We start from the raw sequence: 57,671 nt of genomic DNA, 5'->3' as shown, positions 1-57,671 counted from the left end.
TTTTTATATCTGTAATTATAGTATCATGAAGCCCTCTATGCCAAGAATCATTATCTAAATGCTCTCCGTTATCCCTTACATATTCATAATTATATAATCCTTCTACCGTCGGACACCAAAATAGTGGTCCAAGATTCATTTGAGCAGTGCGCTCTTTAATCGCATCCATTACATCATCCGGATATCTAGGAGCAGATGACAAACCTGTATGTTCAAAACAATCCACATTAGCGGTAAGTCCTGCTCTTATTTCTTGTGGTCTATGTCCATGAGCAACTACTTTTAAATTGTACTTATGAGCCGTATCAACTACAGCTTTTAATTCTGTAGTAGTCATTTGATCTTGATCGATTAATTTTACACAGTCCACACCTGCATCTGCTAATTTTTTGATTTTCTTTTTGGCATCTTCTGCCCCATTAATTCCCCAACGAAATGCTTCGGTTCCAGGATACGGTTTCTTTTGGATAAAAGGTCCTGAAACATATAGGGTAGCTCCCGGAATTTCTCCTTTATTAATTCGATCTCTTACAGAAATACTTTCTTTAAGCGGACCTCCAAGGTCTCTGGCACTAGTTACTCCAGCCATTAACAACTGCTCTGCAGAAGAAGGCATAATTACATCTTCTAATAGTGGTGGATATGTTTTATCCCAGTACGTATAATCTGCATGACCATTAATCATGGTATGCACGTGCATATCCCAAAGCCCTGGTAAAACTGACATTCCTTCTGTTGAAATCACCTCTGCATTTGCCGGCACTTTTAAGGTTTTGGTTGTACCTACTGCTTTGATTTTGTCATTCTCAATAATTATGACACTATTTTTTATTGGAGTTGCTCCAAAGCCGTCGATTAATGTTCCACCGACTAAAGCTTTTAATGATTTTTGCTGTCCAAAAGCGCTACAGCAAACAAGGAATAATATTATGAGTATTCTTTTCATGATGAGTTGTGTTTCTCTAAAGATAGAAAAACTAACAGAAAAGAAAAATCCCGCGTCAAAGCGGGATTCTATAAGTTTTTGATAGTATTAAAATTGAAAAAAATATTTCAATTACATATTCCTTCGATATTGCCCACCTACTTCAAATAATGAAGAAGTAATTTGACCTAAAGAACATTTCTTACACACTTCCATTAATGCTTCAAAAATGTTCTGATTAGTAACCGCTTTTTGCTGTAAATCTTTTAATAATTCAGAAGTTTCATTTGTATTTCCTTTCTGCAATTCATTTAACATAGTAATCTGATATTGCTTCTCTTCTTCTGTAGCACGAATTACTTCTCCTGGAGTTACCGTTGGAGATCCTTTAGAACTTAAGAAAGTATTTACACCTATAATAGGAAATTCACCTGTATGTTTAAGTGTTTCATAATACAAACTTTCTTCTTGTATTTTACTACGTTGATACATGGTCTCCATAGCTCCTAATACACCTCCACGCTCTGTAATTCTATCAAATTCTGTAAGTACAGCCTCTTCTACCAAATCGGTTAATTCTTCGATAATAAAAGATCCCTGAATTGGGTTTTCATTTTTAGCAAGTCCTAGTTCTTTATTAATAATCAACTGTATTGCCATAGCACGCCTTACAGATTCTTCGGTTGGTGTAGTAATAGCTTCATCATAAGCATTAGTATGTAATGAATTACAATTGTCATAGATCGCATACAATGCTTGCAACGTGGTACGAATATCATTAAAGTCTATTTCCTGAGCATGTAATGAACGCCCAGATGTTTGAATATGATACTTAAGCATCTGCGCTCTAGCATTAGCACCATATTTGTTTTTTAAGGCTTTTGCCCAAATTTTACGAGCTACTCTACCAATTACAGCGTATTCTGGATCGATACCATTAGAGAAGAAAAAAGATAAGTTTGGTCCAAACTTATTAATATCCATTCCTCTACTTAAATAATATTCTACATATGTAAATCCATTAGCCAGTGTCAATGCCAATTGTGTAATTGGATTGGCTCCTGCTTCTGCAATATGATATCCAGAAATCGAAACTGAATAAAAATTACGAACTTGCTTTTCTATAAAATATTCTTGCACATCTCCCATTAATCGTAGAGCGAATTCTGTAGAGAATATACAAGTATTCTGAGCCTGATCTTCTTTAAGAATATCGGCTTGCACAGTTCCACGCACTGTATTAAGTGTGGTAGCCTTGATCTCTGCATATATATCTATCGGCAGTACTTGATCTCCTGTTACACCAAGCAACATTAATCCTAATCCATCATTTCCTTCTGGAAGATCTCCTTGATATGCAGGACGCTCAACTCCTTTTTCTTTATAAATCTTCTTTATTTTAGCCTCAACCTCAGCTTCAAGATTATTTTCTTTGATATACTTCTCGCAGTTTTGATCGATCGCGGCATTCATAAAAAAGCCCAATAACATTGGTGCAGGACCATTAATAGTCATACTAACAGATGTCATTGCATGAGTAAGATCAAAACCAGAGTATAGTTTTTTAGCATCATCAAGACAACAAATAGAAACTCCAGCATTCCCAATTTTACCATAAATATCAGGTCTATGATCTGGATCATTTCCATATAATGTTACAGAATCAAAAGCAGTAGATAAACGTTTTGCCGGCATCCCTAAACTAACATAATGAAAACGTCTATTCGTTCTTTCTGGACCACCTTCTCCTGCAAACATACGTGTAGGATCTTCTCCTGTACGTTTAAAAGGATACAACCCGGAGGCAAAAGGAAACTCTCCAGGAACATTCTCTTGTAGACACCATTTTAAGATATCTCCCCAAGCTTGGTACTTAGGCAAAGCTACTTTAGGAATTTGACTATGTGATAAAGACTCGGTATGAGTTTCTATTTTAATCTCTTTATCCCTAACCTTAAAAGAGTAAATTGGATCTTTATACTTCTGTACTTTTGCCGCCCAACCGATTATCGTTTCCCAATTATGAGGATCTAGATTTAATTTCACTCGGTCAAATTCTGCTAATAAAAGTTTTAAGAAATCTTCATTTTCATCATTCTTTACTTTTCTAAGTTGTTCTTCCTCAACACCATTTTTAGATAAACCTAAAAAATCTAGATTAGCTACACTGCATATCGTTTTATAGATTCCATATAATTTCTGAGCTACATCTACCTGGGTACTAGCCGTTTTATCATATGCCCTATTATTTTCAGAGATCTCAGATAAATATCTCGTTCTACTTGGAGGAATTACAAATATCTTTTCAGACATTTCCTTAGAAATATGAAAATCTGATTTTAAATCTGCGCCTGTTTTCTCCACCACCTTATCCATAATGGCTTTATAAAGCGTATTCATTCCCGGATCATTAAACTGCGAAGCTATAGTTCCGTATACTGGCAAATCATCTTGTGGAGTATCCCATAGTTGATGATTACGCATATACTGTTTTTTTACATCTCTTAAAGCATCAAGCGAACCTCTTTTATCAAATTTATTAATAGCAACTAAATCCGCAAAATCCAGCATATCTATTTTTTCCAACTGAGTAGCGGCTCCAAACTCTGGAGTCATAACGTATAATGAAGTATCACTATGCTCTAGAATTTCTGTATCTGATTGTCCTATACCTGAAGTTTCTAAGATGATAAGATCAAATTCTGCAGCTTTTAAAACTTCGATAGCCTCTGCCACATATTTGGATAATGCTAAATTAGATTGTCTTGTAGCTAATGAACGCATATACACTCTAGGCGAATTTATAGCATTCATCCGAATACGATCTCCTAACAAAGCTCCACCAGTTTTACGCTTAGATGGATCTACAGAAATTAATCCAATTGTTTTATTCGGAAAATCAATTAAGAAACGTCGAACCAATTCATCTACAAGAGAGGATTTACCAGCTCCACCAGTTCCAGTAATACCCAGAACAGGTGTTTTTGATGTTTTATTTTTTTCGTGTATTTGATCTAATGTGTCCTTTGCTACTTCTGGAAAGTTTTCTGCCGAAGAAATCACACGAGCAATCGCACCAATTTCTTTATCTGCTAAATGCGCTCCTTCTCCATTTAAATTATCTCCAATAGGATAATCAGATTGTTGCACTAGATCATTAATCATTCCTTGCAATCCTAATTCTCTTCCATCATCAGGAGAATAAATCCTAGTAATTCCATACTCCATTAACTCACTAATCTCCTCGGGTAAGATTACTCCACCTCCTCCTCCAAATATTTTAATATGTGAAGCTCCTTTTTCTTTAAGTAAATCATACATATACTTAAAGTATTCATTATGTCCTCCTTGATAAGAGGTCATTGCAATAGCATTGGCATCTTCCTGAATTGCACAATTCACTACTTCCTCAACACTTCTATCATGTCCTAAATGTATGACTTCGACTCCGGTTGACTGAATAATACGACGCATAATATTTATCGCTGCGTCATGACCATCAAATAACGATGCTGCAGTTACAATTCTAACTTTATTCTTGGGTTTATAGGGTGCAATTTGTTCCATTGACAATAAAAAGTGTTTTAATAGGTGCTAATTTACGAAATACGCATCAAAAACCGATATTTTTTTAGAATTATATAATTTCAATAACTCTAACTATCGTTTTATTATTTATAGTTCAAATTTACGTTTATTATTTTTCAATTCCTGTAACAAAAGGACATTCCATTGGTCAATATAGTACTTAAGAAAGTGTTAACACTATTGTTAAAGATTTTCTAACTATATCTGGAAAATTATATCTTCCAAAATTATTGAAAACAAATACATTTTAAAATGAAAATTACATCATCAAAAAACAAATTATTACTCTTATCATTTGCATTTGTTTTGGGATTAGGGATCCAAAACATGGAAGCACAACGTAAGAAAAAGAAAAAATCAAAAAAAGGGAAAACGGAGCAAGTAGATACTGCTAAGAAAGATTCCAAAGAAAAATCGATTGAAGAGCTCACCAAGAAAAGTGAAAAAATAGAAGGATTGTTTACGATCTATAGAGACACTATTGATGGAACTACCAAAATGGTGATTAAAAAAGATCAAATTGGAAAAGAGTTTATTTATTTCAGTCAAATTTCTGATGGCGTACTAGAAGCGGGTGCTTTTAGAGGTTCATACATGGATAATAAAGTTTTTAAAATCGAAAAACATTATAATAAAATTGAGTTTATAACTCAAAATGCTTCTTATTATTTTGATGAAAATAGTGCTTTATCAAAATCCGCTAATGCCAATATTAGCGAAGGAATTATGGCAAGTTTAAAAATCGAAGCTTTGGACGAAGAAAAAGGATTGTATCTAATAAAATCAGACGATCTATTTCTTAAAGAGACTTTTGAACAAATAAAAATGCCGAATTTCCCTGGGCAATCACCTTTTGCTTTTAAGCTAGGTTCTCTTAGTAAAGAGAAAACTAAAATTAAGATGATCAAAAATTATCCAGAAAATCTGAACGTAAACAGTCATTATGTATATTCTAAATCAAACATACTTAATGGAGGCTCTAGAGCTGTTACGGATGGTAGAAATGTGACAATTAAGGTAGAGCACAGTCTTATTGCAATGCCAGAAAATGATTATAAGCCAAGATTTGATGATCCCAGAATTGGTTATTTCTTTACACAGGTGACTGATATGACTTCTGCAAGCCCAACACCTTATAGGGATTTGGTACATCGTTGGAATTTAGTTAAAAAAGATCCAAGTTTAGCAATTTCCGAACCAGTACAGCCAATTGTTTGGTGGATGGAAAACTCCACACCAGTAGAATTTAGAGAAACCATTAAAGAAGCTGTTTTAGAATGGAACAAAGCTTTTGAAAAGGCAGGTTTTAAAAATGCAATGGTTGTAAAATTACAACCTGATGATGCAACATGGGATGCTGGAGATATTAGATATAATGTACTGAGATGGACATCTTCTCCAATACCTCCTTTTGGTGGATATGGACCAAGTTTTGTGAATCCAAGAACAGGTGAAATTTTAGGTGCAGATATTATGTTAGAGTATGTATATCATACAAATCGTGTAAAATATGATCGATTGTTTAACCTAGCTATAAGCGATCAAGATGAGGAGAATAATTATCCAACTATGATGAAGGATAAACATACATATTGCTCATATGGTCATATAATGCAGGAAAACTCTTTATTTGGTCAAGCTGCTCTTATTGCTTATGGAGCAAATGACAATGAAATGGAAGGTATGAAAATGGAAGCTATGAAGGAATTAGTAATGCACGAAGTTGGTCATACTTTAGGATTAAATCATAACATGAAAGCAAGTCAGTTGTTCTCTCCAGAAGAATTAAATAATCCGGAATTTATTAAAGACAAATGTCTTACAGGATCTGTTATGGATTATACTGCAATTAATGTCACAAATGATAAATCAAATCAAGGACAATATTTTTCTACGACAGTTGGACCTTATGATAAATGGGCTATACAATATGGATATACTCCAGTAAGCTCGGATAAAGAGCTGGAAAAAATCGCTAGTCAATCTACGAAACCTGAACTAATTTTCGGGAATGATGCAGATGATATGCGCTCTCCAGGAAAGGCAATAGATCCAAGAGTAATGATTGGTGATATGTCTAATGATCAAATAAAATATTCTATCAACAGAATGGAATTAGTGAATAATATGATGGGCGAAATCAAACTGAAGTTTAGTAAAAAAGGAGAGTCTTATCAAGAACTGAGACAAGCTTATTACCTCCTGAGCGGTCAATATGCTCAAGCAGGAAATGTTATTTCAAGATTCATTGGTGGTGTATATGTTGATAGAAGTATGGTAGGGCAAGATGCAAATGCCAAACCTTTTACACCTGTTAGTTACGAAGATCAAAAAAGAGCAATGAATGCTTTAAAAAAGTATGTGTTTGCCTCAGATGCTTATAAGACTCCAAACGATCTTTATAATTATATTGCTATGCAACGAAGAGGATACAACTTCTTTGGAGGTCCAGAAGATCCTAAAATTCATGATCTTACACTTGGGTTTCAAAAAAGAGTACTAGATCATATTTTACACCCTAATACTTTACAAAGAATTACCGATTCTGAATTATATGGTAATGAATATAAATTATCAGAGTTTATGACAGATCTAAATAATGCTATTTTTCAGGCAGATGCTGCAAGTTCTGTAAATACTTTTAGACAAAATTTACAATTAGAATATACCAAAAGGCTCATCCAAGTTATTTCGATAAATAATGCTAGAGGTCCTAAATACACTTATGCATCGAAATCAATGGCATTATATAATCTAAAACGAATCAGGTCGATGGTTTCTAACGGTACTGGAGACAAACTATCTAAAGCACATAAAGACCATATAAGAACTTTAATTAATAATGTAGTAGAGGATATTAAATAACAGATATTACATATCACTGTATTAAGAGAAGGTTGATTTTTATAAAAATCAACCTTTTTTTATTATAGATAATTTAGAAAAAACAGGCATATTTTTTTAATTCATCAAAAACGATTCGAATAGGTCACGTTCGTAAGCAATTATTACAACTTAAATAGTAAGTTTATATTCCAAAAATTAGAATTTTCAATCTAATCATTACATGAAAAAAACAACCTTACTCATTAACTGTCCGGATAAAAAAGGGATCATAGCTACAGTAACTAATTTTATCTTATCAAAAAAAGGAAACACAGTCTATATTGAACAACATGTTGATAGAGAATTAGGAGAATTCTTTATGAGATTAGAATGTGAATTTGATCAAGATGAAGAGAAACTAGCTTTATTTAAAGAGTCTTTTAATAAAGAAGTAGCCTATAATTACAATATGCACTGGGAAATGTATAATGCTGAGAAAAAACCTAAAATGGCACTTTTTGTTTCTAAGTATGACCATTGTTTATATGATATTCTGGGAAGACACGCTTCTGGAGAGCTTCAGGTAAAAATTCCAATCATCATAAGTAATCATTTAGATCTAAAACCGATTGCAGATAATTTTAAAATCCCTTTTAAGCATATTCCTGTTAACAAATCGAACAAACAACAAGCCGAAGCAGAACAAATAGCTTTATTAAAAGAACTTAAAATTGATTTCATTGTTTTAGCAAGATATATGCAGATCTTATCTGAAAATTTTGTGGATCAATTTCCCAATAAAATAATCAATATTCATCATTCTTTTTTACCCGCTTTTCCTGGTGCTAAACCTTACCATTCTGCCTATGAACGCGGTGTGAAAATAATCGGAGCTACCAGTCATTATGTGACTTCTGATCTCGATGAAGGACCAATAATTGAGCAAGAAGTGGTTAGAGTATCACATATTCATAATGTACAGGACTTTATCTTAAAAGGACGAGATCTTGAAAAAATAGTTTTATCCAGAGCCATAAAACATCATATAGAAAGAAAAGTATTGGTATACAATAACAAAACCGTTATTTTTTCATAACTCAAATATATCATTAGTGTTTGCAAACCTGTATCCTTCTTTTTCTAACTGAATTCTTTCTTTGTTACTAGGATCCATTAAAGGATTAGAATGATTAAAGTGAATAAAAATAATCTTTGATTTAACTTCTTTAGATTCATTTTTAAATAATTCGATACTCTCTTGAATAAAAGGATGCGGAACCTCTGCCATAGGTCTAGGTATTTCTCCTTCTTTAAAAAAAGTAGCATCTATGAAAGCATAATCCACTTTTTTCACTTCATCTACAATTTTCTTTTCCCATAAAGTCCATTTATTAATATCAGGAATAAATAATCCAGACTTAGATTTTCCATCAATTCTATACCCAACTGTTTCAGAAAATTCATCTCGGTGCGGCACAAGGAATGGTGTTATTTTAATATTTTCTGTCAAGTCTACCGATACTTCATGTTCCAATGGACGTAGTACAATGTTTTGTAAGTCCACTAATTGCGACCAGGGGCCATTGCTTTCCAAAAATAATTTCATTTTAGGCATTGTAAAAACCTGAATATCTTTTGATCCCATTGCCTCTCTACCAAAATACATAAGCCCAGTATAATGACCAATGTGAGCGTGGGTTAGAAATACACCATCAATAATGGGAGTTTTATTTAGATATATTGCGTCTAGCATAGCCAGTTGTTCAGGTAAATCTGGTGTAGCTTCTATCAAAAACTTTTTTCTCTCTTTTTGATCTACAATTCCTAAACAAACAACAAGTTCTTTGCTAATATCACCTTGGGCAACACCTACGAATTCGTCTGTATTATTAATATGTGGATACCCTCCATCTTGGGCAATTCCCAAAATAGTTATGTATTGTTTTGGATCATTAGGCCCAAAAGATCTCCCTTTCATCGAATCTTCACTATTTTTGCAGGAAAGAATTGAAATAGATAGTATGAAAAAAATTAACTTTGAATTCATATAAAATCATTACAATCTCAAATCTAATAAGAAATTATGAAAAGAATTTTTTTACTGTTAGTTATATTTCAACTTTCAAGTTGTGCAGAACTACAACAAGTAATAGAGAGCCTTCCTCAAGAAACTACAGGAGCAATTGGTCTTAGCAATATTGACATAGGGAATGGTTTAAGAGAAGCTTTAGACAAAGGAATCGATAAACAAGTAACTAAACTTACCCAAAAAGATGGTTTTTTCAGAAATGAGTTAGTTAAAATTGTATTACCAGAAGAATTAAAAAAGGTAGATAAGACATTAAGAGATATTGGTCTTGATAATCTAGCAGATGAAGGTTTAAAAGTTCTTAACCGAGCTGCCGAAGATGCTGTACAAGAAGCTACTCCAATTTTTGTAAATGCAGTAAAACAAATTACATTTAACGATGCCAAACAGATATTACTAGGTAACCAAGATGCTGCCACACAATACCTAAAAGGTACTACCAAATCTGCATTGTATTCTAAATTTAATCCTGTTATTAAGAACTCTTTATCTAAGGTAGGAGCTGATCAAGTTTGGTCAAACATTATTAATAAATACAATACGATTCCTTTTACTAGTAACGTAAACCCGGATCTTACAGACTATGTTACTAGCGAAGCTTTAGAAGGTGTATATACCATGATTGCTGTAGAAGAAGGAGAAATTAGAAATAAACTTAGTTCTAGGACAACAGATTTATTACGTAAGGTATTTGCCCTACAAGACAGAAAATAATAAAAGTAAGAAAGAATAGACTTACAATCCATACACTTTATCTAACCTAGTGTTGGTTTTAACGATTTTTTTATTTTTCACAAAAACTCATTTTTTTGTACTTTTTTTTATCATAATAATACATAATATTTGTTTTAATTAAGAATAACAAAATTCACTTCTTGTCGCAGATAAAATATTCTTAAAAAAAGACAGCTATTTTCATTAGCTCACATCATTGTAGGGGTGTTTTTATTACGGGATTAGCGTAATTTTGGGCCCGATTTTAAAACGCCCTCAATGAAAAACTTAATCAAACTTAGCATAGCTATGGCTATGCTAGTATGCTCTGGACTTGCCCAAGCTCAAGAGAAAACGATAACTGGAACGGTTATCGACCCATCCGGAATTCCACTTCCAGGAACAAATATTTTAGTTAAAAAGACGAACAATGGAGTTCAAACCGACTTTGATGGAAATTATTCTATTGAAGCTACTACTGGCGATATACTTATATTTTCTTATGTAGGTTTCGAAACTCAGGAAATTACTATCACCGGATCTACCGTAATTAATGTTACGTTAAAAGATAATGTAGAAGGATTAGATCAAGTTGTTCTAATAGGATATGGTAGTTCTTCTAAAAAAGAGATTACCACTAGTGTCTCGAGTATAAGAGCTAGTGAAATTGCAGATATCAACACTCCAAGTATTCAATCGCTAATGACTAGTAAAGTTACTGGTGTCCAAATAACTCAACTTTCTGGAAGGGTAGAATCCGGTATAAAAGTAAGAATTAGAGGTATCTCTACTGTTGGTGCTTCTCAGGAACCTTTATACGTTTTGGATGGAGTACCGCTGATTAATGATGACGAGTCTATAAACAATTCTCCAATCAATCCTTTAATTGGACTGAATCCTAACGATATAGATTCTATTGATTTCTTAAAAGATGCATCTGCAGCTGCTATATATGGTGCTAGAGGAACTAATGGAGTTATTATCATTACTACCAAAAAAGGTAAAGCAGAAAAAACTAAAGTTACCTTAAATACAGCATCAGGATGGAACTTTGCTACTAACAAAAGAGAATATTTAGATGCTGAACAATATGTAGAATTTTATACCGAAGCTGCTCTTAATGGTGGACTTTCTTTAAGTGAAATTGAAACCAAATTTGATCAATTGTCTCTAGGTAACGATTGGAGAAACAATGAAGTGGATACAGATTGGCAAGACCTCGCTTTGGTAGAAGGTATTACTCAGGATATAGATTTATCAGCTTCTGGCGGAAGTGAAAAAATCACCTATTTTGTTTCTACATCATACAATAAGACAGAAGGTATTATACTAGGAAATGAATTAGACAGATATACATTAAGAGGTAAAGTTGATGCAGCTATTACTGAAAAATCAAAAGCTGGAGTAAACATCAATATCTCTAAAGTTACGATTGATCGATTATCTAATGACAATGCATTTATATCACCACTTCAATCTATCGGTCAGTCTCCCTTAACACCCGCTTTGTTAGAAGATGGAACAGCCAATGTAGATGGTAATTCTACACTGTTTCAAAATTTTCTAGGACAAGAACAAACAGGAAGATTTGTTACTGACATCTGGAGAACCACAGCCAATATGTATGGTGATTTTTATATCAATGATTATTTAAGGCTTAAATCCGAAGTTGGTTATGATGCTAATAACCAGAATGCGGAACGATTCTCTGGAAGTTTAACTGAATTTGCTTCGGCAGGTGGAGTTGGTACTGTAAGTAATGCAATTACAGAAAGATATATTTTAACAAATTACTTGACTTATAAACGTACGTTTGGGGATGCAGTAGATTTTTCTGCTACACTAGGAGGAAGTTTTGAAGAAACCAACCGTAAAAGTCAATTTACAATAGGACAAGGATTTCCTTCGGATGATCTACAGACCTTAGACAATGCAGTATTAATAACGAACGGAGGTTCTAACAAAACTAAATATAACTTCTTATCATATTTTGCCAGATCACGTTTTTCCATTGCCGAAAAATATCTATTCAATCTAAGTATTCGTCGTGATGGTTCTTCTCGATTTGGTGAGGACTCACAGTTTGGATGGTTCCCTGCTGCTTCTGCTGCTTGGATAGTTAGTAATGAAAGATTCTTAAGTAATTCTTATTTTTTAAGTAATTTAAAATTAAGAGGAAGTTGGGGTATTACTGGAAATGCAGAAATTGGAGATTTTGCCAGTAAAGATCTTTATGGTGTAACTACCTATAATGAAAGGCTTGGTGTTTCACCAATTCAATTAGGAGATAATGAATTACGTTGGGAAAAGACAACCCAGTATGACTTAGGAGTAAATTTTGGTTTGTTTAATGGTACAATTTCTGGTGAATTTGATTACTATAATAAAACCACCAATGACTTATTATTCAATCAACCATTACCAGGTACTTCTGGTTTTACCTCTATTGTTAGAAACATTGGAGAGATTGTTAATAAAGGATTCGAAGTAAGTCTTAATGCAAGAATCATATCTAAGCCTTCATTTACCTGGAACGTAAGTACACTATTTACTCAAAACAAGAATGAGGTAACAGATCTACCAAGTGGTGATATCATCGATGGAGTAAATATTATACGAAAAGGTGAAACTATTTCCTCTTTCTATCTATATGAGTACGCAGGTGTTAATCCATCTAATGGAGATGCTTTATTTTATACTAATACATTAAATGCAGACGGTTCTTTAGATAAAACAACTACAAATAGTATTTCTAAAGCAAGTAAAATTGTAGTAGGAAATCCATTTCCTGAGTATCAGATCGGGTTTACAAATACTTTAAAGGTAAACGATTTTGATTTTCAATTCACTTTTCAAGGAGAATTTGGAGCTTCCATTTTTGATCAAGCCGGTAAATTCTCTTCTGGAAATGGTAAATTCTTTGACAACCAAACCATTGATCAATTAGATAGATGGCAAAATCCTGGTGATATTACCGATGTTCCACAAGCCAGATTAAATCAAGAGAATGGACAAGCGGATTCTACTCGTTACCTAGACGAAGCCGACTTTATAAGACTTAGAAACATTACGTTGGGATATACAATTAATCCTATTTTCTCTAAAAGATTTTTCTTAGAAAAAGTAAGATTCTATTTCAGTGGTGTAAACTTACTTACCATTACTGATTATGATGGATATGATCCTGAATCTACAGCAGATTTTAACGGAAATTCAGGAGTAAGAACAGGTACCTCTTTTTACTCCGCACCACCAGCAAAAACATATTCACTAGGTATAAATATTGAGTTTTAAAAACAGGTTTTTAAAATTTAGTACTAACCTAAAAGTCAAAAAAAATGAAAACATACATAAAAATTATACTAATCTTTACTCTTACAATTGCAAACATCGGTTGTGAGAACAGACTAGACACTGACCCGGATCAATCATTAACAACAGATGACGCGTTCGATACTCCCGAGAAAGTAACCAACATTCTTATTGGAGCATATGCACAAGCGGGACAAGCGGCTAGTTATGGTGGTCAACTATATACAATCGCCGAATTGCTAGGAAATGATCAAGAATTAAAATGGAACGGAACATTTTCTGATCCTGGAGAGTTTAACAACAAGGTGATCAACACTAATAATACCTTTGTCGCTAACTTATGGTTAAATGGATATGACATCAGTAATCAAGCTAATATCGTCTTAGACAACCTAGATGTTTTTGAAAATCTGGATAGTAAAAATTCGGTAGAAGGTCAAGCTAAGTTTTTAAGAGCAGTAACCTATTTTGATTTATTACGTTTTTTCTCTAAACATAATAACAACAGACTAAATGACGGCGAACTGGGCGTACCTATTATAAGAACACCAGTAATCCAATATGAGGATATTACTTATCCATCTAGAAATACAATTGGAGAAGTATATGATTTCATCATCAATGATCTAGAAGATGCGATTGTATTATTACCTGAAACCAATGGTGTTTTTGCATCTGTAAATGCTGCTAAATCCTTATTAGCAAGAATCCATTTACAGATTGGTAATTATGAACAAGCTAGAGATTTATCTAATGAAGTAATACAATCAGGGCGATTCGCTCTAACCGAAACTCTTGATGATGCCTATAATAATGATGACAACTCTACTGAAGACATCTTTGCTTGGCAAGTAACAGATTCTGATGGTGCCAATAGCATGAATACATTTTGGGCTACGGACAGATTCGGCGGAAGACCTGGAAATCCAGATATCTCTATCGAAGATGCATTTTTTGGAATATTTGATGACTTCAATGATCTAAGAGCAAGTTACTTTTATGTAGATTCAGAAACAGGATCTGGGATAGCATCTTATAAATGGATATTCGGAAACTCTAACATTCCATTTATCAGATTACCAGAAATGCATTTAATACGTGCCGAATCTAATTTTGTCCTTAGTACTGCAGTTGGAGCGGATCCAACAAGTGATGTAAATCTAGTACGTACTAGATCAAATGCTTTTGCGCTAACAGATGTAGCTTATGTAGATATTATATTAGAGAGACTACGTGAATTATCTTTTGAAGGACACAAATTACATGATTTTAAAAGATTAGAAGTTTCTGTAGGAGCTTTACCATTTGATGATGATAGATTAGTGTTACCAATACCACAAAGAGAAAGAAATGTAAATCCTAATCTGGAGCAAAACGACGGATACTAAACACAATAAATTATTTGATTAGCCATAAAAAAGGATAGTGTATATGCAATTGCACTATCCTTTTTTAATATTGTATTAAACAAACTTAACGTAGTCTTAAGAATCATTTAGAATCCTAGCTAATACTTTTGTAAAAAAGAAAAAGAGAGAGTATATGTTCTATTGGACTAAAGACAAATCTAATCTTGATAAACTACAAAAACGATATTGTAGGCTAATGAAAAACGCATATAATCTTGCGATTAAGAATAAAGAAAAAAGTGATCTTTTACACGAGGAAGCAAGCAAACTTTTAATCGAAATTAAAAAACTACAGCATCAGTCATAAGATGAATGTATTTGACATTATAGAGAGAACCGATTCAAAAAGGATAAGGATTCTTCATTAAAAATCTCTGGCTGCTCTACATTTACAACATGTCCAGAGTTCTTAACCACAAAGAGATTAGAAAATTCATGTAAAGAAACAATTTTTTCTATAGATGGTAAAAACAGATAATCTTCTTCTCCCATTACATAAAGTGTAGGTATTTTTATATCCTTATCTCTAAAAAAACGTAGTAAAGGATTTATCTCAGAAGTCAGCCGAAACCAACGAATAAACTCTTTTTGATATAACTTTTTAGCTTCGTTTGCAAATAATAATCTCGATTGCTTATGATTCTTTTTAGGCATGATAATAAATGCAAAAAACTTATACAAAAACATATATGGAATCACTGATTTAAACACAACTCCTAATTTCATAAGGACCTGAGATCTAAAGTTTAATTTCATTATTGCCCCCCCCATAATCATACTATCCACCCGATCTGGATATTTCTCAGCAAGATTTCTGATTAAAATGGTACCTAGTGAGATTCCTATAAAATGAGACGATTCTATCTGTTCATGGTCTATAACTTCTAGAATATCATCTGTTATAAAATCAAAAGTGTATTTAAAGTTAAAAGCATCTTTAATTGCTGGTTTAGATTTACCATGACCTCTTAAGTCCAATAATAGCACGTTATAATGCTTTCTAAACTCTCTAACCTGTTTGAACCATATAGAAGAGCTTCCGCCTGCTCCGTGAACAAAGGTCACCCATTTGGTATTATCTGGATGGCGATATATAGAATAATTAAGCATAGACTGATTGATGACGTAAAGATAACCACTTCTTATACAGTTTAAGAAGGATTAACAGTATTTAATGTATTGTTCAATGTATTAGTTTTCATGAAGTGATCTAAAATAAGTAAATGCTTTAGCCAATCGAGACCCATACCAAGAAAAATATTCCCCATCTACCAAAAGTGTTTTAACTTCTTGCACTAATTTAGTCATTTCTTCCTGGTGTTCTTCAGAAAAAGGAAAAGGCTCTGATGACAACAAGATAAAATCAAGATTAGATAAGGTGGCTAGATCTTCTTCTGGAATATCAGGATATCGTTCTTGATTACCGAATACATTTATAAAACCATTTATCTCCAATAAATGATGAATAAATGTTCCTTTTCCGGCCACCATCCAAGGTTTTCTCCAAATAAAATAGGCAACCTTCTTTTTTGGTTTGTTTTGTATAAATTCAGAAAACTCTTTTGCTTCTAGTTTAATTTTATCTGTAAGCTTTTTTGCATTATTTCTTCTGTCAAAAATTTCGCCATATTGACTGATTAACTCCAGTGACTCTCCTATGGTAGCAATGTCTGAAACATGTACAGAATAATTTTGTTCCAATGTTTCGACAATCTCTTTGGTATTTTCTTCTTTATTACATAAAATGATATCCGGATTTAATTCTTTGATTCTTTGTAAGTGTATACTTTTTGTTCCTCCGACGACAACCTTTTCCTTTCTTATTGTATCTGGATGCACACAGAACTTAGTAACTCCAACTATAAAATCAGACAAACCTAAATCAACCAAAAGCTCTGTCTGAGAAGGCACCAATGATATTATTCTTACAGGAGTAGAAACTAAGGTAATTTTTCTATCTAATTGATCTATATAAATCATACTTTAATTGAGACTAGCTACAATACTAAAAAAAACACAACTTTCTAAAAATTAAACATTTAAATCTAATATTCTCTAAAAAAACCGTATCTTATAAGAAGAAATATTAATTTAAAATTTTGGGGCTATGAATTCAATATTACTTAACATTATTATCTATGCTTGTTTAGCGTTTTTTGTAATTTTCATCACGTATGGACTTATAGGATATGCAAAACAAGTATTTAAAGCCAATAGACGCTAGTTTTTAATTTTAAAAACTACAGCAAAAGGAGATTACAAGTAATCTCCTTTTGTTATTTTCTTGCATCTAATATTTCTTCCATTTGTAACTGAAGCTCTTTTGCTTTTTCGCCAGCAACGGTATCAAAATCCAATCCATCAGAAGCATAGATGATTCCTCTAGATGAATTAATTAATAGACCAATCTGATCATTTATACCATATTTACATACATCTTGTAGATTTCCACCTTGCGCTCCAACTCCAGGAACTAATAAAAAACTATCAGGAATAATCTTTCTTATATCCGCCAGGTATTCTGCTTTTGTAGCTCCAACCACATACATCAAGTTATCTGCGTTTTTCCAGCCTTTAGAAGTCTCTAATACTTGCTTATACAATTCTGTCCCATCAACCATTTTAGTCTGAAAATCGAAGGCTCCTTGATTAGAAGTCAGCGCAAGCATAATCGTATGTTTGTCTTCAAAAGCTAAAAAAGGTTCTATAGAATCCTTACCCATATAAGGAGCTACGGTTATAGAATCAAACTCTAAATCTTCAAAAAACGCTTTGGCATACATAGAACTTGTATTACCAATATCACCTCTTTTAGCATCCGCTATTGTAAACACCTCAGGATGATTCGTATTTAAGTATTGGATAGTTTTTTCTAAAGACTTCCAACCTTTTAGACCATAAGCTTCATAAAAAGCTATGTTCGGTTTATACGCAACCGCTAGATGATGCGTAGCATCAATGATTTTTTTATTGAATTCGAAAATAGGATCTTCTGTCTCTAATATATGTTTTGGTACTTTGTTAAGATCCACATCTAGACCTACACATAGAAAGGATTTCTTTTTCCAAATTTGATCAACAAGTTGCTTAGTCGTCATTCTTAGTATAATTTGCGTTATATAAACTATTCTTTTCCATCGACATAATCCTGTAAGTAACTATATCGATCCGTAAGCTTACCTGATTGAGTCATTCTGGCTCTTTCTAATACTCCATCAATATCATTATTAAAAAAAGCTGGTATTACGTGCTCCATAAACATCGTTCCAAAACCTTCACTCGCATCTTTTGGCAACTCGCAAGGTAAATTATCCACTGCCATTACCACAATAGCTTTTGGATCTTTAAAATCTACTTCTTCTTCTCTATTAGGATGATATCCATAAATCGGATCTGCTATGGTAGATGATCTTATCGTTGTAGCGACGGGTCCATCGATATCACAAGAAATATCAGCAACGACCTTAATTTTAAAATCTTTGGATTTTGCATCCTCTCTAGTATAAATATAAGGTGCGCCATCACCAAAAAAATGACCTGCCATATACACATCACTTACTTTGGCAAATCTCATAAAGTCGCTATCATACTCCTCTGGATTATCATAAAAATCCTTTTTATCTAATAACTGACCGTCTTTTCGTTTGTTATAATCCAATACATCAATCTGGGTATATACAGCTTCATCAAATTCTGTATTTAGATATTCATCTACAGAAACTTCTTTGATTCGCATTGCGTCTAAAATCTCTTTAGCTCCACTCCCTACTTTACCATTTCCTGTAAGAACAATTTTGATATTTGGTAGATTAATTTTGGACAACTCTGCTTCTAGAGCTTTTTGATCTGGTAAAGTTTCTGCTTTCGGAAGCGTAAAACTTTCGTTTTTTAGTCCAAACGCTCTAAAACCATTATACGCACCTACAATACCTGCATATCTTCCAAAACCTATTAGTCTCCACCCTTTTTGATTTACGATAACCTCATGATCATATAGTTCTATGTTCTTATCTAAAATCGCTTTTAGCAATTTTCTATTATAAGGTTGCTTTTTTATCGTATGTGAAAAGAAAAAGTATTTTTTATTCGGAATTAATGCTTCAATCGGAACTTCTTTTACACCTAATAACACCTCGCAATCAGATATGTCATTAGTTATTTCTACACCTACATTTCTATACGCAGCATCATCAAAAATTCTAATATCAGAGCTTTCTACCATAAAAGATGCCTCAGGAAATTTAGACATGGTGTCACTAAGTCCGTTTGGAGAAAAGACTACCCGACGATCTGGCGGGTTTTTACGCTCTTTAATTATTCCGAATGTAGTCATATAGGTTTGGTATGTATTTTGTTTATTTAAAAGCGCGGCTAAGATATGACAAATATGATTATCTTTGCCAACCATTTTGGTATTCTAACTAGGGTAATTTATGTCAAATTAACTTTAAATGAATACCAATTACATAAATATCGGGGTCGACTGGTTTTGACAGCGAGATTAATAGAGTGGTAAGCACGTCGAGCGCTGAGATACAGCTCGTAAATATCATATTTCACCTTTTTTAAACGGCGAGAATAACTACGCCCTAGCTGCATAATCCGAATTATAGTAGGATAGTGCCTCGGTCTACTAGGTAGACAAGCAGGATACTCTTCAGAAGCCTTGGTTTATGGCGTTTGGTTTTGAGTATCGTAAAAATAAACCTAGAAACTATAGGATCTTGATATAGTTTCGAAATCAATTGAGAATAAGGGGTGCGTTGGCGGTTTTTGGCCGGCAATCCCACGAAAATCTAAACAAAAACTAAGCGTGTAGAAAGCTATTGTATTACTTGTTTGGACGAGGGTTCGAATCCCTCCGACTCCACAGAAAACTCCCGAATCAATAATGATTACGGGAGTTTCTATTTTTGGTCGACAATTTAGTCGACAATATTGTCCTTTTTTTATTTTAAACCAAGTGATTAAAAGTTTAATTCTCAATAGCAGATTATGATTTATGATTCGCTTTGTTGTAAAGTTCCGCTATCCTATATGATGAATGACCTTATTAGCAATCCCACTTAATTTTCTGTAGTCTAACAGCATTTAAGATAGCTAATAAAGCTACTCCTACATCTGCAAATACCGCTTCCCACATTGTAGCTAAACCACCTGCTCCTAAAATCAATACAATAACTTTGACACCAAAAGCTAAAATAATATTCTGCCAAACTACTTTGCGTGTAGAACGACTAATTTTAATGGCTCTCACTACTTTTGATGGTTGGTCTGTTTGAATAATGATGTCTGCGGTTTCTATTGCTACATCACTACCTAAACCACCCATTGCAATACCAACGTTACTTACTGCTAAAACAGGTGCATCGTTAATACCATCACCTATAAAAGCTACTTTATTTTCAGGATTCTTCTTTAAAGATTCAACTTCGTTTAATTTATCTTCTGGTAGTAAACCACCTTTAGCATTTTCAATATTCAACTCTTTAGCGACTTGTTGAGTTATAGAATCTTTATCACCAGAAAGCATCATAATATTTTTAATACCTACTTTATGTAAATCTGTAATTGTTTCTTTTGCATCCTCTTTTAATTCATCTGCTATTACTACATAACCTGCAAATTGATTATCGATTGCAACTAATACTATCGATTCTACAATAGATTCCGTTTCAGTTGGAACATCAATACTATTAGCAATCATTAAGGCTTTGTTACCTACTAAAACAGTTTTACCGTTTACTATACCTTTTAATCCTTTACCAGCAATTTCAGAAACTTCTTTTGCTTCATAGCTATTTTCAGTTCCTTTATATACCATTATGGCTTTAGCAATTGGATGCGTGGATTGTTCTTCCATAGCCATTAAATACTCCATAAAATCTGATTCATCCCAACCAATAGTCTTTATTTCCTTGACTTTAAATACACCTTTGGTAACTGTCCCAGTTTTATCCATTACTAATGTATTTATCTTGGTCATAGCGTCTAAAAATGAAGCACCTTTAAATAAAATACCATTCTTTGAAGCTACACCTAAACCACCGAAATATCCTAAAGGGATTGAAATTACCAGTGCACACGGACAAGAGATTACCAAGAATATTAATGCTCTATATAGCCAATCTCTAAACACATAATCATCTACAAAAAAGTAAGGTAGGAAAGTAACGCCAATAGCTAAAAACACTACAATTGGTGTATATATGCGAGCAAACTGTCTAATGAATAATTCTGTTTTAGATTTACGTGCTGTAGCATTTTGAACCAATTCTAATATTCTGGCAATAGAACTATCTTCAAACTTGTTGGTTACCTCAACTTCAATAACGCTTTCTAAATTAATACTACCTGCAAATACTTTTTCATCTTTTACAATAGTATCTGGTTTACTTTCGCCTGTTAAAGCTGATGTATTTAATGATGCCTTTGATGACAACAACTTTCCATCTAAAGGAATTTTTTCACCTACACGAATTTGAATTTTCTCTCCAATATTTACATTATCTGGGGAAACATTTACATAATCACCATCACGATAAACATTAGCTTCTTTCGGTCTAACATCTAATAACGCTTTTATATTTCCTTTTGCTTTATTTACTGCCGAATTTTGAAATAACTCACCTACTGCATAAAATAGCATAACTGCAACTCCCTCTGGATATTCACCAATTATAAACGCACCAATAGTAGCTATAGACATTAAAAAGAACTCTGTAAAAACATCACCCTTTTTAATACTATTCCAACCCTCTTTTACTACTGGAAAACCTACAGGTAAATATGCTATACTGTACCAAACAATACGAGTCCAATTCTTAAAAAAAGAAACATCAAAATAATCTAATCCTATTCCAATGATAAGCATTGTAAAACTTATGATTGCAGGTACATAGGTTCTAAATGAACTGCTATTTCCGTGGTCGTGGTTGTGACCATCATCGTGAGAATGTTCTTCTTCAGATTGTGGTTTTAAATCTCTTAAATTGACTTTCTTTTTTTTCATTTGCTCTCTAATAGCTTTTCAATATCACTTGGAATAGACATACGTTCTAGTGGTGGTACGTTTGCACCACCTGTATTGCCAAGTGGAACGTGGTCAATAAATGATTTCCAACCACCAACAAGTAACCTAATAATTTGACCGAATACTTCTTTAGTATCTTTTTGTCTTAATCCAAATTTTAGCATTAGCCAATGTGAATAGGTATGTTCTATAGGGTAAGATTGCCCTATTATATGACTGCGCTCTAAATGATACCAAGCATTACCATACTGTTTATTTTCTAAACATAAACTGTATAGTTTTAATTCTTCGTTATAAGCCTGTTTAAGATGTTTTGGTATTTTAGTATTAAACTTCATATCCACTAATTTTGGATAAAAGTAAGTTAATAGTAAGTGCAATGGAAGTGCATTTATTATCCACTACACTTATCACATATACCTTTTACAACCAAGTTTACATTTTCAGAAACAAAACCATCAGGAACTTTTATTTGAGGTATTTTATGGTCTGTTAAGCAAATGGTTTCATTGCAATTGTTACAATGGAAATGTAAATGTAAATCGGTCTTTATATCACAACTACAACCTTGTTCACATAAAGCGTATTTGGTAATACCTGTACCATCGTCTATTTGATGTACAATATCCTTTTCTTCAAAAGTTTTAATAGTTCTGTAAAGCGTAGTTCTATCTGCTTTTTCAAACGCATTTTCAATATCACTTAATGTTACCGCAATTTCTTTTTCAGCAAGAAACTTATAAATTAACAAACGCATTGCTGTAATACGAATATCTTTTGATTCTAATAATTGTTCTATTGTTTCCATAACTAATCGTGGTCTTCGTTTCCGAATGGTTTAATAATAAGCCCTACACTAAATATAAAGCCATCTGTAGGTGCATAAATCTCTGGAAATACAGGATTCTCGTGTGGTGGTAAAACCAAAGGTGAAAATCTGCTTTGTCTTCTATCTGTAAAGTTTTCAAAGTTCACAAATACGCTACCTAATTTAAAATTACGCATTAGCAACAAACCCATAGTAACAAAATCTGTAGTTTCTGTACCGTTTGATAAAAATTGTTTTCCTGTGTAGTAGGTTTCATAACCAATTCGCCACTTATCTGATTCGTACATTAATACACTACCTGCATTATGCTTTGCGGTTAATGGCTTTTGTGGATTACCAGGTAAATAGTTTAGCTTGGTATCAATAAGCGCATAGTTTAAGAACCATCTAAAGTCTTTGTAAGTAAATTTAATATTTGTTTCTGCTCCTTTGCTAAAGATTTCATCTGGTGCATTCTCAAACTCAAACAAACCGCTATCTGCAGTATTTAAAAGTAATCCATCATTTATAGCTGTAACATAGAATAATTGATTTACAGAAAAACCAATCTCATCAGTTAAACGTGTTTGATAGTTGAAATCGAAATTAACACCATAAGAACGTTCTGCATCTACTGTGGGTTTATCTATTGCAAGAACATTTTCGAAATTTATATACTCTGCTTCTTCTGTAAAAATATCTGGAATTTTATAACCTAAACCGCCACCAATTCTACTTGAAAATCCACTATTATTCTTATATAATAATGAAATTCTTGGTAATGGAAAGAATCCGAAATCGTTATTATAATCTGCTCTTAACCCTGTTTCTAATATCCAATTATCTGAAATATCGTAGATATTATTTGCAAAAGCTCCAAAGGTCACATCTTTTTGGTCTCGTTGTAGCTGTGCATTATCGTTTTCATCAAAATTTGAGGTATATAGATTAGCTCCAATTATCCAATCTGTTTTTTCTGATGCTTTGTTATATGTGATTTCAGTAAAAGTATTTGTTTGCTTACCATCAAAATTAAAATCAGGAACAGTTAAATTCCTATCAAAAAAAGAGACACTATTTTTAAATTCTAATGAGCTAACAGAATCTAATTGCGTTTGATACACCAATTGACTACTTAATCGTTTTGAATTGTTTTCTTCAGTATATTGATGAATACCATCTTCACCGCTTTCAATTTTGGTTATATCACCACCGATTCTATCATCATACGTTCCATTTAATCCAAACCAAACTGTAGTATTCTCTGATGGATAATAAAACAGTTTAGGATTAAAAGAAATTGATGTTGTTTTTGGTAGATTGCTAAAGCCGTCATCTTCTGGGTCGTATGCTTTTTGATAATGACCAGAGCCATAAAGTGAAAAACCAAATTTTTCATTTCGTTTGCTATAAAATACATTAGCTGTACTTCCTAATGCTTGGGTCTGCGTAAGCATAATGTCTAAAGCAGGTTCTTCGTCTGGTGTTTTAGATACCATATTTACCAATCCTGCAATAGCACCTCCACCGTAAAGTGTAGAGGAACTTCCTTTAATAATCTCAAATTGTTGTAAGTCTAAAGGTGGAATTTGTAAAATACTTAATCCACTTGAAAAGCCACCATATAGTGGAAACCCATCTCTTAATAATTGCGTGTACCTACCATCCAACCCTTGAATACGAATATTAGTACTCCCACTACTTAAAGACGTTTGTTGCATCTGTATTCCTGTACTTTCACGAAGCACCATAGAAATATTAGTAGGGTTCATTATTGCTTTTTCACCTAATTCTTCTGCACCTATAAACTCGATGCGTGTAGGTATTTTTCGTACTGTTCTTGTGCTTCTTGTAGATTGCAGTACTACAGCATCTAATTGATTACCGCCCTCTTTTAGTTTAAACACTAATTCATTATTACTTGGAATTTGAATTGTTGTCTCAAATGTTTCAAAACCTAAAAAGGAAATTATTATTTGATGCTGACCGTTTGGTATTTCTGTAAATTCTGCAATACCATCAAAATTAGTTACAGCACCTTTTTCTAATGCTTCAAAGTAAACAGTCGCACCCATTAAAGGCTCGTTTTCAGCCTCTGTGATGACTTTTATTTGTATGTCAGTTGTTTGTGCCTGTAATGATAGGCAAAGTATTAATATGAGCTTTATGCTCAATAAATATTTATTCATTGAATTATAATTGTAATTAACTAAATAATTGATTTAAAATCGTGTTATTTTAGCTTATTACTTGTGGCGGTTGCCAAATGTTGGAAAGGAAATTAAACCTATAAATAGGTTGATATGTAGAAATTAACTCCGTTGAAATTTCAATATTGAGTTTGAAATCAAATTTCTTGATTGGTTCGTAAGTAATTGTCATACCGCAACAATTGCAAATACAAGTTACAGGACAAGAATCGTCACTATCTTCTTGATGATTGTGGTTAATACTTATTTCTTCTTGATGCTGGTCTTCTATATTTTGACCATCAGAACAAGGCTTTGCTGAAAGCAATAGTATTATTAATGATAATATGACGGTTACAAATTTCACAATTACAAAGATAAAAATTTAATAATGCAATGGTTGTGCAAAAGAAATATGAAATTTATTTAGTAATACAATCAACATTATTTTCCAGAATAGCTTTTAAATGAGACGGTATTTCATAGCCACTCAATAGTTCACCCGTAGCTATATTCTCCCAATCGGCTGTTTTTGAATTGTATTCCCATTCGCTATAATTACTAAGCAACTTTGCTGAGAATTTTTGTTTTATTGTTTTCTTAGGTGAATTAAAACCAAATCGATCAAAAATACGCTTCCCCTTCATTGCCATAAGTATGATATCTAAAGCTTTGATATAAATTTGTGCGGTACTTGTTTCTTTTTCTCTTTTCTTTAAATCTGGTTCAGTGAAAATTTTACTGCCGTATTTTATAATCTCTACTAATCCATTCTCTAAATGAGTTACTTGTTGAATATTTTGAGCTTTTCTATTAGCAAATTTTGGTGTCCATAGTTGCAACCATTCAGCCAATAATACCTCAGCGGTATATTTGTCTTTAGTAATGATATGAAAATGTGGATTGTATGTTTTCTTTTTAGGGTTAAAATTACACTCTAACGAACGTACACCAATAAGCATCTTTCCTTTTCCCCTTTGGTATCTTTTACGATGTTTTTCTGTTATTCTCTGTATTCCTTGTGTGAATTTCTTTATATATCTAGGCAAATTATGTGCGTTACAAGATTTTACCGTTAAAGTCAAAAAATAGGGTTGTTCCCAATGCTTTATAACTGGTAAATACTTGTTAATCATCTGAGCCTTTCGGATACTACAACACAAAGTACAAAAACGGTTTTTGCAATATTTCCCATACAATCGACCATCTGCTGTAACAATGTTCTGTTGGCAGTAGTAGGTGTTCCAATAAGATTTTTCTAATTCTGACTCTCCATTTTCCTGCGCGACCTCTATTAATCGAAGCATCATTATTTGCGTAATGGTTTTTCTTTTTGCTCTACCTTTCAACGCCTCTTTCTTGTTGAGGTCTGAGCCTTCTCCATTAACAATAATGTTATTCTGTCCCGTTTTGTTTGTCCTACTTTCTGCTAATGTATACATACTACCTAATTTTAGAAATTCTAACACCTTGTAAACAAAGAGATTAAGCCCTTTTGTATTTAAGTGACTTAACCTCTGTTAATGCGTTATCTAAATCTTCTCTTTTGATAATTAATATTCTACCTACTTTTTGAGCTGGCAGTGTACCCCGTTTTATGTAATTATGTACGGACTGCTCTGAAACTTTTAGAAGTTCTGCTGTTTCTTTTACGGTAAGATTTTCAGGTTTTTGCTCTTCTACAGGCTTGTGTTTTATATCTAATAGAAGACTTTCAATATTTGCTAGTCGCTCATTGAGAATTTCGAAAGGATTATTCATTGTACCAGTATTTTAATTTTACTGGTGTAAAGGTCATTATAGAATTAGATTTTAACCTCTTGCGACTGGTAGTTGAGTGGTTGTGAATTTAATAATTAGCATTATAATTACTTGTAAACGTAGAAATAACAGCTTCTAAATCATTTACTGCTTTCGTGTCTTTTAGATTATTTAACAACCTCTTGGCTTCCTGTAAATCTTTAAGATGTTTTGAATCTGTTGTTTTATTTTGGCTCAGTCTTGTTAATTCATTTGGTTTATAAATTCTTTTTTGAAGAATTTTTTCACTTTTAGTACTGGAGTGTTTTCTTAATATCTCCAAATAATTATCAGAAGTAATGACTATTCCTTTAATAAAATATGCTATTGCTATTTGTTTTTGGCTGAAATTATTGTTTTTTGATTGCTTTGTTTTCTTGACCTTTTTACTTATTTGATTAAGATTACTTTTCTCTTTTTCAATGAGTAGCTTTTTTTCATAAACTCCTTGCTTCTGCTCAAAAAACTCTTTTTGAAGCTCTATATAGTTCTCATCTTCTTGCTGAAGCACCTTATTTTCCATTTCTTGGTCACTCAAAGCGTCTAAAGAATTATTTATTATCTCCAAACTTTTCAAAACTCTGGAGCTCCTAAATAGTTGAGACAATGATTTGAAATTAGCGTCTAAAGCATAACGTGACAATCTCTCCAAATCAATGAGTATAACCCCTCTACCACTAATAAAAATTAAGCAGTTAAAAAAATTCTTTGTCAATTGCTGTAACTCATCCTTATTATCATAAATATGTTTATGACTCAATACTATGTTTACAAACTCTCCTGCTACCATAGAAAAAGTCGCTTTCATTTGGAGATAATATTTCGTGCACAATTTATAGCCTTCATCCTCAGTCTCTCCTTTACAGTATTTACAATTTTCTTTTATATCCTTTGGCAAAGAATCTTCCATACACCGCATAACAGCCTTATCCGCTTTTTCAAAATTTTCTTCATCAACTAAAAACTCTTTAAGATAGTCTACATATGTTTTTTTACCCCAAATACTATCTAAATATGCTACAGTTTCATCACTTAACTGAATAGAAGCAATTTTAGCTCCTTCTTCCAATTTAATCTCCAATCCTATTTCCTTCCTCTTCATTTAATCAACTTTTTTTAATAGTCCAATATCCATGTTAAAAACCTCATTTACCGCTTCTACCTTAGAATCATCATCTACCTGATAATACTGATTTAACGTTTTCATATCCCTATGCCCTGTTATCGATGCTATTAATTTATCAGATAACCCTTCTTTTTTCATCATCGTAATAAACGTTCTACGTGCTGTATGCGTACTAATACGTTCATAATATGGCATCGTCACTCGTATATTCTCTTTTCCTTTGGTAGTCGTCTTTACTACCTCATCGGTATACCCTGCTTTCTTAAAAACTTCTTTGATATATTCATTTTGTTTTTGATTAGCTATCAATGGTAATTGATAATCATATTTACGCAGAATGTGTAGTGATATTTCGTTTAATGGTATGGTACGAGATTCTTTCTCTGTATCTTTTTCTTCTTTTAGAACAATAGAATTATTTACAATATCTTCCATATTAAATAATCTAAGTTCGCCAAACCTCATCCCTGTAACACAAGAAAATACAAATACATCTCTAACTTTCTCTAATCGTTCATTTTTAAAATCACAATGCATTAGATTCTGCAAATCAATTTTAGTCAAAGCTATCTGTTGAGTAATCACTCTCTTTTTCTTCTCAAAGCTTAGAAATATATTATTGTAGGTATATCCCTTTTTTAAAGCCCAAAACATAAACGTTTTGAACAGTCCAAGGTTTCTGGAGTACGTATTATTAATATGACCACGAATATTCATACAATAATCTGTAAAATCAGCGTGGAAAACTTCATTTATAGTACTAAATGTTAGGTTATAGCTCGTTTGCTTCTCGAAATCTTGTAATATGTTTTTGATATTCTTGTACCGCTTAATTGTAGAAGGTGACCATTCTTGCATTTTGATCTTATAGTCCATAAACTCATCAAATGCATCATAAAATGTATTCTTACCAGTTGGTGCTTTTTTGAAAATAGTATCAAATTCCCTTTTTAATATTTGTGAAGTAAAATCTTCTCCAATTGCTTTACATCTGTTTTGTATTAATTCAAATGCATCTGGATATCGATTTAATTGCAGTTTGATAATGCTACTACTTACAGCCTTATGTTTACCTTTTAGAATAGGTTGTTTATTCTGTTGATCCCAATTTATTGGTTTTATCTTCTCTCCTGTAGAATACAAGAACTTCTTTCCTTCGCTTTTAAAGTAACACGAAAAAATAATTAATGTTTCCTTTTCAGATTTCGGACGTTTTAAAAAGAATGTTGAGGTCATCAATTGAATATTACAGTCGACAATCTGGTCGACAATTATGTTATATTTAGATACTATTCTAAACTATAACAAAAATAAACAATTACCTTATTTATATGGTTAACAGCTTGATATACTTATAAACTGTTATTAACAAGACACCAATAGTTCAATAGCCTCCGACTCCACTTCAATCCCGCCAAATGGCGGGATTTTGCGTATCCGGGGGATTCGGCAGCCGCATCAACTGGGTCTTACGCTATAAAGGTCTTCAAGACCTTTACTTAGCGCTACAAACCTCTCCGACTCCACTTCAATCCCGCCTAATGGCGGGATTTTGTGTATCCGAGGGATTCACAGCGCGGCAAGCCCGCCTCTTAACTAAAATCATCCACAGGATAATTTCTTAACGCTCGATCGTCTTCGACTCCACAAAAAAACTCCCAAACCATTAATGATTATGGGAGTTTCTATTCATATTTTAATTACCTATCAATTATAATACATTCTATAGAAGGCTTAGACTTGTATTACTTTATGTCAACACCATCTTGTCCTTTATAGAATCTTTTTACTGCAGTATGATTTCCTACATATATTCTAATCACATAGGTACCTTCTAATAAACCAGAGATATCAACTTCTCTATCTACATGAAGCTTTTTCTGAATTCTAATAAAACCAGAATCATCTATCACCTTGATTAACATAGGTTCTCTTACATCGGATATAATCGTAATGGACTGTTGGACGGTCGTAGATTCGAGTTTAAAAGAAAATGTAGTATCGTTAATAGTATTCAATCTATTGCTTACTAAATAATCATCACTGGCATTACCAGAGATACAAGCAATTAAAAACAGTAGGGTAAGTAGTTTATTTCTCATATCTTATTTTTTTCTTAAGATACAGATTTTCAATAACTTAAACCGTTAACTATTTTATAAAAAATCTAAAAACCTGGTTTTTTAGAAAAATTTATGTTTTGTTTAAAATATTCCGAATGGTACAACCTATGGTAATCTAGATAAAGGAATTAGGAATAAAATTAATAACAAGAAATATCAACAACAAAATAGAACTATTTCACACCATAAAGTTTGATTATAAGCATTTCCACCAATAAAATACAAGTAAAAAGTAATCAAAATCAATACATTCATCTATTTTTGAGTAAATATAGATGACTAGAACCGGTACGTAAAAACTTACAAATCTAAGCGGTAATGCTAAAAATTTGTTTTAACTAAAACCTACAGGAATACTAGGGTATTCGCTTTTGGAGATTGAATTAACACACTATCATTGTATTAATTAGGTATGTTATATCAACTCTTGTCTTTAGCTAAAAAACATATCATTATATCGAAAAGAAAGCTATCTCTCCTAAATCAATTAAAATATCAATTAACTTTATGAGGCTAACACAAAACCTCAAACTCATGAATATTACGAACCGCTACACTGCATATTTGCACTACCCGTATTTATTGGAAGATCATCAACCTAAGTAGCTTTTTTACAACAAACATAATACCCTAATTTCTCTCAATAATACATTCCACCCACCGAACCAGAATTATTATTGACATTTCATAACAAATCCCTAAGACTATGAAAATATATAGCGTTGTTGTGGCCTATGATGATCCTCTAAAAAGGTTAGGTATCAAAGCCATGCTAGAAGCCCCAAAAGACATGAAATTTAATTTATATGAAGATATAAGTGATTTAGAAAACTTACGAAAAGTCATTGTTGATAGCCAACCTGATTTTATTGTTATTGATGCTACTCTAAATTCTAATGATTCTGGAATTGAATTAGCAAAATATACTAAACGACACGCTTCTAAGACCAAGATTGTTATCATGACATTTACCCTAGAAGAGTGGTTGATAAAAGAATTAAAAAACTTAGAGATAAAGTGGATTCTATATAAGGCTGATACTGTAGAAAATCTGACTAAATGTGCTGGGCGAGCTATCCAAAACAAACCTTATGTAAGTAAACGATTTAGAGAATCTTGGTTTAAAGAAAAAGCAAATCCTATTCCCGAAGTTTCTGATAAATCATACCAACAATTATCAAAAACAGAAATCAAAATATTAAATCAAGTAGCATTAGGCAAGACCAATAAAGAAATTGCATTTGATCTATTTAAAAGCGAAAAAACTATCAAAAATCATCGCCAAAATATTTGCAAAAAGCTACAGATTGCAGGTAGTAATGCTCTTTTTAAATATACCATGAAATTAAAAGATGTGTATCATTAGGTTGTTAAAGCGCAATAATCTTCAGTAAAAAATTGAGTACTTGTGCCTATATTTTTCATTCATAGAGTTTTTAATTTTCCTACCGAAAACTAACGATACTGTTTATACCCAAAATAAACAAAATACACACAACTCTTAATTATGAAAAACACTACACTCAAAGCTTTATTGATACTCTTATTTTATATACACATATCGGAAGCTCAAGAACTTATTATAGAAAAAAACCAGCAACTATATTCTCAAAATATAAGTAACAGCGATACCGTATTATTAAATAAGAATAAGTCTTCTTTAGCTATCACCTCAGCAATGGATGTGATAGTATTGCAAGCATATAATATCTCGCGAGAACTAGATATAACGGCTAACTTTGATTTTTTTCAGGGATTACAGAGTCCTTTTAATCCGAATGTATGGATATATCTAGAGAGAGAACAAATTGGAGGAGCCTTTAAACTTCAAAAAGTAGATCTTTCTAATAAAAAACAGGTTACTTTACAAAGTAAAACTAATAATGATCGAAAGGAAATAGCGCTAAAACCTATTGGCTGGACCAATGATGCTTCTAAAATCTTTATAGAAGGGATTTACTTAGATGCAGCAGAAGAACACGAAGGGATTTTTATATATGACATTCAAACAAATCATATCGAAAAACTTCCTATCTCTTTTAAATACACCAGTACACCGTTACTCTCTCCGAAGCGAGATTATTTTATCTTCTCTGGATCTACCGATAAAAAACTAGACTACCTACATGGTACTTCTGACCTTATTTATAAATATGATATCGAACAACAAACAACTAAGACTATATATCGATCAGAAAGAGATCAGGTTCAAATCTTAGGTTGGAATGTTAATTCTAAAACTAATAAAGAGTCTATCCATAATCAAAAATCTAATTTATCCTATTATTTACCTTGGGATTTTGGCAAAGAGAATTGTGTCTCTAGACACGGAACACCTGGTCCAACTGGTTCTCATAGCCCTGTAGGTCAATGTGGTTTTTTTACTCCAGGTGGTCATCACGGATATCACGCAATTGATTTTGCAACTTCTTTATCCGGAGATGATAACGTAAGAGCTTCTGCCGCAGGAACTGTTTCTTTTTCTGGAATAAGTGGAAGTTTATCTAGTGGTTATGGGAGATTGATTATCATACGACATAGCGATGGAACTCGAACATATTATGCTCATAACAAAACACTATTGGTTAGTCAAGGGCAATCTGTACAAAAAGGACAAGTAATCGCTTTAGAAGGCACAACAGGAGGATCTACAGGAGATCATATTCATTTTGAGTGGAGAGCTGCTGGAGGAAACTCTTCTACTCCTGGTTCTTTTGTTGATGCAGGACAACCAAGACAAAATTATATTTATCGTTCACAGAATACCTTTGGTTCGCAAGCAGACACACAAGCTCCTACCACTTCTATAACAGCTAATGGAGGAACTACACAATCTGGTGATTTTACTGCCAACTATACCGACTCAGACAATATTGCGGTAACACGTCGATTCTATCAAGTTTTAGAGAAATACGGAAACAATTGGTACGCCAATAGAGGTAATGGTTTTTTTAATGACAACTTTAATGTTTTTTATTCTGGATATTTACAAGGAGATGGGGATTGGTCAATTAATAATAATCATCTACTTCAATCGAACACTACATCAGACAACACCAAATTAAATACATTCTTGTCTCAAAATTCAGGATTACCGTATTTATATGAATTCTCTGCAAAAGTATTATCTACGAATGGTCCTAGAAAATTTGGAATTCACATCATGGCAGATTCTCCAGATCAAAGCCAAAGAGGAAATTCTTATTTAATATGGTTTAGCGGAGAGGATAACAAAGTTAGAGTATACGAAACCATAAATAACCAATTAAACTTTAGAGCAATTGATGATGTCCCACTAGACAATAAATGGGCGAACTACAAAATTACATACAGTCCTGGGTTTGGTGTTCTCGAAGTATTTAGAAATAACACTTCTATCTTAAAATGGACAGATCCATCACCAATAAAAAACGGAAGCACAATTTCTTTAAGAACAAATAAAACGAATATTGAATTCGATGATTTAAAAGTCTATAAGTTTAGAGCAAACAATTCTACAGAGATTTCTACAGGATCAGAAATAACTAAGGATATACGAAGAAAAAATGGAAAAATAAAAAGTTTGGTTAGAGATGCCGCTGGAAATTGGTCTACTCCTGGAAACCTAGATGTAACTATAAGTTCTCTAACAAGACAAAATTCAGAAATTATAAACGATACTTTTCTTAATAGTGATACTATTAAAGCAAACGTATTTCCGAACCCTACAGATGGATCTGATTTAACAATTAGCTATCAATCTCTACATAAATCCCATGCATCTATATCCATAATTGATATAAAAGGTAGCGTTTTAAAATCCTTCATAAAATACACAGAAGAAGGAAAGAATACATCTATAGATCTAAGCAGTTATTTCGGATCCTTAGGAGATGGCACATATTTTATCAAAATAAATGATGATAGAGGTTCTCAAGTGATCCCTATCATTAAAAGGTAGTTTTTTGTAAGTGTGTAAAAAGGGTTCTACATATTTGGTTAACAACTTGTCTGAGCCCTTTTTCTTGCAAAACCCTTCATAAAATATAAACTCAAAACACAAACATCATATGAAAACTAACACAAAACTTATTTACCTCATTCTAAGTTTATTATTACATCAGGTAATTTGGTCTCAAGGAAATAAACTTAAAGGAGAAGGTTCTACAGAAAATGTAATTGAATTAAGTTCTAAAAAAGCTATTAGCTATACATCTAAAAATTTAAAATATAGTAATGAGGGAATAGTCTTTTCTAAATTATCAGAAACAGAAAAAATAATTATAAGTCCTGTAGAAATTTCACTCATAGAACCAGAACCATTTATTAGTACTTATCTTCAATTAAATGGTACTAATTTAAATCACGACGCCATCTTGATCACCTACCGAACTTCAGAAAAAGGAGAAATTTGGTCAGATTGGAAAAAAATTCCTTTTGATGGACATTTTGATAAAATAAATAACAACTATCTAATTTCTTCTCTATTATATCTAGATAAGTCAATATCCTATATTCAATATGCATTAGATATTACCACGAATAAAGAAATGATTTTAGAAAAAATACTGTTAAAACATTACAGCCCTGGAGCTACACCAAGAAAAACATTAGAAGAAATTAACACCATAAAATTTAAAAATCAAAATAAAGCAGCTTGTAGTAAACCATCTGTAGTTTCACGATCACAATGGGGAGCAAGGCCTCCAAGAAGTTCATTTCCTACTACGAACGTGACACATCTCATTGTTCATCATGAATTTGGATCTAATTCTAGTAGTGATTGGGCTGCAAGAGTACGATCTGTACAAAATTTTCATATGAATTCTAATGGATGGTCGGATATTGGATATAATTTCTTAATAGATCCGAATGGAGTTATTTACGAAGGAAGAGCTGGCGGAGACAGTGCGGTAGGTGCTCATTTTTGTGGTAGAAACCGTAATACAATGGGAGTTTGTATGTTAGGTAATTATTCATCGGCTACACCAAAAGTCGCTACTCAAAATTCTTTAAAAGATTTATTAGCCTGGAAAGCTACAAAAGAGAACATTAACCCTTCTGGATTTGCCTATCACTATTCTATTGATGGTTCTTTAAGAACTATATCAGGGCATAGAGATGGAGGTGGATGTTCGGCGTGTCCAGGAGATGGAGGTTATGCTATTCTGCCAAGTATAAGAACAGGAGTACAAAATCTTATTGACAATAATTGCTCTGGATCTGGCGGCGGAACCGATAATCAATCTCCAACTACGACTATTAGTGCTTCTGGCGGCAATACACAATCAGGTGATTTTACAGCTAACTTTAATGACAATGATAACATAGGGGTAACTAGAAGGTTTTATCAAGCTTTAGAGAAATATGGTGATAATTGGTATGCAAACCGAGGCAATGGCTTTTTTAATGACAATTTTAATATTTTCTACTCTGGATATACCCAAGGAGCTGGAAATTGGAGTATTAGTAATGGACATTTAAGTCAATCCGACATTTCGTCTGACAATACAAAATTGAATACTTTTTTATCGCAAAATTCTGGGCTCCCTTATTTGTATGAGTTCTCTGCTAAAACAATTTCTACAACTGGGCCAAAAAAATTTGGTCTACATATCATGGCTGATGATGTAACCCAAAGTCAGAGAGGAAACTCATATTTAATATGGTTTAGTGGAGAAGATAATAAGGTCAGAATATATGAGACAGTAAATAATCAACTAAATTTTAGAGCGATTAGTGATGTATCACTAGATAACCAATGGGCTAATTATAAAATAACCTATAGCCCGGCTTTTGGAGTATTAGAAATTTTTAGAAACAATACCTCGCTTTTAAGATGGACAGACACGACTCCAATCAAAAATGGAAGTTCTATCTCGTTAAGAACGAACAAAACCAATATGGAATTCGATGATCTTAAAGTGTATAAATTTAGAGCAAATCAAACACAATCCATAACAGCTGGATCTTCTGTAACTAAAGATATAAGAAGACAAAATGGAAAAATTAAAAGTTTGGTAAGAGATGCTGCTGGGAATTGGTCTGCTCCTGGAAACTTAGATATAACGATTAGCTCTCTTTCTAGACAAAATCCAAATATTATTGATGATACAAAACTAAACAATAGTGATCCAATCATTTATCCAAATCCAACAACAGCTAAATCATTGACATTGACATATAATGCTACCTCAAATCAACGTTTAGAAGTATCTATTTGGGATATTACTGGTAAATTATTAAATAAAATTAATACGACACCCAAAGAAAATAGTTTACAGAATCTAAACATCAGCTCTTTAATTGAAGGAATTGCGGGTGGAACTTATATTATAAAAGTAAAAAATGGTAAAAATGTAACCTATTCAAGAATCTTAAAACAATAATCAATTCGGAAAAATATAAAATAAAAAACCGACCACTATATGGTCGGTTTTTTTATATCATGACAGAAACACTTAAAAATTATTTAACCAAAGTCTTTCCTTTATATTTCCATTCAGTAATACCACCATCTAGATCGTAGATTTTAGTAAACCCTGCTTTCTTCATATACGCAGAACATTTACCACTTCTTCCTCCCCTACCGCAATATACAGCTACAGGTTTTGTTTTATCTACTTCAGATATTAGTGTTTCGAAATTCTCATCACTAAAATCTATATTAATCGCTCCTTCTATGTGACCTTCTGCATATTCTTGTGGAGTTCGTACATCTACAAGCTGTACTTTTTCCATTTCCAATAAAGAATCCATCTCTGCTACTGTTATTAATTCTACAATGGCAGTATCATCTGTTTTAGCATCTTTACAATTGAATAACAACATTGAAAGAACAACTACGGTTACTATTGTTTTAATTCTCATAAACACAATTAAATACTATTATTCGGCAACTTCGCCATCCCAGCTCATAAAACCACCTATGAGATTATAAGTAGTTTCAAAACCCATTTGATTCATCAATGTACAAGCTTGTGCACTTCTAGCTCCAGAACGGCAGTACACATAATAATTTTTGGATTTATCTAATTTCTGTACTTCATCTAAAAAACCTTGTCCTTGGCGTATATCTAGATTTAACATATTAGGTATAAATCCATCTTCTACCTCTTCCTCTGTTCTAACATCTAAAATTACTGCATTTGTATCCTTAGCAATTAGATCTTCCCATTGATCTTGAGTGATATCTTCGGCCATTTTATATTTCCTTTTTTAATTGAACTTTTAAATCCGCAATTCCTTACAAATATAAGAGTCCTTACTGAATTGTACGAAGTTGTACATCCATTTATTTTAAAAGTACAGTGCTAATTATGCTTTTATACTACAACCAATTGCTTTAGTAGTCTCTAAAGGAACTTTTTCTCCTTTTAATAAAGCATTAATAGCATCCTCAGCATATTTTTTATCAGCAGCTGATGCATCTTTATAATTATTATCTATTGCTCCGATGTAACGCACAACGTTACCGTTTGCCGTTTTTTCTAAAATATAAACATGAGGAGTTTTTGTAGCTCCATATTGAGGATATATTTTCTGGCCATCATCAAATAAATAAGGAAATGTAAACCCTTTTTCTTTTGCTCTTACTTTCATGTTATCAAAACTATCCGTTGGATATGCTTTAGGATTATTAGGATTGATAGCAATAACAGGATATCCTTTATCTTTAAAAGCTTTATCCAATTCTATAATCCTATCCTCATAAGCCACAGAATATGGGCAATGATTACAAGTAAAAATAACAATAAACCCTTTAGCGTCTTTATAATCAGCTAAAGAAACTGTAGTATCATCAATGTTTTTAAGGCTAAAATCTGTTGCGACATCACCTATCACATATCCAGCATCACTATCTGACAAATTAACTTTATCAATCGCAAATGCACTTACTGCAATTACTAGAACAACTGCTACTAAAATTTTTAAAGTTTTCATCTGTTTTATTTAATTAAGGTTTTAATCAGTACGACTAGGAACTATTATAACATTTTTTTTAATTCTCTTTCTAATTCATCATAGGTAAAGGATCGCTCATAAAAATTAGATGTATTTCCTTTGTATATTATGGTAGCTGGTATAGAACCAGACCAATTTTCATTCACTTTAGGAATCCAAGTATTAGCGTCAGGATCATCCAACAATACAATTTTGCTTTGTATACGTTGCTTTTTTACAAACGGTATCAGCTTAGTTTCTACCTGATTAGGAAGATCTAAACTCACTAATATCACTTCTACTTCTTTATCTGGATATCTACTATTAATCAATTCGAAATACGGTAATTCTGCAACACAAGGTTTACACCAAGTAGCCCAAAAATTAATCACCCGTGTTTTTCCGTCATTAATAGTTAAAAGGTGTTCAAAATTTTCAAAATCATATACTGGTATCTCTACACCTTTGCTAGAAAAAACATTAGATGCCTCAAAAGCAACTCTTTGTTCTCCTTTACACCCAACAACCAAAAAGGTTAATCCTATATATAAGATCAGTTTCTGCATTACACTAATGTATTAAAACGCGTTATTTCTCAAAAGAAAATTAACAAGGTTTAAATAATTCATAAAGAGAATTTTAGGATTTCGTTCATCCTATAATCGAACAATAATAATATTAATGAATATCAATCATCTGAACTTTAACAAAGAATTAGTAACTCTTTATAGTTTTTAAGAGAGAAAACATTATACATTTGTATATACAAATATTGTTTATACAAATGAATATAGAAGATATCATACAAACAAAAAAAGAACTTCCTCTCTCTAGAAAGGTGATCATTAATTTATTATATACCGAAAATTGGATAAGTGATCGAATAAGTTCAGAATTAAAAACTTATGATATTTCTATTCAGCAATTTAATGTACTACGAATTTTAAAGGGTCAAGGAGGTAAACCTGCCAACTTATCTACTATACAAGAGAGAATGGTTAGTAAAATGAGTAATACGACACGATTAGTTGATAAACTAATTAAAAAAGATTTAGTAAAAAGAATCATTTGTGAAACTAACAGAAGAAAAGTAGAAATCACGATAACAGAAAACGGGAATAACTTTTTAGATAAAATAAGCCCCGTAATGGATAATTTCGAAAAAAAAATCACCTCCAACTTATCTAAAGAAGAATTGAACATTCTAAACAACCTATTAAATAAACTTAGAAGTTAATTAAGTAAACACAATTTATATAATCATTAAATTTTAAAATTATGAAAACCAAACTTAGACCATTATTCTTAGCATTAACAATAATTGCTACTACATCTATTTATGCTCAACAAAAAAAGATAAATACAGCAGAAAGTTCTATTAATTGGACAGGAAAAAAAGTGACTGGTCAACACACTGGAACACTTAATTTCTCTAGTGGATTCTTGACCTTTGATGGCAAAAAATTAAGTGGTGGTGAGTTTATCGTAGATATGACCTCACTTGCGGTAACAGATCTAGAAGCCGGAAAAGGAAAGGAAAAATTAGAAGGTCACCTTAATTCTGATGATTTCTTTGGCGTACAAAATTTCAAAAACGCTAAACTTATAATTAAAAAAGCCTCGAAAATGGATGGTGGTTATAAAATTGCCGGAGATCTTACTATCAAAGGAAAAACAAATCCTATAGCTTTTGACCTTGCTGTAAATGGATCAACTGCTTCAACTACCTTAAAAGTAGATAGAACCAAATATGATATCAAATACGGATCAGGAAGTTTCTTTGATAATTTAGGAGATAAAGCGATCAGCGATGAATTCGAATTAGCTGTAAATTTAAAAATGTAATTTTTTGTTTTTTGAATTATAATTAATTTATATATTTGACTCAAGAAAAATAAAATGAAAATAATCTTAACAAATACATGGTGGTGGTCATCTTATAACGAAAACGTCGTGAGATAGATCCTGTCATATAGTTAAGTAAACATATCAAAGGCTTGTCAAATCACGACAAGCCTTTTTTTTGTTCATATAATCAAGGGGTTTATAAATTATAAATATTAAAATCTAACATGAGTTATACATTAACCACACATTTCAAACAAATTCTTGCCGACACCATTACACCGGTTAGTGTCTATCTAAAAATTAGAGATAGATTTCCTAATAGCCTTTTATTAGAAAGTAGCGATTATAGAGGTAATGAAAACAGTTTTTCTTATATCTGTTGTAATCCAATTGCTAATATTAGGATCGAAAATGAAACTATTTATGAATCATTTCCTGACAAAACATTTAGTGAAACCCCAATAACTAATGATACAAACATTCCTCTTGTTATAGAGCAATTTGGGCAGAAATTCAAAACCTCTAAAAGTGATTTCAAATTTATAAACAATGGATTATTTGGGTATATTTCTTATGATTCAGTCCGTTATTTCGAAAACATAGAAATTACAAAGAAACCAGGTGGTTTAGACATCCCTGATATGCAATATACCGTATATCAAAATATTATCGCAATCAACCATTTTAACAATGAAGCTTATATTTTTGCCCATTGCTACGACTCTGTAAGTAACATTTCGGAAATAGAATCTCTACTCAATGTAAAAAACTTTGCATCTTATAATTTCACTACTGTTGGTCAAACGACCTCTAATTTAGATGATGAACAATACAAGGAACATGTTGCCTTGGCTAAACAGCATTGCCAACGAGGAGATGTTTTTCAATTAGTTTTATCTAAACGCTTTTCCCAAAAATTTAAAGGAGACGAATTTAATGTGTATCGCGCTTTACGAAGTGTTAATCCATCTCCTTACTTATTCTATTTTGATTATGGTGATTTCAAAATATTTGGGAGTTCGCCAGAAGCACAATTAGTAGTTAAAGATGATATTGCAGAAATTCATCCAATCGCTGGAACTTTTAAAAGAACAGGAAATGATGAACAAGATGCAGAACTTGCTAAAAAATTATCTGTAGACGAAAAAGAAAACGCAGAACACGTAATGCTAGTTGATCTAGCTCGTAATGATTTAAGTCGCAATGGTAGTGACGTTACCGTAGATACTTATAGAGAAGTACAATTCTATTCTCATGTAATTCATTTAGTAAGTAAAGTAACTGGTAAAAAACACAAGGACACCACTACTATGCAAGTAGTCGCAGATACATTTCCTGCGGGTACATTAAGTGGAGCACCAAAACATATGGCTATGCAGCTTATAGAAAAGTATGAAACCGTGAACAGAGATTTTTATGGTGGCGCAATTGGTTTTATGGATTTCTCTGGAAATTTTAATCACGCAATCATGATTAGAACATTTTTAAGTAAAAATCATCAATTACATTGGCAAGCTGGAGCAGGATTAGTCAATGAATCAAACAAAGAAAACGAATTACAAGAAGTATACAATAAGCTGGGAGCACTAACCAAAGCGTTGAAACTAGCTGAAGAAATATAAGGAGATGAAAAAAGTATTAGTAATAGACAACTACGATTCATTTGTTTACAATCTGGTTCATTATCTAGAAGACTTAGGGTGTGAAGTAGTTGTAAAACGAAATGATCAATTGAACTTAGAAGAAGTAGCATCTTTTAATAAAATACTACTTTCACCAGGACCTGGTATTCCTGATGAGGCTGGACTATTAAAAGATATCATAAAAACGTATGCAAATACCAAAAGTATATTCGGTGTATGTCTTGGTCAGCAGGCTATTGGAGAAGTTTTTGGTGGAAACATCATCAATCTCGATGAAGTTTACCACGGTGTTGCTACCGAAGTAAAACTTACAGTATCAGACGAGCCACTTTTTAATGGATTAAACGATACATTCGATGTAGGGAGATATCACTCTTGGGTAGTGTCAGAAAAAGATTTACCATCATGTTTAGAAGCAACATCATTTGATGAGAATGGACAAATAATGTCTCTTCGTCACAAGGAATTAGATGTTAGAGGCGTGCAATTTCATCCAGAATCAGTACTTACTCCCGACGGAAAGAAAATGTTAGAAAACTGGATCAACAATTGAGATTGATAATAATAATGATACTATATTAATTTTAAAAAATATCCTATGTAAATTCTCTATCAATACTCTGAGAAAACTGGGAAAAAATGGCTTATGAAAAATTTATTAAATCGATTAATCAATCACGAAACCATTTCTAAAGAAGAAGCTAAACAAGTTTTGGTTAATATATCTAAAGGAGATTATAACCAAAGCCAAATTGCCTCATTTCTTACGGTTTATATGATGCGTAGTATTACTGTCGAAGAACTAGAAGGTTTTAGAGACGCTTTATTAGAACTATGTATTGCTGTAGACCTAAGCGAATATAATCCTATCGATCTTTGTGGAACTGGAGGAGATGGAAAAGATACTTTTAATATTTCTACATTATCATCTTTTGTTTCTGCAGGTGCTGGTATTAAAGTAACTAAACACGGTAATTATGGCGTTTCTTCTAAATGTGGTAGTTCTAATGTTATGGAACATTTAGGAATCAAATTTAGTAATGACAAAGATTTTCTAAAGCGTAGTATTGATGAAGCAGGGATATGCGTATTACATGCACCTTTATTTCATCCAGCCATGAAGAATGTAGCTCCTATAAGAAGAGAATTAGGCGTAAAAACATTCTTTAATATGCTAGGGCCTATGGTAAATCCAGCATTTCCAAAAAATCAAATCGTAGGTGTATTCAATCTTGAATTAGCAAGAATGTATGGGTATTTATATCAAAATACAGATAAAAATTTTACTATAATTCATGCACTAGATGGATATGACGAAATATCACTTACAGGAAGTACGAAAACAATTTCTAACACAACCGAAGGAATGCTAACACCTGAAGATTTTGGGGTATCTGCTTTAAAAATGGAAGAGATTGTGGGTGGAGATTCTATAGAAGAGTCAGCAACTATTTTCATGAATATCCTAAGCGGTAAAGGTACAGAGGCACAAAACAATGTTGTGTCTGCCAATGCAGGAATGGCAATCGCAACGGTAGAAAATTTATCTCCAATTCAAGGATTTGAAAAAGCGAAAGAATCGTTGCTATCAGGAAAAGGATTAGCTGCATTAAAAAAAGTACAAGAATTGAGTAAGAATTAGTGATCAGTTATTTAACAATGAACATACTAGATAGAATTATAGCAGATAAATACAAAGAAGTTGAACTCAGAAAAAGCTTAATACCTATTCATCAATTAGAAAACTCTGTATTATTTGATCGTAAAGGAAATTCTTTAGCAGATACTTTACGAAAGAGCAATACAGGAATTATTGCAGAGCATAAACGTAGATCTCCTTCTAAATCCATAATTAATCAAAAAGTTAGCGTCCAAGATGTAGCTACAGGGTACGAAAATGCTGGAGTTTGTGGAATGTCAGTTCTTACAGACGGAAAATATTTTGGTGGATCATTAGACGATTTATTACTTGCTAGAGCTTCTGTAAAGATGCCGTTATTACGTAAAGAATTCATCATAGATGAATACCAACTATTAGAAGCCAAAGCATATGGTGCCGATGTAGTATTATTAATCGCCGCTGTATTATCTAAAGACGAAATCAAAACATTATCAGAGTTTGCAAAAAAATTATCATTGGACGTATTATTAGAAGTTCACAATCTAGAAGAATTAGAGAAATCAATAATGCCTTCCTTAGATATGCTAGGAGTTAATAATCGTAATCTCAAAACTTTTGAGGTTAGTATCGATATAAGTAAAGAGTTGAGCAAACATATTCCTGATGATTTTGTAAAAGTTTCTGAAAGTGGTATTAGTAATATCGAAGCTATAAAAGAATTACAACCATATGGATACAAAGGGTTTTTAATAGGTGAAAACTTTATGAAAACTGAAAACCCGGGATCTAGCGCTGTAGAATTTATAAAAGCCTTACAAAGATGAAACTAAAGGTATGCGGAATGAAATATCAAGAAAACATAGAAGCTGTTGCAGCATTGCAGCCGGACTATCTTGGGTTCATTTTCTATGAAAAATCTCCTCGAAATTTTGATGCTATAATTCCTAAAATACCAGATACGATTAAAAAAACAGGAGTTTTTGTGGATGAGCCTTTAAATCAGGTTGTTTTAAAAACCGCAAAATATGGGTTAAAAGCTATACAACTTCATGGCAATGAAAGTCCAGAATACTGTAAAGCACTAAAAGAAGGGGAATTATCATTGCCGATTATCGAAAATGGAATCGAAGTTGGTTTTGAGCCTTATAATTTTGAAGTATGGAAGGTTTTTTCGATCAAAGATCAATTCGATTTTGAAGAATTAAAACCTTATGAAGGAATTGTAGATTATTTTCTTTTTGACACGAAAGGAAAAGAAAAAGGAGGTAACGGATATACATTCGATTGGAGTGTTTTAAATAATTATAACTCCTCTACTCCATTTATTTTAAGTGGTGGAATTGGATTACAAGAAATTGAAAATGTAAAAAAAATCCTAGAAACAGATTTACCAATATATGGAATAGATATCAATAGTAAATTCGAAATTGAACCAGGATTAAAAAACATAAATGATTTAGAAAAATTTAAAAAACTATTGTTTGTAGATTGTTAAAGGCGCTATTTATGTCTTACAACTATGATATATCACAAAAAGAAAAGAAATGAGCTACCAAGTAAACGAAAAAGGATATTATGGTGATTTTGGAGGAGCATACATTCCAGAAATGCTATACCCTAATGTAGAAGAGTTAAGATCTACATATTTAGAGATTATGAATGAACCTTCTTTTAAAGAGGAGTTTGATCAACTATTAAGGGATTATGTAGGACGACCATCTCCATTATACTATGCCAAACGTCTTTCTGAAAAACACAATACCAAAGTATACTTAAAGCGTGAAGACTTAAATCATACTGGGGCACACAAAGTAAACAATACCATTGGGCAAATTCTAGTAGCAAAAAAATTAGGCAAAAATAGAATTATTGCAGAAACAGGAGCTGGGCAACACGGTGTAGCTACTGCCACAGTTTGTTCATTAATGGGAATTGAATGTATCGTATATATGGGAGAAATTGATATTAAACGTCAAGCTCCTAATGTAGCTCGTATGAAAATGCTTGGTGCAGAAGTAAGGCCTGCAAAATCCGGAAGTAAAACATTAAAGGACGCAACTAATGAAGCTATTAGAGATTGGATAAATAACCCAGTAGATACTCATTATATTATTGGTTCTGCTATTGGACCACATCCGTATCCAGATATGGTTACTAGATTTCAATCGATTATATCTGAAGAGATCAAATGGCAATTAAAAGAAAAAGAAGGAAGAGAAAATCCAGATTATGTTGTGGCCTGTATCGGAGGCGGAAGTAATGCAGCAGGAACGTATTATCATTTCTTAGATGAACCAAACGTAGGAATTATTGCTGTAGAAGCTGCTGGTAAAGGCGTTAATAGTGGAGAAAGTGCTGCAACATCTCAATTAGGTAAAGAAGGAATTATACACGGATGCAAAACGTTACTAATGCAGACGAGCGATGGCCAAATCACCGAACCATATTCTATTTCGGCTGGATTAGATTATCCAGGTGTAGGCCCTTTACACTCGCACTTATACAAAACCGGAAGAGGAGAGTTTTACTCTGTAACAGATGACGATGCCATGGCTGCTGGATTAGAATTATCTCAATTAGAAGGTATCATCCCAGCAATAGAAACATCGCATGCCTTGGCTATATTCAATGACAAAAAATTTAAACCTGATGACATTGTAGTAATTAGTCTTTCTGGGAGAGGAGATAAAGATCTTAATACTTATATAGATTATTTCAAATTATAATAAATTAGTAGAAAGTAATTAGTACTTAGTATCAATCTATTTTATTGACACTGATTACTAATTAAAGACTACTGTACTAATAAAGACATGAACAGAATTAATACAGCTCTTGAGCAAAATAAAAAACTATTATCAATATATTTTACCGCAGGTTATCCTTCATTATCTGATACAAAAAAAGTCATTCAGGATCTAGAAAAAAGCGGTGTTGATATGATAGAAATAGGATTACCTTTTAGCGATCCGTTGGCAGATGGACCAACAATACAAGAAAGTTCTACAATAGCTTTAAAAAATGGAATGACTACTAAACTGTTGTTCGAACAACTTGCAGATATTAGAAAATCTGTGAGCATACCATTAATTATTATGGGGTATTTTAACCCAATGATGCAGTATGGTGTAGAAGCTTTTTGCGCCAAATGTCAAGAAATAGGAATTGATGGATTAATCATACCTGATTTACCAGTTGCCGAGTATCACGAGCAATATCAAGAAACTTTTGAAAAATATGGATTAATCAATGTCTTTTTAATTACTCCGCAAACTTCAGAAGAACGTATACGTTTTATTGATAGTGTTTCAAATGGATTTATTTATATGGTAAGCTCTGCAAGTGTTACAGGATCTACATCTGGATTCGGAAATACACAAGAAGCATATTTTGAGCGTATCGCTAATATGGATTTAAAGGCGCCACAGATTGTTGGATTTGGTATTAGTAATAATGAAACGTTTACTCAAGCGACTAAAACTACAAAAGGTGCAATTATTGGATCTGCTTTTATCAAACACTTAACTCAAAATGGTGTAGAAAGTATTGAAGATTTTATTGAAACAATTAGATAATATTCATAAATTTAAAAAAAGAATATTTATAATATTCATTCTGAATTAATTAGAATTTTTATGATATCTCCGATTTTATTGATAACCTTTATTTCTATTCCTTTAATAATCGCCGTTATTGTCATTTTTGTTTTCATCAAGTGGTTAAAACCTGATTTTTTGCAATTCAAAAAAAGTATTAAGGAAAAACCAGAAGGGCTATTAGATATAGACGATCGATACAATTCAAATAAAATAGAAAAAGAAAAAGAATTAAATGATTTATTAGATAAAATAAACAAACAAGGTATTGATAAACTCACTAAAATAGAAAAGGAAAGGTTAGAAGAATTATCTAAATAATTTACTATTCTTTAGTAAATAAATTATCCAAGAATTTTTCTAATTTTTCTCTTTTTAGTTGCTCCATATTTAGTTTTAATTTTGTCATAAAACCATAGGAATCGCCTTCGACACGCATTTCACCAGAAACATACAACTCACTTTTTTTATTCAATCGAATTTTATTTAATTCTAAGATTGGGTATTTAAGAAAAACTGAAGCTACTCCATTGGTACCATAATCCATATCGATATCTCCATTCTTTAATAACTTTTTGATCAATATTTCGAATTCATTATCCAAGCTAGCAGAAATAACAAATACTTCACCCTTATCATTCACCACAAAATCAGTGTTATAAATATCCGCGCTATAACTCATTTCTCCGGTATCAAAAAAGGAAACATCTAGATTTCCTTCTACATCATATTTCCGAATATGATACAAACCCTCTGAATCACTTTTCAATTGAGAAGTATACATCTCTTCTTCGGATAACACAATACGATCAAATGATTGATAATCTTCATTAATCTGTATACAGTTTAATTTATTCGAAGACATTTTTCTACTATCTAATCCAGCCAAGTAAGTGGCTTGTTCTTCTCCATTATCAATAGATTCAGAATATGCTAATAATAGATAATCATCTGTCATTGCAGAACAATTTAATGTAAAGTAATGATCATCATACAAACCGGATGATAATGTTTCTCCAATATCAGAAAGTTTAAGAATAGCAATCTTTTCTTCACTTTCTGTTTTTCTAAAATCTTTTACTTTGGCAACAACTATTATCTCATCTCTTGATGATGCATAGATATATTGCCCATAATTATCATCTAAATTATCAAGAATATTTTTTTTGTACACTCCACTACTACCAAACCCATGGTTAATAGTTCCATCATCATAAAACTCATTTACAGAAATCATCCAACTATGTCCATTCCAGAAGTTTGATAGAACTAATATACTCCCATCTGCTTTAGAATTAATCGCTACTGGTATGGTATATTCGTTATTTAGATTACTTATTTCGGTATTGAAACGAATATCTTTTGTACCATTTTTAGTAAGACGTACCAGGTTTCTTTTTGCATCAGATTCGTACAAAACATTAATTTCTCCACCTTCTAGAACATCAAAATCAATAATATGAGAAGTTAAAACTCCTAATTCTTTAAAAACTAGCAATCCATCTCTGGAAAAATCAACATCTAATTGTTGCCCATAACTATATTGTAGCAAAGAGCAAAAAGCAGCTAGTAAACAGTAAATTCTCATAACGAAATATCGTAGTAACTTTAGTTAGTCACCTTCGCGAAAGTATAATGAGTACAAATTGAAGATTAGGGGTATCAAAAATTATATACTTGATTAAAATAGACTATATTCTAATCAAGGATCAAAAAAAAGAATTTTAACAATATAATGCAAGAATTTTCTTAATAATAAAAAATTAATAACGTTAATAAATTAAAAACAAAACAAAATGCATAGACTAATCTTATTCCTTTTAGTATCTACATTTTCTAATATTCTTATTTCTCAAGAAAGCTTTTATGATAGACTATCCAACGCTACAATAAGATTAACCGCAGATGATGTGACTTATGATCCTTCATATTTCTCCATAAAATATCCAAATGGAGATGTTCCGAGTGATAAAGGAGTATGCACAGATGTAGTAATAAGGGCCTATAGAAAACTAGGAATCGATCTTCAAAAAGAGGTTCATGAAGATATGAAAGTAAATTTTCATTTATATCCTAAAAACTGGGGACTATCTAAAACAGATAAAAATATTGATCATCGAAGAGTTCCTAATTTAATGAAATTCTTTTCTAGATTTGGAGAGACAAAATCTAATTCTAACAACGCAACAGATTACTTACCTGGAGATATCATTAGTTGGAGTTTAGGAGGAGGGCTTACTCATATTGGATTAGTCGTAAACAAAAAATCTTCTGATCAAAAACGATATTTAATTGTTCATAACATTGGTTCTGGTCAAGTACTAGCAGATTGTTTATTTGACTATAAAATCATTGGACACTATCGTTACAATGGAAATAGATAATCTCACTAAAACCTATTCTGATTATAAAAAAACGTTAACGATTGTATAGCTTTAATTGATTGACATGAACTTTCTTTCTTTTATAAGTAAACAATTGTTAACCAGTATTAATACGGGGTATTTTCCCTGAATACTTACTGTAATTTGGCATAATAAAAATATTAACTTTAAAAAAAGAACTATGTCATTACAAGTAAGTTTTAGAGTTGTGGGACTCTACTGTTATTTCGAAAACCTACAGGTACCAAATGTAACTGCTCAATCATCTGTAAAGGATGTAATGAACGGAATCAAAAGCGTAAAAACGGATTTTGATTATTCTTCGGTAAACATGGGCGGTAAAGAAATTGTGAATTCATTATCTTATAAATTCGGAACCAGCTCAACGGTACCGTATAATGTATCTGCACCACCAGCAGATGGTTTTAGAGATCTAACTAATAGCATTGGTAGCACGTCTTTAGTTTGGCAATATTATCGCTCTGTTACAGGTTCAATTGATGGGAGTGTTTCGGAAATTAAACTAATCACCAAAGGACAACCATCATTTGCAACGACCGCATTAGACACAAATGATCCTTTTTTCGGTTCTATTCCTGCTAACTTTAAGATTAGTACTTACAATCTTACATGGAGGTTAGTACAGATTCAAATGGCACCAGAAAAACAAGCTAAATTTCTACTTGCACAAGCGCAAGCCTATCAAGATGCATAATATAGTATTGTAACAAAGTTACTTATTAAGAGAATCGACATCACTAATATTGATGTCGATTTTTCTATCTTATCAGAAATAACCTTTATACTGCAAGACTCTAAAATCAATTGTATTGAATGTTGGATTTTGGTTTTTTAAATCTTTATAAGTTTGTAAACTTCCAATAGATCTATTTGCAGCTCCCGACGGTGCAATCAACGAAACTGTTTTTATAGTTCTTTCTCCAAGTCTAAAACTATGAATTCTTGGAATATCATTAGAGACTACTTCTAACTTTAATTGATATTCTCTAAGGTGTTTTCTAAAAAAATATTCAGGTCCATTTTTACTGTTCCCACCAGTAAACAGAAGTGTTTCTATGTTAGGATATTGATGCAAATATGATACTACATCTCTTAGTTGGATATGCTGCATACCTAAATCAGATGCATCAATTTTTTCACGTTCACAACTATGCACAATATCACATACTCCAATACCTCGAGAGGCTAAAAAATTCTTACGCTGATCTATTGCTTTTTGTGTTGTTTCAAAAATCAAATCTAAATCAAAAATACGATCTAAAACCGGCCATAATAATCCGCTAATACTACCATAACAAAAATCAACATCTCCTTCTTTCAATTTTCCAGAAGTAAAACGTGGAGGTGGCAATGTTCCCACAATTAATTTTGTGGCTCCCGCAGGAAAAAAAGGCTCGTATGGATGTGTATGTTGAAACAATACTAGTTTTTATTTACAAACACGAAGTTAAAAAGATTTTATCTAGTAGGGTCTAAAATCAGTATAGATCTTAAAACTGGAAATAAATAAACGGCTGAAAATCGGCTGCATATGTTTGATAACATATAACAGCAACAATTACCGATATTATTCCTTTGACAATAACATTACTTTTAATGAATTGATCTAATATCCAGTCCTTAGTTTTGTATGGCAACCAATGCGTGATGTAACCCAATAACATTACTATAAACACGATTCTATACTCCCAAAGAACCACCAATGCATTTGTCCAATCCATATTAGTCATAATCGCTTGATAAAAACGATTAATATGATCCATACTATTACCTCTAAAATAGATTCTGGTAAAAGTTATAAAGATAAAAGTGAATGCAATCTTCCAGGTAACTGCTAACCAAGCATTAGAATTTTCATAAGGGCTTATTTTGCGCCAATATTTATATGCAACAACTCCCAATCCATTTAATCCTCCCCATATTACAAATTTCCAAGAAGCTCCGTGCCATAGACCTCCGATTAACATAGTAATCATAATATTAACATTTCTATTAAAATGCCAAGCTAATTTGGCGGAGAATAGTGTAACAATAAGTAATAAGCCTATTCCCGCTGTTGCTATAATTGCTATTCCAAAATCTGCATATGCAAATACTCCTAAAAAAGTAAAAACAGTAATAAAAACATAAGAGAATATACTTCCATTTCGGTTTCCTCCTATTGGAATATATAAATAATCTTTTAACCAACTAGACAGAGATATATGCCATCGTTTCCAAAAATCCCCGCAATGAATGGCCTTATAAGGCGAATTAAAATTAACCGGTAATTTATACCCCATTAGCAATGCCAGTCCAATCGCAATATCTGTATATCCTGAAAAATCACCATAGATCTGTAATGAATATCCAATCATTGCCATAATATTTGTAAACCCAGAAAACATTTCTGGAACATCAAATACACGGTCCATAAAATTCATCGCGATAAAATCTGCAAAAAGCATCTTCTTTATTAATCCTTTTAGAATCATAAATGTTGCGCTCCCAAATTCTTGTTTAGTAATTGTAATTTCTTTTCTGATTTGCGGAACAAAATCCGAAGCACGAACTATAGGACCTGCTACCAATTGCGGAAAGAAACTTACAAAAAAACCAAAGTCTATAATGGACTTTAGAGGCTCTATCTGTTTTCGATAAATATCAACACTGTAACTAATAGTCTGAAAGGTATAAAAAGAAATTCCCACGGGTAATATGATCGCGTCAACAGTAAAATAATCAATACTTGCCCAGGAATTAGCAAATTGAGCTAAGTAATTAATAACCTCATAATTAGTATTAAAAAGGCTATTGTAAGATTCTGTAAAAAAATAGGCGTATTTAAAATAACAAAGCGTTCCCAGATTAATTATCACACTTACTGTTACCAGTAGTTTTTTGATCAATATAGATTTACTATTGTAAATGGCTTTACCCAAAAAGAAATCGTTTACTGTACTAAAAAGTAAGATTCCGATAAATAAACCGCTCGTCTTGTAGTAAAATAAGAGACTTATCGCAAACAGATACGCGCTACGTAGATTCTTTTTGCTGTATAATATCGAATACAGAAAATAGATAACTGCAAAGAAAACCCAGAAATCCGCCTGTGTAAATATCAGAGGATACTCCTCTGAAAAAGAAAAAATATCTCTTAATCTATTCATTAATTATTTGATTCAAAACAGAATTAGGCGTTAACTTTAACTCTTTTTCCCAGGAATTTGTCAATGCTTGTAATAATAAATCTGCTTTAATTCTATATCCCAATTGTGTAAAATGTATTCTATCTCGTGGCATTAACTTATTCTGATACCAATCTCTAGAGGAGTTAAAACCTCCCATTATTTCATAAAAATCCCAAACTGCCATTTTATGTTTTTCTGCCAATTCATAAATAATCTTTTGCATCACCCTAGTTCTAGGGTTTGGATACTTCTTCTTATAATAAGAATCATTAGGAACTGTAAGTAAAACTGCACAATCTGGATTAGCTTTCTGTATGTTTAAAATAAGGTTTTCGTAATAAGCTTTATACTCTTTTGGATTAAAATCTGGATGATACGCATCATTAGTTCCAACTGAGACAATAAACAAATCTGGTTTATACAACATCAACTGATCATTAAAATATCTACACCTATCATAATAGTTGAAACTTGCCCCATTAACACCAATAGTAGTATACTCTACCCCGCTATTATCATTCATTAGCTCCATACCCATCATTAAAAACTCTGGGTTTTCAGGATTACCAATTCTTTGAACACAAAATTCTACCTCTTCTAAAGTTTGTGTCAATACAAATTCAATGAAATGCGCCTCCTTATTTACTTTGGTATCCGCTATTAGTCCAGACTCTTTAAAGTAGATTTCATAATCTTCACTCCAATTATCATAAAAAATTCTAATTCTATTAAAATCGTATTGTTGCGCATCGTACCCTCTATGATTTGCCTTTATCTTAATATTTGAAATTGAATCTTTAAAAACTGCCGTTACACCTGCCATACCCCAGGCGATACTATCTCTTTTTATAGAACAACGATATCCCTTCCAATTCCCATCATATTCTACATTGAAATTACTAGGGTTATTCGTGCTTGCTATTTTATACGGATAAATAAATCCTCTTTGACCTTTTGCAGTAGGACTCATATGTTGTAAATACGTTCTTAACCTATTAGAATAAATATCAGCTTGTATGTGAGAGCCTCCAATATGAAAAATATGAACATTTTCTTCATTTCCTCTGGCTATAGTATCTAGTTTATGAAATAACTTCACAAAAGAAGGAGCATTTTCTACAAATTTAATCTTATTTGCTTTCCAGTTAATAAAAGGATATTTATCTCTTATAGTATCCAAAACATAATCCTGACCTATAACCGAAGTGCACACTAAACAAAAATATAAATATAATATACTATGTTTCATCGGCTATTTCTTTTTTTAGATCTAAGTATAATGCAGTAAAAAACAACTCCGAAATAATCTTAGTTCCTTTCCAAGTAAAGTGCATATAATCATTAGCAGTCAACTTTTCTTCAACCCAAAAAGGCATAGACCCCTTCCCTCCCATAGCATCATACATACTCCAATACGCAACGTTATTTTCCGAACAAGTTTCTATTAATTTAGCGTTCAAATATGGCAATAAAGGATAAGTCTCCATTTTTCCATTTACAGGAAGACACATATCCGTAGGACCGATAAATATAAAACTTGCATTTTTAGTTCTTCGTCTCAACCAATTAATCTGATTTACAATAGATTTTGCATAGTTATCAACCTTTGTAGAGTCCTTCAAGTAGGGCATCGTGTTTCCACCATATTGCATAATGATGATCTTAGGTTTTAGATTTCTAGTCATCTGACCATAAATAGAAGCATTGGTACTAGAAAAAATGGTTCCTGAAGAACCACGCATAGCAACATTATCAATCTGTACTCTTGATCCTCCATCTAATGTCAGCCCATAAAAATCTGCGCTTACTTTTCCTTCTAGTTCAATTTTTAAACTACTTGGAGTTGTATTGGTTTTTATCGTATACTTATGATATCGACCATCTGCAATTAAACTATCCTGTTTAATTAGCTTTCCATCATTGTAAACAGAAACTTTAATTGGAAAATTACAATTTCCGTAATGTAATCCTATATTAGTAAATCTTCTGAATTTAGCATATGCTTTTTTAGATTTTCCAATAACCACGGAAGCTTTTACCACGGGTAAGGAATCCAAAGTAGTACTATCAGGAAGTGTTTTTTTATGTTCGGTAAATCGAGAAACTGACATATATGCCCCGTATTTCCTATGCTTAAATCTCTCCTGTGTCGGGTCAAATCTAGCATATCTAAACCAATTTTCGCTAGGCTTTACCACAGCGGCTATTTGATTATAAACTGGTTTTACTGGTATAAAACCTGGACCACTACCTCCATACATGGTTTGCAACCTATTTCTAATATAACCTGTAATTCTATCTCCTTCTATTTGAGAATCACCATAATGCATTATTCTACAAGATCTAGAAGATAATTTAGACTGTAGCTCTTTTACAAAATCCGGATTATCTACAGGGTATCGTATTCTTTCAATTCTAGTACTATCAATCTTAGAGAAATCTGGCCTTTGTAAACTATCTTTATTTTCTTTAATTGCTGATAAGGATTCATATTCCAGATCGGACTCATCAGCCACAGGAACAACGGTTTCCGTAACTTTTAAAATATCTTGCTTTTTAGTAAGTGATGAGTCTTTTTCTAAAGCTAAGAAAGTTTTATATGTAGGGTATTTTAGAGAAACTCCTTCATAGGAGAAGCCATCTTCTTGTATCTGAGCTTTTTGGATTCCTCCCTTTTTGCTCAAAAACATTAAACCGAATAATCCTCCCAACACGAGTATTAGAAACAAAGATATTTGAATAGGTTTGATTTTCAAGGTGATCGGGGAACTTTTGATTTTTGTAAAAATAGAAAGTTTTTGCGAAATGCAAAGAGATTATCTATTCTTTACCGGTAAATACTACTCTTAATTAGCTTATATCGTCTATTATTACAATCTAACGCACTAAATAGATGTAATTAACTTCTTTACATCATTAACAACTCCTCGATATTTGTTGCGGTTATGTTTAGACATATGTTGCGATTCTAACATTATTTCTGATAAGATTTCTTTAGCATCTATATTTTTTCCTTTGCTAATAAGAAATTGAGCTAAAACATAGCGCTCTTCATAATTAGAGTATCGCTGATCAATTGATCTTAGGTTTTCTTCAGCTTCATTAGACCTTCCTTCTTCTTTTAAAGCTAAACCATATAAAAACTGACTTCTAGACCCTTTAAAGTCAGTGTTTTTAACTATTTTTTCGGCGCAAAAAATGACTTTATCAAATTGACTTGTATGATAATACCCTTCTAGAAGTTTTTTTACAACTCCCGCATCAGATTCATAATTACCATTTAATGCTATCTCATATTCTCCAATTCCAGAATTATAATCATTAATTTCATATAAGGCATCACCAAGTAAAACCCTATTCTGAAAAGTATCAGCAAACTCCACTTGTTTTCTAAGATCATTTACTTTTTTAGTTGGATTTACTACACTTACGATTTCCTTTTGAACAACATCTAAATCCCTTTTATTAAAGACTTGCGTAACTAAATAAATAATGCATCCTATTACTGGTAAAAGCACAATTAGAAAATACCAATAGTACTCACGGTTATTTTTAAAAGCGTGATATATGCAGAAGCCCTGTAAAGCGATAATTAAAAAATATGGCATCCGACGAAAATAATAAATCTCTATGATTATTTATAAACACAAAGCACAATCCTCTTCATAAAACTTTGCGCAATTAATAATAGTCATCTAAAAGTCTGTGTTTTACATCATTTTCTATCTTGAAATTTCAGCTATTTGACAGGTCTTCTTAATGTTAAAGTTATTAACAAAAAATAATTATCTATCTTTACGCCATAAACATATAACAAACTTAAAGTCATAACAGTAGACACTCTTATACAAATAAGCCCCCAATCTACATTGTTAATAACTTTTAAATTCAGTGTTAACAACTCTGAAAAGGTGTATTTAAAATACTTAGAAAGTGAAAAGAATTATACTTGTAATTGCAATCTTTTGTATTGCAAATGTTGGAAATAGTCAATGTTCTATTGAAAATGATGATGACCAATTGATAAATGGAACTTCTCTTCAATCTGGGCAGAGTTTCATAGCTTCATGTAATGGCATTTTAAATTCTATTGGTATTCTAACTTTTACTAGTGATGTAGTAAATGTAACTCTTTATGATGGAGAAGGGTATGGTGGAACGGTATTAGGAACGCTAACGAATCAGACTACTAGTCCTTTTTCGACTCCTACTGATTATTCGGAATTTGATTTTTCAGCGTTAAATATTACTCTAATCTCTGGACAAACGTATACGCTTGATATTTCCAATATAGGTGGACTAATAGCGTATGATAATGAACCAACACCTAATTATGCAGATGGTCAACGTTATGAAAATGGAATCTCACAGGCAAACAGTGATTTATTATTTTTAGTAAACCTTACTGCGATTCCTTGTACTGATCCCGATATACCTATGGTTACACATGCTCCAACTACTCTATGCGAAGGTGATACAACAACACTTTCTATTTCTGGAAACTTAAACGACGCAACAGAATGGCACATATACACAGGAGCTTGTGGAGGCACAGAAATCGGAACTACTAGCACATCATCATTTGTAGTTACCCCTTCATCACCAAGCACCACTTATTTTGTAAGAGGTGAAGGAGGTTTATGTGTAGTTCCCGGTTCGTGTGCAAATCTTACGGTCAATGTCACTGCAAATGATGTTGCAAGTTATTCAACACCCGCAGATTTATGTATTAATGCTGGAATACAAACTAATTTAGGAGGCGGAACTCCAACTGGAGGGATTTATTCTGGTCCTGGTGTTACAGATAACGGTAATGGACTTACCTACAACTTTAATCCAACTATTGCGGGTATAGGAACGCATTCAATAACTTACACAAGCGCAGGCACTTGTAATGATAGCTCAAGTGATTCCATAGAAGTATTTGCGTTACCTAATGTAACTTTTAATGCACCAACGGATATATGTATTGATCAAGGCACACAAACTGGATTAACTGGCGGAAGTCCTGCTGGAGGAATTTATTCCGGTTCTGGTGTGACAGATAATGGAAACGGAACAACGTACACTTTTAATCCAGCAATCACCGGTGCGGGAGTTCATACAATAACATATAGCTTTACGAATGCTAATGGATGTACTGATACAGCTTCAGATACTATTGAAGTATTTGAACTACCAAATGTAACTTTTAATGCACCAACGGATATATGTATTGATCAAGGCACACAAACTGGATTAACTGGCGGAAGTCCAACTGGAGGAACATATTCTGGAACTGGAGTAACTGATGATGGAAACGGAACAACATACTCTTTTAATCCTGCAACAGCTGGCGCAGGAGTTCATACAATAACGTATAGTTTTACGAATGCAAATGGATGTAATGATACTGCTTCAGATACTATTGAAGTATTTGAACTACCAAATGTAACATTCAATGCTCCAACGGATATATGTATTGATCAAGGCACACAAACTGGATTAACTGGCGGAAGTCCTGCAGGAGGAATTTATTCAGGT

General features: G+C 32.4%; 48 protein-coding genes, 1 other RNA gene and 1 pseudogene (1 of these 50 running past the window's edge). 23 read left to right on the top strand and 27 right to left on the bottom strand.

The features are described 5' to 3' along the window. Positions 1-946, bottom strand: the 5' portion of a protein-coding gene (locus tag J8L88_RS12615; protein WP_211060903.1) for an amidohydrolase family protein. Its footprint begins 386 nt before the window's first position; 946 of the gene's 1,332 nt are visible here — the first part of the coding sequence; its start codon is at positions 944-946; its stop codon lies off the left edge, out of view. Between the two features lie 111 nt (positions 947-1,057). Beyond that, positions 1,058-4,492, bottom strand: a complete 3,435-nt coding sequence (locus J8L88_RS12610) for a methylmalonyl-CoA mutase family protein (RefSeq protein WP_211060902.1) — start codon at positions 4,490-4,492, stop codon at positions 1,058-1,060. A gap of 273 nt (positions 4,493-4,765) precedes the next feature. Between J8L88_RS12610 and J8L88_RS12605 the strand changes: the two genes are divergently transcribed. Then, entirely contained in the window at positions 4,766-7,378 is a 2,613-nt protein-coding gene (locus J8L88_RS12605) for a zinc-dependent metalloprotease (protein ID WP_211060901.1), read from the top strand. 202 nt (positions 7,379-7,580) lie between these two features. Further along, a complete protein-coding gene (purU, locus tag J8L88_RS12600) occupies positions 7,581-8,435 on the top strand; it encodes a formyltetrahydrofolate deformylase (RefSeq protein ID WP_027395430.1) in 855 nt (284 codons plus the stop codon). On the opposite strand, the gene J8L88_RS12595 is transcribed toward purU, so the two are convergent. Next, on the bottom strand, positions 8,430-9,317 hold the full coding sequence (locus J8L88_RS12595) for an MBL fold metallo-hydrolase (RefSeq protein ID WP_211060900.1): 888 nt from the start codon (positions 9,315-9,317) through the stop codon (positions 8,430-8,432). The genes purU and J8L88_RS12595 overlap by 6 nt on opposite strands. A 105-nt stretch (positions 9,318-9,422) precedes the next feature. On the opposite strand from J8L88_RS12595, the gene J8L88_RS12590 reads away from it, so the two are divergent. The 4 genes from J8L88_RS12590 to J8L88_RS23775 all read left to right on the top strand — a co-directional run bounded on the left by J8L88_RS12590 (position 9,423) and on the right by J8L88_RS23775 (position 15,170). Further along, positions 9,423-10,142 (top strand): DUF4197 domain-containing protein, encoded by a 720-nt coding sequence (locus J8L88_RS12590; RefSeq protein WP_027395428.1) that lies wholly within the window; start codon positions 9,423-9,425, stop codon positions 10,140-10,142. A gap of 279 nt (positions 10,143-10,421) precedes the next feature. After that, entirely contained in the window at positions 10,422-13,436 is a 3,015-nt protein-coding gene (locus J8L88_RS12585) for a TonB-dependent receptor (RefSeq protein WP_211060899.1), read from the top strand. Positions 13,437-13,480: 44 nt separating this feature from the next. Next, positions 13,481-14,842 carry a RagB/SusD family nutrient uptake outer membrane protein gene (locus J8L88_RS12580; protein WP_118386901.1) on the top strand — a complete coding sequence of 454 codons (1,362 nt, stop codon included), beginning with the start codon at positions 13,481-13,483 and terminating at the stop codon, positions 14,840-14,842. Between the two features lie 154 nt (positions 14,843-14,996). Then, on the top strand, positions 14,997-15,170 hold the full coding sequence (locus J8L88_RS23775) for a Lacal_2735 family protein (RefSeq protein WP_108801552.1): 174 nt from the start codon (positions 14,997-14,999) through the stop codon (positions 15,168-15,170). A 17-nt stretch (positions 15,171-15,187) separates the two neighbouring features. Here the strand turns inward: J8L88_RS23775 and J8L88_RS12570 are convergent, their stop codons facing one another. The 4 genes from J8L88_RS12570 to J8L88_RS12555 all read right to left on the bottom strand — a co-directional run bounded on the left by J8L88_RS12570 (position 15,188) and on the right by J8L88_RS12555 (position 19,196). Beyond that, positions 15,188-15,973 carry an alpha/beta fold hydrolase gene (locus tag J8L88_RS12570; protein WP_027395425.1) on the bottom strand — a complete coding sequence of 262 codons (786 nt, stop codon included), beginning with the start codon at positions 15,971-15,973 and terminating at the stop codon, positions 15,188-15,190. 81 nt (positions 15,974-16,054) lie between these two features. Further along, positions 16,055-16,843, bottom strand: a complete 789-nt coding sequence (locus J8L88_RS12565) for an ABC transporter substrate-binding protein (RefSeq protein ID WP_211060898.1) — start codon at positions 16,841-16,843, stop codon at positions 16,055-16,057. Positions 16,844-17,139: 296 nt separating this feature from the next. Continuing rightward, positions 17,140-17,961 (bottom strand): orotidine-5'-phosphate decarboxylase, encoded by an 822-nt coding sequence (pyrF, locus tag J8L88_RS12560; RefSeq protein WP_108801549.1) that lies wholly within the window; start codon positions 17,959-17,961, stop codon positions 17,140-17,142. A gap of 26 nt (positions 17,962-17,987) precedes the next feature. Continuing rightward, positions 17,988-19,196 (bottom strand): NAD(P)-dependent oxidoreductase, encoded by a 1,209-nt coding sequence (locus J8L88_RS12555; RefSeq protein ID WP_211060897.1) that lies wholly within the window; start codon positions 19,194-19,196, stop codon positions 17,988-17,990. Positions 19,197-19,338: 142 nt separating this feature from the next. Here J8L88_RS12555 and ssrA point away from each other — a divergent pair. Continuing rightward, positions 19,339-19,736, top strand: a transfer-messenger RNA (tmRNA) gene (gene ssrA / locus J8L88_RS12550). Positions 19,737-19,916: 180 nt separating this feature from the next. On the opposite strand, the gene J8L88_RS12545 is transcribed toward ssrA, so the two are convergent. The 10 genes from J8L88_RS12545 to J8L88_RS12500 all read right to left on the bottom strand — a co-directional run bounded on the left by J8L88_RS12545 (position 19,917) and on the right by J8L88_RS12500 (position 29,921). Next, positions 19,917-21,875: a heavy metal translocating P-type ATPase gene (locus J8L88_RS12545; protein ID WP_118386905.1), complete on the bottom strand. Its 1,959-nt coding sequence runs from the start codon at positions 21,873-21,875 to the stop codon at positions 19,917-19,919. Then, positions 21,872-22,234 (bottom strand): DUF3703 domain-containing protein, encoded by a 363-nt coding sequence (locus J8L88_RS12540; RefSeq protein WP_118386907.1) that lies wholly within the window; start codon positions 22,232-22,234, stop codon positions 21,872-21,874. The genes J8L88_RS12545 and J8L88_RS12540 overlap by 4 nt, the downstream gene beginning before the upstream one ends. A 56-nt stretch (positions 22,235-22,290) precedes the next feature. Then, entirely contained in the window at positions 22,291-22,704 is a 414-nt protein-coding gene (locus J8L88_RS12535) for a Fur family transcriptional regulator (protein WP_118386909.1), read from the bottom strand. A gap of 2 nt (positions 22,705-22,706) precedes the next feature. Then, positions 22,707-24,893: a TonB-dependent receptor gene (locus J8L88_RS12530; RefSeq protein ID WP_118386911.1), complete on the bottom strand. Its 2,187-nt coding sequence runs from the start codon at positions 24,891-24,893 to the stop codon at positions 22,707-22,709. Between the two features lie 49 nt (positions 24,894-24,942). Continuing rightward, positions 24,943-25,260: a DUF6660 family protein gene (locus J8L88_RS12525; protein ID WP_118386913.1), complete on the bottom strand. Its 318-nt coding sequence runs from the start codon at positions 25,258-25,260 to the stop codon at positions 24,943-24,945. A gap of 55 nt (positions 25,261-25,315) precedes the next feature. Beyond that, positions 25,316-26,335 (bottom strand): protein rep, encoded by a 1,020-nt coding sequence (locus J8L88_RS12520; protein ID WP_120650181.1) that lies wholly within the window; start codon positions 26,333-26,335, stop codon positions 25,316-25,318. 43 nt (positions 26,336-26,378) lie between these two features. Then, positions 26,379-26,654, bottom strand: coding sequence for a helix-turn-helix domain-containing protein (locus tag J8L88_RS12515; RefSeq protein WP_118386917.1), 276 nt, complete (start codon positions 26,652-26,654; stop codon positions 26,379-26,381). Positions 26,655-26,742: 88 nt separating this feature from the next. Further along, a complete protein-coding gene (locus tag J8L88_RS12510; protein WP_118386919.1) occupies positions 26,743-27,795 on the bottom strand; it encodes a hypothetical protein in 1,053 nt (350 codons plus the stop codon). After that, a complete protein-coding gene (locus tag J8L88_RS12505) occupies positions 27,796-29,055 on the bottom strand; it encodes a tyrosine-type recombinase/integrase (RefSeq protein WP_118386921.1) in 1,260 nt (419 codons plus the stop codon). It abuts the gene before it with no gap. A 509-nt stretch (positions 29,056-29,564) separates the two neighbouring features. Beyond that, positions 29,565-29,921 carry a T9SS type A sorting domain-containing protein gene (locus tag J8L88_RS12500; protein WP_211060896.1) on the bottom strand — a complete coding sequence of 119 codons (357 nt, stop codon included), beginning with the start codon at positions 29,919-29,921 and terminating at the stop codon, positions 29,565-29,567. A gap of 727 nt (positions 29,922-30,648) precedes the next feature. On the opposite strand from J8L88_RS12500, the gene J8L88_RS12495 reads away from it, so the two are divergent. From J8L88_RS12495 to J8L88_RS12485, 3 genes are all read left to right on the top strand, one after another. Continuing rightward, positions 30,649-31,308 (top strand): response regulator transcription factor, encoded by a 660-nt coding sequence (locus J8L88_RS12495; RefSeq protein ID WP_211060895.1) that lies wholly within the window; start codon positions 30,649-30,651, stop codon positions 31,306-31,308. A 141-nt stretch (positions 31,309-31,449) separates the two neighbouring features. After that, positions 31,450-33,882 (top strand): peptidoglycan DD-metalloendopeptidase family protein, encoded by a 2,433-nt coding sequence (locus tag J8L88_RS12490; RefSeq protein ID WP_211060894.1) that lies wholly within the window; start codon positions 31,450-31,452, stop codon positions 33,880-33,882. A 109-nt stretch (positions 33,883-33,991) separates the two neighbouring features. Then, a complete protein-coding gene (locus tag J8L88_RS12485; RefSeq protein ID WP_118386933.1) occupies positions 33,992-36,310 on the top strand; it encodes an N-acetylmuramoyl-L-alanine amidase in 2,319 nt (772 codons plus the stop codon). Positions 36,311-36,389: 79 nt separating this feature from the next. Here J8L88_RS12485 and J8L88_RS12480 read toward each other — a convergent pair whose 3' ends face one another. The 4 genes from J8L88_RS12480 to J8L88_RS12465 all read right to left on the bottom strand — a co-directional run bounded on the left by J8L88_RS12480 (position 36,390) and on the right by J8L88_RS12465 (position 38,431). Then, positions 36,390-36,791, bottom strand: coding sequence for a rhodanese-like domain-containing protein (locus J8L88_RS12480; RefSeq protein WP_118386935.1), 402 nt, complete (start codon positions 36,789-36,791; stop codon positions 36,390-36,392). Between the two features lie 18 nt (positions 36,792-36,809). Further along, positions 36,810-37,124, bottom strand: coding sequence for a rhodanese-like domain-containing protein (locus J8L88_RS12475; RefSeq protein WP_027395407.1), 315 nt, complete (start codon positions 37,122-37,124; stop codon positions 36,810-36,812). Between the two features lie 114 nt (positions 37,125-37,238). Continuing rightward, the gene (locus J8L88_RS12470; protein ID WP_211060893.1) at positions 37,239-37,865 is read right to left on the bottom strand and encodes a thioredoxin family protein; all 627 of its coding nucleotides are present in this window, start codon (positions 37,863-37,865) and stop codon (positions 37,239-37,241) included. A 44-nt stretch (positions 37,866-37,909) separates the two neighbouring features. After that, positions 37,910-38,431 carry a TlpA disulfide reductase family protein gene (locus tag J8L88_RS12465; RefSeq protein WP_027395405.1) on the bottom strand — a complete coding sequence of 174 codons (522 nt, stop codon included), beginning with the start codon at positions 38,429-38,431 and terminating at the stop codon, positions 37,910-37,912. A 218-nt stretch (positions 38,432-38,649) separates the two neighbouring features. Here J8L88_RS12465 and J8L88_RS12460 point away from each other — a divergent pair, with 218 nt between their 5' ends. The 10 genes from J8L88_RS12460 to J8L88_RS12415 all read left to right on the top strand — a co-directional run bounded on the left by J8L88_RS12460 (position 38,650) and on the right by J8L88_RS12415 (position 46,894). Next, positions 38,650-39,102, top strand: coding sequence for a MarR family winged helix-turn-helix transcriptional regulator (locus J8L88_RS12460; protein WP_108801528.1), 453 nt, complete (start codon positions 38,650-38,652; stop codon positions 39,100-39,102). A gap of 41 nt (positions 39,103-39,143) precedes the next feature. After that, positions 39,144-39,710: a YceI family protein gene (locus J8L88_RS12455; RefSeq protein ID WP_211060892.1), complete on the top strand. Its 567-nt coding sequence runs from the start codon at positions 39,144-39,146 to the stop codon at positions 39,708-39,710. Positions 39,711-39,937: 227 nt separating this feature from the next. After that, positions 39,938-41,335, top strand: coding sequence for an anthranilate synthase component I family protein (locus J8L88_RS12450; protein WP_211060891.1), 1,398 nt, complete (start codon positions 39,938-39,940; stop codon positions 41,333-41,335). Positions 41,336-41,339: 4 nt separating this feature from the next. After that, positions 41,340-41,909 (top strand): aminodeoxychorismate/anthranilate synthase component II, encoded by a 570-nt coding sequence (locus J8L88_RS12445; protein ID WP_027395401.1) that lies wholly within the window; start codon positions 41,340-41,342, stop codon positions 41,907-41,909. 93 nt (positions 41,910-42,002) lie between these two features. After that, positions 42,003-42,998 (top strand): anthranilate phosphoribosyltransferase, encoded by a 996-nt coding sequence (gene trpD, locus J8L88_RS12440; RefSeq protein ID WP_027395400.1) that lies wholly within the window; start codon positions 42,003-42,005, stop codon positions 42,996-42,998. Between the two features lie 17 nt (positions 42,999-43,015). Continuing rightward, a complete protein-coding gene (gene trpC, locus J8L88_RS12435) occupies positions 43,016-43,801 on the top strand; it encodes an indole-3-glycerol phosphate synthase TrpC (RefSeq protein ID WP_211060890.1) in 786 nt (261 codons plus the stop codon). Then, positions 43,798-44,472, top strand: coding sequence for a phosphoribosylanthranilate isomerase (locus J8L88_RS12430; RefSeq protein WP_027395398.1), 675 nt, complete (start codon positions 43,798-43,800; stop codon positions 44,470-44,472). The genes trpC and J8L88_RS12430 overlap by 4 nt, the downstream gene beginning before the upstream one ends. A 49-nt stretch (positions 44,473-44,521) precedes the next feature. Next, positions 44,522-45,703, top strand: coding sequence for a tryptophan synthase subunit beta (gene trpB, locus J8L88_RS12425; RefSeq protein ID WP_211060889.1), 1,182 nt, complete (start codon positions 44,522-44,524; stop codon positions 45,701-45,703). Positions 45,704-45,790: 87 nt separating this feature from the next. Beyond that, entirely contained in the window at positions 45,791-46,552 is a 762-nt protein-coding gene (gene trpA, locus J8L88_RS12420) for a tryptophan synthase subunit alpha (protein WP_211060888.1), read from the top strand. Between the two features lie 159 nt (positions 46,553-46,711). Next, positions 46,712-46,894: a DUF6576 domain-containing protein gene (locus tag J8L88_RS12415; protein ID WP_155839781.1), complete on the top strand. Its 183-nt coding sequence runs from the start codon at positions 46,712-46,714 to the stop codon at positions 46,892-46,894. A gap of 4 nt (positions 46,895-46,898) precedes the next feature. Here J8L88_RS12415 and J8L88_RS12410 read toward each other — a convergent pair whose 3' ends face one another. Beyond that, a complete protein-coding gene (locus J8L88_RS12410) occupies positions 46,899-48,161 on the bottom strand; it encodes a hypothetical protein (protein WP_211060887.1) in 1,263 nt (420 codons plus the stop codon). Between the two features lie 208 nt (positions 48,162-48,369). Here J8L88_RS12410 and J8L88_RS12405 point away from each other — a divergent pair, with 208 nt between their 5' ends. Together J8L88_RS12405 and J8L88_RS12400 are read left to right on the top strand one after the other, a co-directional pair. After that, positions 48,370-48,957, top strand: coding sequence for a DUF1287 domain-containing protein (locus J8L88_RS12405; RefSeq protein WP_211060886.1), 588 nt, complete (start codon positions 48,370-48,372; stop codon positions 48,955-48,957). A gap of 181 nt (positions 48,958-49,138) precedes the next feature. After that, positions 49,139-49,672 (top strand): hypothetical protein, encoded by a 534-nt coding sequence (locus tag J8L88_RS12400; RefSeq protein WP_027395393.1) that lies wholly within the window; start codon positions 49,139-49,141, stop codon positions 49,670-49,672. A 72-nt stretch (positions 49,673-49,744) separates the two neighbouring features. Here J8L88_RS12400 and J8L88_RS12395 read toward each other — a convergent pair whose 3' ends face one another. The 5 genes from J8L88_RS12395 to J8L88_RS12375 all read right to left on the bottom strand — a co-directional run bounded on the left by J8L88_RS12395 (position 49,745) and on the right by J8L88_RS12375 (position 55,756). Then, positions 49,745-50,398: a uracil-DNA glycosylase family protein gene (locus tag J8L88_RS12395; protein ID WP_211060885.1), complete on the bottom strand. Its 654-nt coding sequence runs from the start codon at positions 50,396-50,398 to the stop codon at positions 49,745-49,747. 70 nt (positions 50,399-50,468) lie between these two features. Next, the gene (locus J8L88_RS12390) at positions 50,469-52,127 is read right to left on the bottom strand and encodes an MBOAT family protein (RefSeq protein WP_211060884.1); all 1,659 of its coding nucleotides are present in this window, start codon (positions 52,125-52,127) and stop codon (positions 50,469-50,471) included. Next, on the bottom strand, positions 52,120-53,397 hold the full coding sequence (locus J8L88_RS12385; RefSeq protein WP_211060883.1) for a GDSL-type esterase/lipase family protein: 1,278 nt from the start codon (positions 53,395-53,397) through the stop codon (positions 52,120-52,122). The genes J8L88_RS12390 and J8L88_RS12385 overlap by 8 nt, the downstream gene beginning before the upstream one ends. Further along, positions 53,387-54,877, bottom strand: a complete 1,491-nt coding sequence (locus J8L88_RS12380; RefSeq protein WP_147404078.1) for a lipase — start codon at positions 54,875-54,877, stop codon at positions 53,387-53,389. The genes J8L88_RS12385 and J8L88_RS12380 overlap by 11 nt, the downstream gene beginning before the upstream one ends. Positions 54,878-55,033: 156 nt before the next feature. Continuing rightward, the gene (locus J8L88_RS12375; RefSeq protein WP_211060882.1) at positions 55,034-55,756 is read right to left on the bottom strand and encodes a hypothetical protein; all 723 of its coding nucleotides are present in this window, start codon (positions 55,754-55,756) and stop codon (positions 55,034-55,036) included. A gap of 325 nt (positions 55,757-56,081) precedes the next feature. Here J8L88_RS12375 and J8L88_RS12370 point away from each other — a divergent pair. Beyond that, positions 56,082-57,671: pseudogene (locus J8L88_RS12370) on the top strand (hypothetical protein); the annotation flags it as partial.

Origin of the sequence: Aquimarina sp. MMG015 (assembly GCF_018100855.1) — a bacterium.
Taxonomy (GTDB): domain Bacteria; phylum Bacteroidota; class Bacteroidia; order Flavobacteriales; family Flavobacteriaceae; genus Aquimarina; species Aquimarina latercula.
This window is presented reverse-complemented; position numbering and strand designations above follow the sequence as displayed.

What these genes read in the sequence shown, in the direction of transcription:
- trpA (WP_211060888.1), top strand. Translation starts at nt 45,791, where the DNA reads ATGAACAGAATTAATACAGCTCTTGAGCAAAATAAAAAACTATTATCA.
- J8L88_RS12565 (WP_211060898.1), bottom strand. Translation starts at nt 16,843, where the DNA reads ATGATTTATATAGATCAATTAGATAGAAAAATTACCTTAGTTTCTACT.
- J8L88_RS12500 (WP_211060896.1), bottom strand. Translation starts at nt 29,921, where the DNA reads ATGAGAAATAAACTACTTACCCTACTGTTTTTAATTGCTTGTATCTCT.
- J8L88_RS12470 (WP_211060893.1), bottom strand. Translation starts at nt 37,865, where the DNA reads ATGAAAACTTTAAAAATTTTAGTAGCAGTTGTTCTAGTAATTGCAGTA.
- J8L88_RS12475 (WP_027395407.1), bottom strand. Translation starts at nt 37,124, where the DNA reads ATGGCCGAAGATATCACTCAAGATCAATGGGAAGATCTAATTGCTAAG.
- J8L88_RS12465 (WP_027395405.1), bottom strand. Translation starts at nt 38,431, where the DNA reads ATGCAGAAACTGATCTTATATATAGGATTAACCTTTTTGGTTGTTGGG.
- J8L88_RS12480 (WP_118386935.1), bottom strand. Translation starts at nt 36,791, where the DNA reads ATGAGAATTAAAACAATAGTAACCGTAGTTGTTCTTTCAATGTTGTTA.
- J8L88_RS12390 (WP_211060884.1), bottom strand. Translation starts at nt 52,127, where the DNA reads ATGAATAGATTAAGAGATATTTTTTCTTTTTCAGAGGAGTATCCTCTG.
- trpB (WP_211060889.1), top strand. Translation starts at nt 44,522, where the DNA reads ATGAGCTACCAAGTAAACGAAAAAGGATATTATGGTGATTTTGGAGGA.
- J8L88_RS12515 (WP_118386917.1), bottom strand. Translation starts at nt 26,654, where the DNA reads ATGAATAATCCTTTCGAAATTCTCAATGAGCGACTAGCAAATATTGAA.
- J8L88_RS12490 (WP_211060894.1), top strand. Translation starts at nt 31,450, where the DNA reads ATGAAAAACACTACACTCAAAGCTTTATTGATACTCTTATTTTATATA.
- J8L88_RS12530 (WP_118386911.1), bottom strand. Translation starts at nt 24,893, where the DNA reads ATGAATAAATATTTATTGAGCATAAAGCTCATATTAATACTTTGCCTA.
- J8L88_RS12400 (WP_027395393.1), top strand. Translation starts at nt 49,139, where the DNA reads ATGTCATTACAAGTAAGTTTTAGAGTTGTGGGACTCTACTGTTATTTC.
- pyrF (WP_108801549.1), bottom strand. Translation starts at nt 17,961, where the DNA reads ATGACGACTAAGCAACTTGTTGATCAAATTTGGAAAAAGAAATCCTTT.
- J8L88_RS12555 (WP_211060897.1), bottom strand. Translation starts at nt 19,196, where the DNA reads ATGACTACATTCGGAATAATTAAAGAGCGTAAAAACCCGCCAGATCGT.
- J8L88_RS12430 (WP_027395398.1), top strand. Translation starts at nt 43,798, where the DNA reads ATGAAACTAAAGGTATGCGGAATGAAATATCAAGAAAACATAGAAGCT.
- J8L88_RS12495 (WP_211060895.1), top strand. Translation starts at nt 30,649, where the DNA reads ATGAAAATATATAGCGTTGTTGTGGCCTATGATGATCCTCTAAAAAGG.
- J8L88_RS12520 (WP_120650181.1), bottom strand. Translation starts at nt 26,335, where the DNA reads ATGTATACATTAGCAGAAAGTAGGACAAACAAAACGGGACAGAATAAC.
- purU (WP_027395430.1), top strand. Translation starts at nt 7,581, where the DNA reads ATGAAAAAAACAACCTTACTCATTAACTGTCCGGATAAAAAAGGGATC.
- trpC (WP_211060890.1), top strand. Translation starts at nt 43,016, where the DNA reads ATGAACATACTAGATAGAATTATAGCAGATAAATACAAAGAAGTTGAA.
- J8L88_RS12545 (WP_118386905.1), bottom strand. Translation starts at nt 21,875, where the DNA reads ATGAAAAAAAAGAAAGTCAATTTAAGAGATTTAAAACCACAATCTGAA.
- J8L88_RS12450 (WP_211060891.1), top strand. Translation starts at nt 39,938, where the DNA reads ATGAGTTATACATTAACCACACATTTCAAACAAATTCTTGCCGACACC.
- J8L88_RS12535 (WP_118386909.1), bottom strand. Translation starts at nt 22,704, where the DNA reads ATGGAAACAATAGAACAATTATTAGAATCAAAAGATATTCGTATTACA.
- J8L88_RS23775 (WP_108801552.1), top strand. Translation starts at nt 14,997, where the DNA reads ATGTTCTATTGGACTAAAGACAAATCTAATCTTGATAAACTACAAAAA.
- J8L88_RS12580 (WP_118386901.1), top strand. Translation starts at nt 13,481, where the DNA reads ATGAAAACATACATAAAAATTATACTAATCTTTACTCTTACAATTGCA.
- J8L88_RS12590 (WP_027395428.1), top strand. Translation starts at nt 9,423, where the DNA reads ATGAAAAGAATTTTTTTACTGTTAGTTATATTTCAACTTTCAAGTTGT.
- J8L88_RS12445 (WP_027395401.1), top strand. Translation starts at nt 41,340, where the DNA reads ATGAAAAAAGTATTAGTAATAGACAACTACGATTCATTTGTTTACAAT.
- J8L88_RS12505 (WP_118386921.1), bottom strand. Translation starts at nt 29,055, where the DNA reads ATGACCTCAACATTCTTTTTAAAACGTCCGAAATCTGAAAAGGAAACA.
- J8L88_RS12455 (WP_211060892.1), top strand. Translation starts at nt 39,144, where the DNA reads ATGAAAACCAAACTTAGACCATTATTCTTAGCATTAACAATAATTGCT.
- J8L88_RS12485 (WP_118386933.1), top strand. Translation starts at nt 33,992, where the DNA reads ATGAAAACTAACACAAAACTTATTTACCTCATTCTAAGTTTATTATTA.
- J8L88_RS12405 (WP_211060886.1), top strand. Translation starts at nt 48,370, where the DNA reads ATGCATAGACTAATCTTATTCCTTTTAGTATCTACATTTTCTAATATT.
- trpD (WP_027395400.1), top strand. Translation starts at nt 42,003, where the DNA reads ATGAAAAATTTATTAAATCGATTAATCAATCACGAAACCATTTCTAAA.
- J8L88_RS12510 (WP_118386919.1), bottom strand. Translation starts at nt 27,795, where the DNA reads ATGAAGAGGAAGGAAATAGGATTGGAGATTAAATTGGAAGAAGGAGCT.
- J8L88_RS12605 (WP_211060901.1), top strand. Translation starts at nt 4,766, where the DNA reads ATGAAAATTACATCATCAAAAAACAAATTATTACTCTTATCATTTGCA.
- J8L88_RS12410 (WP_211060887.1), bottom strand. Translation starts at nt 48,161, where the DNA reads ATGAGAATTTACTGTTTACTAGCTGCTTTTTGCTCTTTGCTACAATAT.
- J8L88_RS12570 (WP_027395425.1), bottom strand. Translation starts at nt 15,973, where the DNA reads ATGCTTAATTATTCTATATATCGCCATCCAGATAATACCAAATGGGTG.
- J8L88_RS12595 (WP_211060900.1), bottom strand. Translation starts at nt 9,317, where the DNA reads ATGAAAGGGAGATCTTTTGGGCCTAATGATCCAAAACAATACATAACT.
- J8L88_RS12610 (WP_211060902.1), bottom strand. Translation starts at nt 4,492, where the DNA reads ATGGAACAAATTGCACCCTATAAACCCAAGAATAAAGTTAGAATTGTA.
- J8L88_RS12540 (WP_118386907.1), bottom strand. Translation starts at nt 22,234, where the DNA reads ATGAAGTTTAATACTAAAATACCAAAACATCTTAAACAGGCTTATAAC.
- J8L88_RS12375 (WP_211060882.1), bottom strand. Translation starts at nt 55,756, where the DNA reads ATGCCATATTTTTTAATTATCGCTTTACAGGGCTTCTGCATATATCAC.
- J8L88_RS12585 (WP_211060899.1), top strand. Translation starts at nt 10,422, where the DNA reads ATGAAAAACTTAATCAAACTTAGCATAGCTATGGCTATGCTAGTATGC.
- J8L88_RS12460 (WP_108801528.1), top strand. Translation starts at nt 38,650, where the DNA reads ATGAATATAGAAGATATCATACAAACAAAAAAAGAACTTCCTCTCTCT.
- J8L88_RS12385 (WP_211060883.1), bottom strand. Translation starts at nt 53,397, where the DNA reads ATGAAACATAGTATATTATATTTATATTTTTGTTTAGTGTGCACTTCG.